Here is a 57,299-nt window from a genome sequence, read left to right as displayed (position 1 = left end):
CCCGACAATCACCAACGTGACGTCGTCCTTCGAGTTCAACACGTACCCCGCGCGGCTGTCCGACGCGGAGCGCGACCAGGTGCTGAAGGTGCTCCGTGACGGCGTCGCCATGGGCCGTCTGTCGCACGACACGTTCGTGCGCCGCATGGAGCTGGCCCTCATCGCGCGCCGGTCCGACGAACTCGCCGCGCTCACCGCGGACCTGCCCCAGGAGAGCCGGGTCTCCCGACTGGTGTTCGGCACTGTCGAGGCCGTCTCCGGCTTCACCGTACGGCTGCGCAGGGCGTGGCAGGCCGAGCGCCTGCCCAAGCTGCTGCTGCCGCACCCCGGCAGCGGCCACGCGCTGCGCATAGGCCGCGATCCGGCGAACGGCCTGCGGCTGACCCACGAGACGGTCTCCCGGGTCCATGCCGAACTCAGCCGTCAGGGAGGCATGTGGGTCCTGCGGGATCTCGGATCCACCAACGGCACCACGGTCAACGGCCGGCGGGTCATCGGCGCCGCCGTCGTCCGTGAGGGCGATCAGGTGGGGTTCGGCCGGATGGCCTTCCGGCTCGCGGTCAACTGAGCCCAACCTCACCTCTGGCCTGGGATTTACGTGCCGTCGCGGCCCAAAACCCCGTCCGTCGCGCGGTGTTGACGTACCCCTGAACTCGTGACTGACTGTGCGTACACCATGCACACCAGGTGAACCGACGGCACCACATTGTGGAGGTGTGCCCTGCCGCCCCTCCTCCGCTACCCGACCGTCGACGAGCTCGGTGCACGGGCCGCAGCGCTCGTCGCCCGCCACCCCGCAGACGCCCGACTGCGCCGCGCCGGCACCTCCCGCGCGGGCAACCCCCTGTGGCTGCTCTCCGTCGGCCACGGCAGCCGCCAGGCCCTCGTCGTCGCCGGGCCGCACGCCAACGAGCCCGTGGGCGGCGGGACCGTCCTCAGGCTGGCCGAGCAGGCCCTGGCCGACCCCCGGCTCACCGTCGAGGCCGACGCCACCTGGAACCTCCTGCTCTGCCTCGACCCCGACGGCCTGCGCCGCAACGAGGGCTGGCTGCGCGGTCCGTACTCCCTCGACCGCTACTTCCGGAACTTCTTCCGCCCCGGCTTCGGCGAACAGCCGGAATGGCTGCCCGACGGCGCGGAGGCCGCCGCGCTTCCGGAGACCCGCACCCTCCTCGCCCTCCAGGACGAACTGCGGCCCTTCCTCCAGTGCTCCCTGCACGGCGTCGACGTCGGCGGCGGCTTCGTCGAACTCACCCGCGACCTGCCCGGCCTCGCCCGGCGCGTCGCCCACGCGGCGGCCCGGCTGCGCATCCCCCGCGAGTTCGGCCCGTACGACACCCTGTACTGGCCGTGTCTCGGCCCCGCCGTCTACCGGATCCCGCCGCCCCGCCGCGGCGACCTGGCCGCCGCCATCACCGAGGCCGCCGTCGAGTCGACCTGGTACCACCCGCACCGGCACGGCACCGTGACCGCGGTCGTCGAGGCGCCCATGTGGGGCGTGGCCGCCGTCGAGGACGGCAGCACACCCGCCGACGAGGCCGCCGTGCTGCGCACCGTCAGCCACACGCTGCGCCGCGACGCGCTGCTCCTGGAGGACGTCCTGGCGCGGATCCGCCCGCAGGTGTCGGACGCCCCGGACGCGGCCCGCCTGCTCGCCCCGGTCGAGGACTATTTACTGGTCGGCCCCGGACTCGCCGACGCGTGGGACCCCGACGTCGCCGACGGCGGCCGCCCGCTGCCCCCGCTGAGCACCGGCCACCTGGCCGCGCTGCGCATCGCCGGACGGCGCCTGGCCCTGCGCACGGCCGGGCTCCTGCACCAGCTCGTGAGCCGCGCGGGCGCCGACCCGGCCGGCGCCCTGCCGGAGCTGGACCGGCTCATCGACCTCTGGTGCGCCGACTACCGCGACGGCGGGGCGCGCTGGATCCCGGTCCCGCGCCAGATCGAGTACCAGTCGCGGGTGGTGCTCGCCGCCTTCGAACTCGCCGCGCGGCGCGCGCCCGCACGCTCCCGTTCGGGTGAGCCGGGCTGGGGTTCCGAGGCCGCCGTGCCGATGCATCGGGAATGACGTACACGATCACAGCGACGGCGGTACGGCGAGCGGCATGCGCGGGTCTGACGGTGGCGGCCGTCCTGCTCCTCGCCGCCGCGGCGCCCGCGCCGGCCGGGTCCTCCACCGGAGACCACCTCTTCCTCACGGTGACCAGGGGCGACGGCCGCTCCGGCGACACCCGCGGCACCCTCCTGCTGTGCGACCCGCCCCAGGGCCATGGCCGGGCGGCCGAGGCCTGCGCCCAACTCGCCGCCGCCGACGGCGACATCGGCTCACTTCCGGCGGCCGCGGGCGTCTACTGCACGATGCTCTACGCGCCGGTCACTGCCCAGGCCAGCGGGGAGTGGAACGGCCGACCGGTCGAGTACCGGCAGACCTTCTCGAACGGATGTGTGATGGCGGCGCGGACCGGGGCGGTCTTCGCACTGGAGAGCTGACACGTGACGCGTGGCGCGGTGACGCACACACGCGTGGAGCGACGCCGGCTCAGTCCGCCCGCACGCGCGCGTGCAGCGCCACCGCCACGACCGTGCGGGCCTGGTGCTCCACCTGGTGCTCCAACGGCACCCAGCGGGCCCGGAAACGGTCCGCGAAGGCGTCGCTCCAGGCCTTGACGAGCTGTTCGAGACGCGGTGCCGTGTGGTCGTCGGCCTCCCGAAGGACCCGCAGCAGCATGGCCGCCGCCCGCAGCGGCAGCCGGCGGGAGAACGCGTCCACACTGCCGATGTACGCCCTCGTGTCATCGACGGGCCGGGTGTGGATCCAGTCCGCGGCCAGTCCCGGAACCAGTTCCAGGCTCCAGGTGGCGGCCCGCAGCAGCGGCCCGTCGGCGCCCTCCAGGCGCGGCAGCGCATCCGCCAGCACCCGGTCCACCGCCCGCGACTGGCGCAGCAGCCGGCCCGCCAGCCGTCCCATCGCCGCCGCCGGCGCCGGATGCGGCGCCGGATCGTCCACCAGGTCGCTCGCCCACATCGGCACCTCGACCACCGCGGTCAGACCGCCGTACCGGTGCGCGTGGTACCAGGTGCTGCGCCGCGCGTCGTCCGGCATGCTCGGGTACGCCGCCCCCGCGCCCGGCGCCGGCATCACATGCACCCCGGGCCCGGACGCCGGCCAGCCCGCCGCGTCCGACGCACCGGTCTCCACCGGGATGTGCAACTCCGCCGCGGACTTCGAGAACGGCTCGGAGAGTCCCGGCACGTCCTTCGTCAGCTGCACCCAGCTGCCGCCCAGATCGGTGCCGTGCAGGGTCACCTGGAGGTAGGGGCGCAGTTCGTCGATCAGCCCCGTCAGGGCGCGGGTCTCGGGCGGCAGCCGATCGGGCGGCAGCATCGCGGGCGCCCACTCCGGCTGCTCCTCTCCGGCGGGCCGGAAGAAGCCGAGGTGGTACTCGAAGAGGCTGCGCGGAGCCGGGGTGACATGGAGACTCGCGCCGTCCGGATCGGCGCACAGCAGGAAGTGCCAGGACGTTCCCGACCTCAACTCCCGCTCGGCCAGTACCCGTGCGGCCACGGCCAGGGCCGCGGGGCCGCCGGTCGGTTCGTTGGAGTGGGCGCCCGCGACCACCAGGACGGCCCGCCGGGCATGGCCGATCGACAGCACATGGAGGGGCCTGCCCGCTCGCGAGACACCCACCTGCCTCAGTCGGCAGACGTCGGGGCGCTGTGCGGCCAACGCCCTCGCGGAAAAAACCAGTTCGGTCACCGTGGGGTAGCGCAGCTCCGGCAGGAGACTCACCCCCGATATGTCCGACCGGCCTCGCAGTTCGCAGTACCCCACGGTCCGGTTGAGCTGTCAAGCACGCGGTGGGGGAGGCTCCAGGGGGCGCCCAGATGCATTTACCGGCAACCGGCAGAGCCGTATGTGCCGACGGGGTCGCCCGCGCCCCCCGGCCCGCAGTGACAGAAGGCCTGGCCGCACCGGCCGCACCCACCCTGACCTGGTCAGTCCGTGGCGACCCGCTCCAGCAGCGCCACCGGCGATTCGCCCAAGAGCTCCGCCACGCGCGCGTGCCCGGAGAACTCCCGCTCCGGTACCAGCACATCGCTCCACACGCCCGGCGGCAGCGGCAGCACCGTCTCCCGCCAGCCGCCCGCCTCCGCCAGCCGCAGCGACAGCCGGGTCACCGCGGTGACCACCTCCCCGGAACGCACGAACGCCGTGCAGTGCGCCGCCGAGGGCCCCTCCGCGACCAGCGGCGTGTACGTCGCCTCGTCACCGAAGACATCCGGCCGGCGTCTGCGCAGCCGCAGCGCCGCAGCCGTGAGCGCGCCCTTGTCGCCGGAGTCCTCCGGCGGGAACCGCACGGGCCGCCGGTTGTCCGGGTCCACCAGCGCCAGGTACGTGCCCTCCGTGCCCTGGTACACGTCGGGTACCCCGGGCATCGTCAGCTGCACCAGGGCCGTGCCCAGCACGTTCGCCCGGATGTGCGCCTCCAGACGGCTCCGCAGCCCGGCCACCACGTCGCCCTGCGGCCCGCACGGCCCCGCCGCGACGAACGCCGCCACCGCCTCCTCGTAAGCCGGCTCCTGCTCCGTCCAGCTCGTGTACAGCCCCGCCTCGCGCACATGCTTCAACAGCGCCTCCCGGACCCGCTCCGGGGCCGCGGGGCCGAGCCCGAACACCGTCTGCCAGGCGGCCCACGCCAGCTGTGCGTCCGGCACGCCGTCGCCGGTGCGGGTCACCTCGGCCAGCGTGTCCGCCCACCACTCGGGGCACTCGGTGAGGACGGCCAGGGCCGCACGCACGTCGGCACTGCGCTTGGTGTCGTGCGTCGACACCACGGTCCCCGTCAGTGGCCAGTCGCGCTGCACGCGCGTGCAGTAGGCGTGGAACTCCTCGGGCGAGACCGCCGGGCTCCCGGGATTCCCGCCCACCTCGGTCGCCGACAGCAGCGGCACGTACCGGTAGAACGCCGTGTCCTCCACGGACTTGGCCCGCAGCGCGGAGGCCGTCTGCGCGAACCGGGTCCGGAACTCCACATGGTCCGGCCCGTCACCGGCCCGCCCCAGCACCAGATCACGTACGACGTCGACGGCGCCCGCCTCCTCGGGGATCACGAAGGCCGCCCGGGCCTCGGCCGCGGCCTCCTCGGTGACGACGGCGGCGGCGTCCGAGGAGCCGTAGGGCCGGTAGACCTCCATCCGCACCAGGAGTTCCTGGAGCGCGGTGCGCAGCGCCCAGGGCGCGCGGTCGCGCAGCGCGGGTTCCGGGGACGCGGCACACACGCGTGTCGCCACCCGGGTCAGCCGGTCGGTCTCGGCGGCCAGCTCGTGTGTGATCACCTTGTACGCCGCCCGCCGTGCCGTCGCGGCCCAGTCGCCGCCGCGGTCGGTCTGCGGGGCCGCGAACCGCCGGTACTGGCCGAGGAGTTCCCCGAACCCCGCCGGGTCCGTGAACAGCCCGTCGATGTGCCGCAGGGCGTCGTAGCCCGTGGTCCCCGCCATCGGCCAGGAGGCTGGCAGCCGCTCCCCGTCCGCCAGGATCTTCTCCACGACCGTCCAGCGGCCGCCGGTCGCCTCGTGCAGCCGCTGCAGGTAGGTGTCGGGGTCGGCGAGGCCGTCGGGGTGGTCGACCCGCAGCCCGTCGACCACTCCCTCGTGCAGCAGCTGGAGGATCTTGGCGTGGGTGGCCTCGAAGACCTCCGGATCCTCGACCCGCACGCCGATCAGCTCCGAGATGCTGAAGAAACGCCGGTAGTTGAGCTCCGTACGGGCCAGCCGCCACCAGACCGGGCGGTACCACTGCGCGTCCAGGAGCTGGGGCAGCGGGAGTTCCTCGGTGCCCTCGCGGAGCGGGAACACGTGGTCGTAGTAGCGCAGTACCCCGCCGTCCACCGTGAGGTTGCCGAGCTCCGCGCCCACCGGGTGTCCCAGCACCGGCAGCAGCAGCTGACCGCCCTGTGCCTCCCAGTCGATGTCGAACCATCGCGCGTACGACGACTTCGGGCCCTCCCGCAGCACCTCCCACAGGGCGTGGTTGTGGCGCGGGGCCATCGCCATGTGGTTCGGCACGATGTCCATCACCAGACCGAGCCCGTGTTCCCGCGCGGTGCGCGACAGCGTCCGCAGCCCGTCCTCGCCGCCCAGTTCCCCGCGCACGCGCGCGTGGTCCACGACGTCATAACCGTGCGTCGAACCGGGGACGGACTCCAGGACGGGGGACAGGTGCAGGTGCGAGACGCCGAGCGAGGCCACGTACGGCACGGCCGCCGCCGCTGCCGCGAACGGGAACTCGGGCTGCAGCTGCAGCCGGTACGTGGCCGTCGGCACCGACGGGTCGGGTCGCTCAGATGTCATGCAGACCTACGTACCCGCCCTGCCGCCTTTCGTGTCATCTCGTGCTCCATGTGTGCGGGACGCGGACGTCGCACCGGCACGACGGTACGGTCCTGTCCCCACGCCGACGGCGCATCCGGCCTCGTACCCCGGACGCGCCGCAAACGCTCCCCACACGCGCGTACCCGTTCACCGGCACGCGAACACACCCTGCTAGACGGGCCGTTGCAGCACCATCATGCTGCGGTCCACCAGGGTCAGCCGGTCCCCGGCCTGCACCTTCACCCCCGTGCCCGGCGGCACCCCGTCCGGGCGGCCGGTGTCGACCACGACCTGCCACTGCCGGCCGTGGTTGACGGGAACCACGAAGTCCAGCGCCTTGGGCGAGGCGTTGAACATCAGCAGGAACGAGTCGTCGGTGATCCGCTCCCCACGGGGGCCGGGCTCGGAGATCGCGTTGCCGTTGAGGAAGGCCGTCAGTGCCGAGGCCTGCGCGCGGTCCCAGTCCCGCTGGGTCATCTCCTTGCCCTCGGGTGTGAACCAGGCGATGTCCGACAGCTCGTCGTGGGTGCCCTCCACGGGCCGCCCGTGGAAGAAGCGGCGACGGCGGAAGACCGGGTGGTCCTTGCGCAGCCACACCATCGCGCGCGTGAAGGCCAGCAGTTCGGCGCCGAGCCCCGTTTCGCCGGCGGATTCGGGCCATCCCACCCAGGCCAGCTCGCTGTCCTGGCAGTAGGCGTTGTTGTTGCCGCGCTGCGTGCGCGCGACCTCGTCGCCGTGGCTGATCATCGGCACGCCCTGGGACAGCATCAGCGTGGCGATGAAGTTGCGCATCTGCCGGGCGCGCAGCTCCCGCACCGCAGGATCGTTCGTCTCGCCCTCGGCCCCGCAGTTCCAGGACCGGTTGTGGCTCTCGCCGTCGCGGTTGCCCTCTCCGTTGGCCTCGTTGTGCTTGTCGTTGTACGAGACGAGGTCGTGCAGGGTGAACCCGTCGTGGCAGGTCACGAAGTTGATGGAGGCCAGCGGACGCCTTCCGTCGTCCTGGTAGAGGTCGGAGGAACCGGTCAGCCGGGACGCGAACTCCGCCAGCGCGCGCGGCTCGCCCCGCCACAGGTCACGCACGGTGTCGCGGTACTTGCCGTTCCACTCGGTCCACAGCGGCGGGAAGTTCCCCACCTGGTAGCCGCCCTCGCCGACGTCCCACGGTTCGGCGATCAGCTTCACCTGGGAGACCACCGGGTCCTGCTGCACCAGGTCGAAGAACGACGACAGCCGGTCCACCTCGTGGAACTGCCGGGCCAGGGTCGCCGCGAGGTCGAAGCGGAAGCCGTCGACATGCATCTCGGTCACCCAGTACCGCAGCGAGTCCATGATCAGCTGGAGTACGTGCGGGGACCGCATGAGCAGCGAGTTCCCGGTGCCCGTGGTGTCCATGTAGTACCGCTGGTCGTCGGTCAGGCGGTAGTACTGCGGGTTGTCGAGGCCCTTGAAGGACAGCGTCGGGCCCAGATGGTTGCCCTCGGCGGTGTGGTTGTAGACGACATCCAGAATGACCTCGATGCCGGCTTCGTGCAGCGCCCTGACCGCAGACTTGAACTCCAGGACCTGCTGGCCGCGGTCGCCCCAGGAGGCGTACGCGTTGTGCGGGGCGAAGAAACCGATGGTGTTGTAGCCCCAGTAATTGTTCAGGCCCATGTCGACCAGGCGGTGGTCGTTCACGAACTGGTGGACGGGCATCAGCTCCAGGGTGGTGACGCCGAGCTCCACCAGGTGCTCGATGATCGCGGGGTGCGCGAGGGCGGCGTAGGTGCCGCGCAGCTCCTCCGGCAGCCCCGGGTGGCGCATGGTGAGGCCCTTGACGTGCGCCTCGTAGATCACCGTCTCGTGGTACCCGATCCGGGGCCGCCGGTCGTCGCCCCAGTCGAAGTACGGGTTGACCACGACCGACGTCATGGTGTGCGGCGCCGAGTCGAGATCGTTGCGCTTGTCGGGCGAGTCGAAGTGATAGCCGTACACCTCCTCGCCCCAGCGGATGGAACCGCTGATCGCGCGCGCGTACGGGTCGAGCAGCAGCTTCGACGAGTTGCAGCGCAGGCCGCGCTCGGGTGCGTACGGCCCGTGCGCGCGGAAGCCGTAGCGCTGCCCGGGCATCACGCCGGGCAGGTACGCATGCCGGACGAACGCGTCGCTTTCGCGCAGTTCCACCGCCGTTTCCGAGCCGTCGTCGTGCAACAGACACAGCTCTACTCGGTCCGCGGCTTCGGTGAAGACCGCGAAGTTGGTGCCGGCGCCGTCGTACGTGGCACCGAGTGGATACGCCTCTCCAGGCCAGACCTGCATGGAACGACTCTTTCAGGTGTCCCGCGCCGCGTGGGGCGCCTTGGCCTCGAGTGTCCACGAAAGTGATGGAACCACCTATGACTTACGTCCCTCTTACCGATCGACCAGTGCCACAGGGCGATCACAGGATCGTCCTGGGCCGAACAAATGGGGCATACACGTACTCCCGGAGTTGCCCGGGGAGTAGGGGGAAGATGTGCGCAAGATAGTGCACCGCCACCTCGGGAAAGTGGTGGCAGGTGCGGCCGTCGCGGTGGCAGGGACCGCCGTGATGATCGGGATCACCCTGCCGGGCACGGCGGGGGCGGACGACACGGGAAACGGGAAGGCGGCCGCGGGGCAGTCCGCGGCGCAGGCGGGACAGGGTGCGGACGGGGCCGTGGCGCCCGGGGTCGTCGAAAAGGCCCCGGCCGCCGAGGGCGAGAAGGGCAAGGGCCGCGACCCGCTCACCGACGACGAGATCCAGCGGGTCGAGCAGATCGCCGTGAACCAGCAGCTGCTCAACGCCAGTGAGGACGTCGAGGGCGAGCGCGGCCCGGAGCGGCTCACCGTCGACCTCGCCGACCCGAAGGCCGGCGAACTGGACGACCCGGACGCGCCCCGGCGCGCCGACGTGACGCTCTACGACTACCGGGACGACACCCTCGTCACCAGGACCGTCGACCTCGACACCGGCAAGGTCGTCGCGACCGGCACCCAGCACGGCGTCCAGCCGCCGCTGAGCAGTGCCGAGTACGCCGAGGCCGCGAGCCTTCTGATCGCCGACCCGCTGGGCGCGGACCTGAAGGCCGACTACAAGGACGCCACCGACAAGGAACTCACCGGCCCCAACCAGCTGCTGCTCACCGGCGCGGTGTACCGGGCGGTTCCCGGCGGTCAGCCCGCCGCGCTCGACAAGTGCGGCGAGCACCGCTGCGTGCGGCTGTTCCCGAAGGTGAAGAACGGCCCCTGGATCGACGCCAGGGCCTTCGTGATCGACCTGAGCGCCCGCAAGGTCGCCAAGCTCGAGAGCTGACCGCCTCCCTCCGTCCACTTTTCCAACCCGCTACTTCCGCAGGGGAGTCATTTCTTCATGCGTGTCAACAGAATCAGCCGTGCCCGCAGGCACGCGGCCCTCGGTGTGTCCGTGGCCGCGCTGGCCGCCGGTGTCACGACCGGTGCGGGACCGGCCGCCGCCCAGCCGAAGGCCGCCGCGGCGGCCGCCGCGGAGTGCAGCACCGCCTACAAGATCGAGCAGAAGCTCGCCAGCGGCACGACCTGGCGGATGTGCTGGCGCTACGACAGCAAGGCCGGGCTCGTCCTGGAGGACATCTCCTACCAGCCCAAGGGCGAGGCCTCGCCGATCAAGGTCCTCAACAGTGCCAGGCTCGGCCAGATCCACGTCCCCTACGACGACGGCAGCGTCGAGTACGACGACCTGACGGGCTTCGGCTTCGCGCAGGGCCTGATGAACCTGGACCCGGGCGAGTGCCCCGGCGGCACCATCAAGAGCGTCAAGGTCCCGGACTCCTGGGACCCGGACCACGCGAACGTCAACGGCCTGTGCACCACCACCCGCTCCCGCGGCCACGCCTACCGCATGCAGGGCGACAGCGCGAACAAGGTCTACCAGGCCCAGGGCAAGGACCTGCTCGTCTACTCGGTCAACCAGGTCGGCTGGTACGAGTACATGACCGAGTGGCGCTTCCAGGACGACGGCACCGTCACCATGAACCTCGGCGCGACCGGCAGCCTCTCCTTCGAGGACTACGACGCCGGGGACGGCCGCGGCTGGCCCATCGGCAAGGGCCCGCGCGCCCAGGCCACCAGCCACAGCCACAACGCCTTCTGGCGCCTCGACTTCGCCCTCGACGGCTCCTCCAAGAACCGGGTCGAGCAGTACGACTCGACGGTCACCGCGGCCGCCCAGGGCCAGCAGGCCGCGACCGTCAAGACCACCCGCACCCCGGTCACCAAGGAACTCGCGGGCGATGCCAAGAGCTACCGCTGGTGGCGCATGGTCAGCGCGGTCGGCAAGAACAAGGACTGGCACCCGCGGTCGTACGAGATCGTCCCCGGCCCGAGCACGAAGTACCCGGGCCGCAGCTTCACCAAGCACGACGTCTACGTGACCGAGTACAACCAGTGCGAGCAGTTCGCCAGCAACAACACCGGCAACTGCGGCACCGGAGCGGGCAAGTCCGTCGACAAGTGGGTCAACGGCCAGACCCTCACCCACCCGGTGGTCTGGATGAACGTGGGCTTCCACCACATCGCCCGGGACGAGGACCAGCAGCCCATGCCGGTCCACTGGCAGGGCTTCTCCATCGCCCCCAGGGACGTCACGGCTATGAATCCGCTCACTCCGGCCGAGCTCGCCGGGCAGAACGGCCACTGGGAATTCGGTAGTTGAGAACGACCCTGTCCATCCGGCTGCACCGCCGACCGCTCCCGGAGTACCCTTCCTTGATCGTTGGGTGGGGCCATGCCCCCGGGAGTGCTCGGGGGAGCGGAAGGCGGTGCGCGGGTGGGCTCGGGAGGGCTGGAGCTGCCCCCTGGTGACGAGGGTCACGAGGGGCACTCCGCAGACGCCCCGCCCGGCACGGTGTCCCTGGCACGGCCGATGGACGCGGGAGCGACCATCGGGCCGGAGCTGGACTGGGACGCCGACGCCTGGCGCGAGGTACGTACACGCGCACAGCGGGCCGGCCGCGCCTACATCTGGCTGAACCTCGTCGAACAGCGGCTGCGGGCCGTGGTGGCCGCTGTTCTGCGCCCCATCTACGAACCCGTCCACGGCCACGACGACTGGGTGGTCGCCGCCGCCGGGCCCGCCGGACAGGAGTGGGTGCAGCGCGCGGTCGCCGTCCGTGAAGTCAGCCGCCGCAAGGGCTACTTGCTGGACCCGGCCGACGACAACGTCCTCAGCTTCCTCACCCTGCCGCAGCTGCGCGAGCTGATGGTGCAGCACTGGCCGTGCTTCGAGCCCTACTTCGACGACCGGCGCGATGTCGAACTGGCCCTGGACGAGCTGGAGGTGACGCGCAACGTCGTCTCCCGCAACCGGGCCCTGTCCGAGGCGGTCCTCGGCCAGGCCGAGCGCGCCTCCGCCAAGCTGCTGGAGATACTCGGCGCCGGCGGCGACGTGCCGTCCGCCCGCCGACTGCCCGTCGACGCGGTCGAGGACCTGGTCGGCGACCGGTACGCCGACGTGGTCGCCGTGCACACCGACCGGGTGCGGCTGCTGCGGCAGTTCCCCGCCGAGGACATCTTCGGCGGCGCCCGCCGCCTGGATGCCGTCGGCATCGGCCTCAACCTCCTCGTGCAGAACTTCTCCGGCCGCCGTCTGGTCCGTCTGGCCGAGGCCGGCTGCCGGGTGCGGCTGCTGTTCCTGAACCCCGCCTCCAGCGCCGTCAAGCGGCGCGAGCGGGAACTGGGCATAAAACGCGGTGAGTTGAGCCGCGCGGTCGAGATGAACATCCTGCACATGCGCCGGGTGCGGTCGAGGCTGCGCGACCCGGGCGCCTTCGAGATCCAGGTCTACGACGACACCCCGCGCTTCACGGCCTACCTCGTGGACGGCGACGGCTCGGACGGCATCGCGGTCGTGCAGTCCTATCTGCGCCGGGCGAGAGGCATGGAGGCGCCGGTCCTCGTGCTGCGCAACGGCCAACGGGTGGTCAAGCCGGGCGATGTGGACGACAGCGGCCTCTTCCCCACCTACCGCGAGGAGTTCGAGACGAACTGGGCGGATTCGCGGCCGGTGTCCTGAAGTGTTCCGCTGTTCTGGAGTGTCCCGGCCACCCCAAGTGTCCGGATCGGTAAGCGGAATGCGGTCCTCTGATTGTCAGTGGCGCATGGGAAGGTGGAGACCACTGGGGGAAAGCACCACCAAGAAGGGGGACGGCCCATGGGCTGGCACCGAGAGCTGCTGATCGGCTTCGACCTGGAAACCACCGGCACCGATCCGCGCGAGGCGCGCATCGTCACGGGAGCCGTGATCGAGGTCAGGGACGGGCAGCCCCTGGGGCGCCGGGAGTGGCTGGCGGATCCGGGCGTACAGATCCCGGCCGACGCCGTGGCGGTGCACGGCATCAGCAACGAGCGGGCGGCCGCCGAGGGCCGCCCCGCCGACCAGGTCGCCGACGCCATCGCGGACGTCCTCGCGAGCTACTGGAAGACGGGCGTCCCGGTCGTCGCGTACAACGCCGCCTTCGACCTGAGCCTGCTCTCCGCCGAACTGCGCCGGTACGGCCTGCCGTCCCTGCGCGAGCGCCTGGGCGGCCTCGACCCCGCCCCGGTCATCGACCCGTACACCATCGACCGCTCGGTGGACCGCTACCGGCGCGGCAAGCGCAACCTCGAAGCGGTCTGCACGGAGTACGGCGTCGCACTCGACGCCGCCCACGACGCCTCCGCCGACGCCCTCGCCGCGGCCCGGCTCGCCTGTGCGATAGCCGCGCGCCACACCAAGGTCGCCGCCCTCGGCCCGGCGGAGCTGCACCGCCGCCAGATCGAGTGGTACGCGGAATGGGCGGCGGACTTCCAGAGCTTCCTGCGCCGCAAGGGCGACGCGACGGCGGTGATCGACGGCACCTGGCCGCTGCGCGAGCCCGCCGACGAGACGGTGTGAGAGAGCGTCACTCCGGCACGGGACCCGCGATGGGCTCCACCCGCGGCTTCGCCAGCCGCTCGTAGTCGGCCCCCGACAGGCACAGCGACCGGTCGAGCCGGGCGGCGTTGAAGTACAGCCGGGGTTGAGCCACGACGTCCGGATCGGCGACGACCTCCAGTGCGGGATCGAAGCTGAACGGCAGCACCGTGCCGGGGATCGCGCGGGCCAGCCGCTCGGCGGTCTCCGCATCGCTGAACCCGACATAGCGCGCGGCGTACAGCGCCCGGATCGCGTCCAGGTCCACGCGCCGGTCCCCGGGGACGACCGCCAGGACATTCCGGGTGGTCCGGCGGTCCACCTTGACCCGCAGGACGATGCATTTCGCGGCCTCGGAGGCGGGGTGTCCGCGCAGCGCGCACACGGCGTCGGTGGTGCCCTCGGGCGCGTGGTCGATCAGTGTGTAGTCGACGGAGGAGGCGTCGAGCAGGGAGATCAGACGGTCGTAGGTGTCGTAGGCGTCGTCGCCGGGCATCGGGTGTCCTCTTCGCTGGGGTGAACTGCGGTGCGGGGCAGAGCCGTTGCGCGGTGGGCGCGTTCCACGGACTGCCCCCAGTAGGTGCCGGTGATCATCATGACCGCGCCGAGCCCGGTCAGTACGGTGAAGGGCTCACCACCCAGGGCGACTCCCACCGCGGCGGCCCAGATCGGTTCGGTGCCGAGCAGCAGGCTGGCCCGGCTGGCCGAGGTGCGCTGCACCGCCCAGGTCTGGGCGAGGAAGGCGAACACACTGCAGAACAGGGCGAGATAGAGCAGCTGCGCCCAGGTGGCCGTGCCGGCGTGGGCCAGGGTCGGAAGCTCGCGTGCGGCCGGGGCCAGGAACAGGGCCGTGCCGACGAGGGTCTGCACGGTCGTGAGGTGCAGCGGCCGTATCGCCCGGCCCGCGGTGAGCCGGCCGACCAGCGCCATATGGCCGGCCCGTACCACCGCGGCGCCGAGCATCAGCAGGTCCCCGAGGCGGGGTGCGTGGAAGCCGTTGCCCGCCATGAGGAGCCCGACGGCCAGGACGCACACACCGGCGGCGGCGTAGAAGGCGGGCGGCAGACCGCCCCGGTGACCGGTGCGGTCGAGAAGGGGGGTGAGGACGATGGTCAGGCTGATGATGAGCCCGGCGTTGGCGGCGCTGGTGTGGGCGACGCCGTAGGTCTCGACGATGAGGACGGCAGCCTGGGTGAGGCCCAGGGGCACCCCCGCCCGGAGTTCCTCGCGGGTCCACCGGCGCGGCCCCCGCCCGGGGGCGGCGACGACTCCCAGGCAGGCGAGTGCGGACAGGGCGTAGCGGGCGAAGAGCACCAGCAGGACGGGGAGAGCGGACGTCGCTGTCTGGGCGGAGAGATAACTCGAACCCCAGACGATCGCGACCAGCAGGAGTACCGCGTCGGTACGGCGGGCGTCGGACATGTCCCTACGGTCCACCAGGAACCCGCTGAAGCCCAGATCCACTTTCTAAAACGATCTTTTAGTACTCCTACACTGTCGTGATGGACGAACGACAGCTGCGGATCCTGCGGGAACTCGGCGAACTGGGCAGCGTGACCGCGGTCGCCGAGGCGATGCTGGTGACCCCGTCGGCGATCTCACAGCAACTGCGGCTGCTGCAGCGTTCGGTCAGGGTCCCGCTGACCGAGCGCGACGGCAGGCGGCTGGTGCTCACGGACGCCGGGCAGGCCCTGGCGGGCGCGGCCATCGAGGTGGAGACGGCGCTGGCACGCGCGCGGCACACGGTCGAGGAGTTCGTGGACCGGCCCGAGGGCGAGGTCTCGGTGGCCGCCTTCCACAGTGCCGCCGCGGCCTTCTTCCCCCTGCTGCTGCGCGCCCTCGCCGGCCCCGGCGCCCCCGTGCCGAGGCTGGCCGACAAGGACGTGCCGCAGGAGGACTTCCCCCGCCTCACCCGGGAGTACGACATCGTCCTGGCCCACCGTCTCGACCATGCCCCCGCCTGGCCGTCCACGGTGTCGGCCACCACCCTCCTGCGTGAACCACTGGACGTGGCCATGCCCGCCGACCACCCACTGGCGGCCGGAGACCGGGTGACCCCGGACGACGTGGCCGACGAGCCGTGGATCACCGTCCACGACGGTTTCCCGGTCATGGCCACCATCGAGGCGATCGCGGCGGCAGCGGGCCGCCGCCTCCACCTGGCCCACCGCATCAACGAGTTCGCGGTGGCAGCGGAGGCGGTGGCCGCGGGCGGCGGCCTGGCGCTGATGCCCCGCTGGACGACGCGCCGCCATCCGGCGTTGGCGCTCAGACCCCTGAGCGGCGTCCGGGCGAGACGGTACATCGACGCGCTGTACCGCCCCGAGAGGACAGCGAGGCGGGCGGTCCGCACGGTTCTGACGGAGCTGAGGAGCGCAGCACGAACGGTTCAAGGGGGAGACGACTGACCCCAGCGGTCAGAACGAATACCACCGCACCGTCTCGTCACCGTCCCGCAGCGAAGCCACCCTGCGCTCGAACTCGGCCAGCGCCTTGGGGTTCGACGGCGCGTGCTGCGCGACCCACGCACAGCTGGCCGTCTCCCGAGCCCCGCGCAGCACCGAACACCCCTCCCACTCACGGACATCCCACCCGTACGCAGCGGTGAACACGTCATAGGCCTCGGCAGGCAGCCCGTACCGATCCCGGGACAGCGCCATGACCACCAGATCATGCTCACGCAGATCCGAGGAGAAGGTCTCCAGATCGACGAGAACCGGCCCGTCAGGCCCCACGTGCACATTGCGGGGCAGCGCGTCCCCGTGAATCGGCCCCGGCTCCAGATGAGGCGTCACCGCGGCCGCGGCCGCCGCGAAACCGTCCCGCCGCTCCCGGAGGTATGCCGCGTCAGCGGGGTCGATCGCGTCCCCCGCAAGCCTCAGCCACCGCTCCACACCATCCAGCAGCTCCCGCGGCGGCAAGTCGAAGGACGGCTTCGGCAGCGCGTGCACGACCCGTAGCAGTTCGGCCAAATGCCGTGGCTCGGCGGGCCGTACGGCGTCGGGAAGCCGGTGCCACAAGGTCACCGGATGCCCCTCCACCAACCGCGCCTTCGGCTCGGCCGCCCGCACCGCGGGCACCCCCGCCTCCGCGAGCCACACGGCGATGTCCAGTTCACGGCGTGCCCGGTCGAGGAGCTCGGCGTCGCGGCCCACCTTGACGACCAGGTCACCGGCGGCGAACACGGCGTTCTCGCCCAGGGCGAGCAGCCGGGCCCCGGGCGGCATTCCCGCCGCGGCCAGTACGTCCCGCGCCCGTGTCTCGTCCATCGTCCGGCCTCCCGGTCCTGACATGTCGCGCATGCCTGTGTATTGCCACCGCGAACGGCGTCGAGTTCACGCCATCGCCCGGCCAGTCTCGCATTCCCACAGGTGGGCCCGTGTGCGCGCTGCCTTGACGGCGCATACCCCCTTCACGACCATGACGGAGGCCCAGGCCAGGAGGGCCGGAACGTCACGAACCGTGCGAAGGAGCCGATGACGTGACCTTGGTGACCGCGACGGAGCGGTCGGCTCAGGGCGCACCGCGCGCCGAGGGGGACCGCCGGACTCCGGACCGCGGGGCCTGGTTCCTGGTGCTGCCCGCGCTGATCCCGATTCTGGTGCTGAGCGTGGGACCCCTGCTGTACGGGATCCTGCTGGCGTTCACCGACGCCCAGTCGGGCCGGACCCGGGCCACCCAGTGGATCGGCGGCCTCAACTTCCAGGATCTGCTGCACGACACCCTGTTCTGGGAGTCGTTCCGGATCGGTCTGGTGTGGGCGGTCGGCGTGACCGTGCCGCAGTTCCTGCTGGCGCTCGGCCTCGCCCTTCTGCTCGACCAGGACCTCAGACTGCGCTGGCTCGCCCGTGCCCTCGCGATCATCCCCTGGGCCATGCCCGAGGTGGTCGTCGGTGTCATGTGGCGACTGGTCTACAACCCGGACGCCGGTGTCCTCAACGAGACCCTCCGCAACCTCGGCCTCGGCGACGGCCGTGACTGGCTCAGCGGTCTGTCCACCGCTCTGCCCGCCGTGATCGTCGTCGGCGTCTGGGCCGGGATGCCCCAGACGACGGTCACCCTGCTCGCCGGCCTCCAGAACACCCCGCGCGAACTCCACGAGGCGGCCGCGATGGACGGCGCGGGCGCCTGGCGCCGCTTCCGCACGGTCACCTGGCCCGCCCTGCGGCCGGTCGCCCTCGCGATCACCGCCCTCAACTTCATCTGGAACTTCAACTCGTTCGCCCTGGTGTACGTGCTGACCAGCGGCGGACCCGGCGGCCGCACCCGGCTCCCCATGCTCTTCGCCTACGAAGAGGCCTTCCGCTACGGCCAGTTCGGCTACGCCGCCGCGATGGGCCTCGTGATGGTCGCGGTGATCTCCCTCCTCCTCGCCCTCTTCCTGGTGGGCCGGCTCAGGGACCGAACGGGAGGTGACCGGGCATGAGGACCAGCACCACCGGCCGCGTCGGCCAGTACGCCGCCCTCCTCGCCTACCTCGTCTTCCTCGCCTTCCCCTTCCTCTGGCTCATCTCCACCGCCTTCAAGTCCCCGCGAGAACTGGGCAGTCTGCACCCCACCTGGATCCCGCGGGACCCCACCCTCGACAACTTCCGCCAGGCCTTCGACGAACAGCCCCTGCTGCGCGCCGCCGGAAACTCCCTGCTCGCCGCGGCCGCCGCCGCCGTGATCGCCGTACTGATCGCGACCCCGCTGGCATACGTCATGGCACGCCACCGCACCCGGCTCGCGAAGGCCGCCACGGGCTGGGTGGTGGTCAGCCAGGCCTTCCCGCTCGTGCTGGTGATCATCCCGCTGTTCCTCGTGCTGAAGAACCTCCGGCTGATCAACTCCCTTACGGGCCTGGTGCTGGTGTACGTCGTGTGGGCGCTGCCGTTCGCGCTGTGGATGCTCGTCGGATACGTCCGTGCCGTGCCGACCGAACTGGAGGAGGCGGCGGCCGTCGACGGGGCCGGGCGGCTGCGGACCCTGGTGTCGGTGACGGCGCCGCTGCTCGCGCCGGGGCTGGTGGCGACGGCACTGTTCGCGTTCATCACCGCGTGGAACGAGTTCTTCTTCGCGCTGGTGCTGCTGAAGACCTCCGACAAGCAGACCCTGCCGGTCGTCCTCACCCACTTCATCGGCGCGGAGGGCGTCGCCGACCTCGGCCCGCTGGCGGCGGCCGCCTTCCTCGCCACCCTCCCCTCGCTGATCATCTTCGCGATCATCCAACGCCGTATCACGGGAGGCATGTTGGCCGGGGCGGTGAAGAGCTGATGCGCGCGCGATGGTTCGTCGGAGTCCTCCTTCTGCTCCTGGCCGGGTGTACCGGCACGAGCACGCCAGGGGAGGGCCGTATCACCCTCCGCTTCCAGTCCCTCGCCTGGCAGGAGGAGTCCGTCGAGGCCAACAAGGAACTCGTGAAGGAGTGGAACACGACTCATCCCGGCGTGAAGGTGGAGTACGTGCAGGGGAGTTGGGACAGCGTCCACGACCAGCTGCTCACCTCCTTCGAGGGCGGCGAGGCGCCGGACATCATCCATGACGCCTCCGACGACCTCGCGGACTTCGCCTACGGCGGCTACCTGGCGGACCTCACGGATCTGCTGCCGAAGCGGCTGAAGTCGGACATCCCGCAACGGAGTTGGGAGACCGCCACCTTCGGCGACGGCGTCTACGGCGTCCCCTTCCTCCAGGAGCCCCGTGTCCTCATCGCCAACGCCGAGTGGCTGAAGGAGTCCGGCGTCCGGATCCCCACCCCCGAACGACCCTGGAGCTGGGCGGAGTTCCGGCGGATCACCGAGCGGCTCAGCGGCGACGGCAGGTACGGCGTGGCCTGGCCGCTCAAGGAACCCGTCTCCGCGACCCTCAACCTGTCGCTGTCGGCGGGCGGACAGCTCTTCCACCGGGGCGCCGACGGAAAGGTCACCATCCGCTTCGAGAAGGCCGACGAGACCGTGCCCCGCACGATCCACGACCAGGCGAACACCGACCACAGCGCCTCGCCCACCACACTCGGCAGCGGCGGATCCGACACCCTGCCCGGCTTCTTCGGCGGCAAGTACGCGATGGTCCCGCTCGGGTTCTCCTACCGTCAGCAGATCGCGCAGCAGGCGCCGAAGGGCTTTCAGTGGCAGGTGCTGCCCGCCCCGGCCGGCGCCGACGGGCTCACCCAGGGCGTCAGCCCGCAGACCCTGTCCGTCGCCGAGGACAGCTCCCACAAGAAGGAGGCCGCCGAGTTCATCGACTTCCTGCTCCGGCCCGAGAACATGGTCCGGCTGGCGCTGGGGGACTGGATGCTGCCCACCGGAACCGAGGCCCTGAAGGATCCGGCCCTGCGCACCTCCGAGGACGGCTGGGCCACCGGTACCGCTCTCGCCTCCCGGCTGAGCCCGGCACCCGCGCAGTCCGTCCGGGGCTACCCGGAGTGGAAGGACAAGGTCGCCACCCCCGCCTTCCAGGAGTACTACAGCGGGGCCATCGGCCTCGGTGAGCTGCGCGAACGTCTGGAGGATGACGGAAACCTGGTGCTGGCGCGCTACCAGCGCTGAGGTAATTCGGTTGCCGGCGCCGAGGTCCCGCGCCTAGCGTGCCCTCCGTGGGAGCCTTCAACGCGATCTACATCTCCGGTCTCGGCCGGGGCTGCACGCACTCCATCCGGATGCGCCGCGGCCCCGGAGCCCTGACCGGCCCGGGGTGCGACACCCTCTGACGCCTGCGCGTCCGCGCCTCGCTTTTCCCCAGTCTTCCGGTCGGGGCCTTCGTCTGCCCGTTTCCCGTCACGGAAGACAAGGACCACTGGCCATGGGCCGCCCTACCCGCGCTTCCCGCGCGCTCTCGCAGAATTTCCTCACCGACCGCGGTGCCGCCGCGCGCCTCGCCGGACTCGCCGTACCGCGACCGACCCCGCTGCTGCTCGAGGTCGGCGCGGGAAGGGGCGCGTTGACCGAGTTGCTCGCTCCGCGCTGCCGCCGTCTGCTCGCGTACGAGATCGACTCACGGCTCGTTCCCGTACTCCGGGAGCGCTTCTCGGACACCCCGCACGTGCAGGTCGTCGAGGGGGACTTCCTCGTCGCCCGACCGCCCCGCACTCCGTTCGCCGTCGCGGGCAACGTGCCCTTCTCGCGGACCGCGGACATCGTCGACTGGTGTCTGAGGGCGCCCGACCTCACCGACGCGACACTCCTCACCCAGCTCGAGTACGCCCGTAAACGCACCGGGGACTTCGGCCGTTGGACCTTGCTGACGGTTCTGAGCTGGCCCCGGTACGAATGGCGTCTGGTGGGCCGGGTCGGCCGGTACAGCTTCCGGCCCGTGCCGCGCGTGGACGCGGGGATCCTGCGGATCGAGCGCCGCCGGACGCCGCTGCTCGCACCCAGCGCTCAGTACAGCTGGCGACAGCTGGTGGAACTCGGGTTCTCGGGCGTCGGTGGTTCGTTGCGTGCGTCGCTGTGCCGGGCCCACCCCCGGCGCCGGGTCGACGCGGCACTCCGCGCCGCCCGTCTCGACCGGGCCGTACTCGTAGGAGCGGTGTCGCCCGAGCAGTGGCTGCGACTGCAGGCGGTGCTGGGGCCATGAGTGACACCGGTTGCACGAGACGTATCGTCTCGCCTAGCCTGTCCGTCATGACCACTCGCTCGCACATCGCCATGTTCTCCTTCGCCGCCCATGGCCACGTGAACCCCAGCCTCGAGGTGATCCGCGAGCTCGTGGCGCGCGGGCATCGGGTCACGTACGCCGTCCCGCCCCTGTTCGCCGAGAAGGTCGCCGGGACCGGTGCCGAGGTGAAGCCCTGGAACTCGACCCTGCCGGGCCCCGACGACGACCCGGCGGCCTGGGGCACCGAGCTGCTCGACCACGTGGAGCTCTTCCTCGCCGACGCGATCCAGGCCCTGCCGCAGCTCGTCGAGGCGTACGACGGCGACCGACCGGATCTCGTCCTGCACGACATCACCGCCTATTCGGCCCGCATCCTCGCCCACCGCTGGGGCGTGCCGGCGATCTCACTCTCGCCGAACCTCGTCGCCTGGCGGGGTTACGAGGAGGAGGTCGCCGAGCCGATGTGGGCCGAGCCGAAGAGGACCGAGCGCGGGCAGGCCTACTACGCCCGGTTCCGGAGCTGGCTGGAGGAGAACGGGATCGCCCTGCACCCGGACACCTTCGTCGGCCGTCCCGACCGCTCTCTCGTACTGATCCCGAAGGCCCTGCAGCCGAACGCCGACCGGGTCGACGAGAGCGTGTACACCTTCGTCGGCGCATGTCAGGGCGACCGCGGCGCCGAGGGGGAGTGGCAGCGGCCGGCCGGGGCGGAGAAGGTGGTGCTGGTCTCGCTCGGCTCCTCGTTCACCCGGCGGCCGGACTTCTACCAGGAATGCGTCAGGGCCTTCGGTGACCTCCCCGGCTGGCACCTCGTGCTCCAGATCGGCAGGCACGTGGACCCGGCCGAACTCGGCACTGTGCCGGACAACGTCGACGTACGGTCCTGGGTGCCGCAGTTGGCGATCCTCAAGCAGGCAGACCTGTTCGTCACGCACGCCGGCGCGGGCGGCAGCCAGGAGGGACTGGCGACCGCCACGCCGATGATCGCCGTACCGCAGGCCGTGGACCAGTTCGGCAACGCGGACATGCTCCAGGGCCTCGGTGTCGCCCGCCGGATCGACACCGGGGAGGCGACCGCCGAGGCCCTGAAAGCGGCCGCCCTCGCGCTGGTCGACGACCCCGAAGTCGCCCGGAAGCTGAAGGAGATCCAGGCGGAGATGGCTCAGGAGGGCGGCACCCGCAGGGCGGCCGACCTCATTGAGGCTGCACTGCCCGCATGAGTGAGGGCCCGTTGGTACCCCGGTCACCAACGGGCCCTCAGTACAAGGGGGTTCAGCCTTCGCCGAGGAAGGCTCAGACCCTCAGCGGCTCACCCTCGTCGTCCCGCGCCGCGGGCGCCACCACGGCGTCCGCGGCCTCGTCGTGGGTGAGGTCGGGCAGCCGGTTCAGCCACTTCGGCAGGTACCAGTTGCGCTCGCCGAGCAGTGCCATCACCGCCGGGAGCAGCACGCCCCGGATGATCGTCGCGTCGATGAGCACCGCGGCCGCGAGGCCCACGCCCATCTGCTTCATGGACTGCATGGACAGCGTCCCGAAGATCGCGAACACGGCGACCATGATGACGGCGGCGCTGGTGACGACACCGGCCGTGGTGACCACGCCGTGCTGGATGGCGTCCCTCGTCGTGCGGCCCCGCAGGCGTGCCTCGCGGATCCGTGAGACCACGAACACGTGGTAGTCCATCGACAGGCCGAAAAGGATCACGAAGAGGAACAGCGGCAGCCAGGTGATGATGGCGCCGACACCCTCCGCGCCCACCAGCGAGGCACCCCAGCCGTGCTGGAAGACGGCGACGAGGATGCCGTAAGCGGCCCCCACCGACAGCAGGTTGAGCACGATCGAGGTGATGGCGACCGTCAGCGAGCGGAACGACAGCAGCATCAGCACGAAGGCGAAGACCACCACGAACGCGAAGACCGGGACGACCGCTCCGGTCAGCTGGTCGTTGAAGTCCTTGGAGCCCGCCACCTGTCCGGTGATCGGTGCCTCGACACCGTCGACCTTGCCGAGCGTGGCCGGACGTACCTCGTCGCGCAGCTTGTCCAGGCTCTCGCCGGCCTTGTCGAAGTCGGAGCCGCCCACCAGCGGGACGTACACGAAGGCGAGGTTCTGCGCGTCGTGCAGCTTGATCTCGACCGGGCCACGCGAGGCGCCCGAGGAGATCGCCTGCTCCTTGAAGTCGGCCAGCGCGCCGGTGACCTCGGGTGCGTTGATGTCGGCCGCCTTGACGACCACCTCGGCCGGATCGGAACCGCCGGGGAAGGCGTCGTTGACCCGGTTGTACGTCTGCACGATCGGCAGCGAGTCGCCGAACTCCTGGTCCAGGGTGAGGTTCTGGGTCTTCATGCCGAGGGCGGGTGCCGCGATGGCGAGCAGCGCGCCGGCCGCGACCACGACCGAGACGACGGGCTTCGCGAGGACGCCCTTCAGTACGGCCGTCCAGAAGCGGCTCTCCTGGTTGCCCCTCCGCTTGCGGCGCAGACGGCTCTCCGGGTGCAGGAAGGGGATCTTGCCCTTCTCGACCCGCTCGCCCAGCAGCGAGAGCAGCGCGGGCAGCACGGTCACGGAACCGACCATGGCGACCGCCACGACCATCAGCGAGGCCAGGCCCATCGCCTCGAACTCGGCGAGCCCGGTGAACAGCATGCCCGCCATCGCCACGCACACCGTGACACCCGAGACGATGATCGCGCGGCCGCTGGTGGCGGCGGCGATCCGCAGAGCGGTCTGCGGGTCCCGTCCGGCCTGTCGCTCCTCGCGCTCACGGCGCAGGTAGAACAGGCAGTAGTCGACGCCCACGGCCAGACCGACCAGCAGCATCACGGAGTTGGCGGTGTCGCTCATCGGCATCACATGGCTGACGACGCCCATCAGACCCATGGTCGCCATGATGGCGCTGACGGCCAGAAGCACCGGCAGCAAGGCCGCGACCAGGGCACCGAACGCGATGAGCAGGATTCCGAGGGCCACCGGCACCGCGGAGAGCTCGGCCTTCTCGAAGTCGTCGCCGAACGCGTCGTCGAACGTCTTCATCATGCTGGCGCCGCCGATCTCCTCGATCCGCAGCGACTCGTGCTCCTTCTGCACCCCCTCGACGGCCTTCAGCACCGGCTCGACCCGGTCGCCGGCGGTGTCCGCCTCGCCGCGCATGTCGAACTGCACGAGCGCGCTGCGGCCGTCCTTCGAGATCGTGTCGGTGTCGTACGGCGAGGTCACGTCCGTGACCTTGCCGGTGCCCTCGACCGCCTTCATCACCGCGGCGACGGCGGCCCTGAAGTCGGCGTCGGTCGCCTTGCCGCCGGACTCCTTGGACTGGATCAGCACCGTCTCACTGGCCGGCTCGTCGATCCCGGCGTCATCGATGATCTTCGCGGCGGTGTGGGTCTCCCCCTTCAGCTGGTCGCTGTCCTTGACGTCGACCCGGCCCGCCGCCGAGCCGAGCCCCATCGCCAGAACGACGAACAGCACCCAGATACCGACGGCAGCCCATCGGTGCCGTGCGCTCCAGCCGCCGGCCCGGGCGGCCAGGCCACGCACCCTTGTGTCTCCGTTCCCCATGACGGGCTTGCCCCCTTGAGAGCGGTGGCAGCCCCCTGCCGCCACCTTTCCTTTCGAAGGTATGGGCCGGATAAGGCCATCTCGTCGTGCTGCCCGGTGAGGTGCGCCGGGCACCGGCTCCTCCCAAGGGACCGCGCCCTCTCCGTACTGGGGAGGACCGTGACCCTTACATCTAACGACCCTTGTGCGGGGCGATGATCAGGGTCCGCGCGCGGGCCGTCCTAGGGTGTGCGCATGACGACCACGTATGCGGCGCTGCTGCGCGGAATCAACGTCGGCGGCAGCAGGAAGGTCCCCATGGGCGACCTGCGCACCCTGATGGAAGACCTCGGACATGGCGGGGTACGCAGCTACCTCCAGAGCGGGCAGGCCGTGTTCACGGCCGACCACGGCGACGAGGAGACCCTGGCCGCCGAGCTCGCGGGCGCGATCGAGAAGCGGTTCGGCTTCGCCGTCGACGTGATCGTCCGCGACCACGCCTACCTGAAGGCCATCGCCGAGGCCTGCCCCTTCCCGGCCGCCGAGCTGGAGGCCAAGCAGCTCCACGTCACCTACTTCTCCGCGCCCGTGGACGCGGACCGCTTCGCGGAGATCGACCGGGCCGCCTACCTCCCGGAGGAGTTCCGCCTCGGCGACCGCGCCCTGTACCTCTACGCCCCGAACGGCCTCGGCCGCTCCAAGCTCGCCGAGCACCTGTCCAAACCGAGGCTGAACAAGGGCGTGATCGCCACCAGCCGCAACTGGAACACCGTCGTCAAGCTGGTGGAGATGACGGGTGCCTGACCGAGATCCCGCTGTGGAGGCCGCTGTACGGGGCGAGTTGCGGCTCCTGGACCCCGAGGTGCGGGCCTCGCCCGAGCTGGTGGGCGCGCTGCTGCACCCCGAGTTCCACGAGTTCGGCGCGTCCGGGCGGCACTGGGACCGCGCATCGATCATCGCCGCCCTGGCCGGAGCCTCGGACCAGGAGGCCGGGCCGATCACGGCGTTCGGGATGAAGGGGGTCCGACTCGCGCCCGACGTCGTTCATCTCACCTTCGACACGGAGCACAACGGCGTCCGGGCACACCGTAGTTCACTGTGGCGGCGCACACCGAGCGGGTGGCTGCTGTACTTCCACCAGGCGACGCCGTTCGCAGGATGACCCACCGGGCGCTCGGCGGTCGATCCCCCTGTGCGAGGCTCCTCCCATGCGCTACATCATCATCGGGGCAGGGGCGGTCGGCGGGGCCGTCGGCGGGCGGCTCGCGGAGGCCGGGCACGAGGTCGTTCTGGTCGCGCGGGGAGCGCAGTACGCGGCGCTCAGGGACGGCGGACTGCGGCTGCGAGTGCCGGAGGGCGAGTTCACCTACCGGCTCCCGGTCGTGGAGGGTCCGGCCGGACTCGGCGTACTGCGCGCCGACGACGTGCTCGTCCTCGCCGTGAAGACCCAGGACACGGAAGGCGCCCTGGACGCGTGGGGGCCGGCCCCGGTCGAGGGCGGCGGCACGGCGGGCGAGCGGCTGCCGCTGCTGTGCGCGCAGAACGGCGTGGAGGGGCAGCGCATGGCCCTACGGCGATTCCGGCGTGTGTACGGCGTCTGCGTCTGGCTGCCGGCGGCCTTCGTGGAACCCGGGCTGGTCTCCGCCGCGGGCAGCCCGCTCACCGGCATCCTGCACCTGGGCGTGTACCCGCACGGCACGGACGAGACCGCCCGGCGGATCGCCGCCGACCTGGAGAAGTCGAGGTTCGAGGCGCCCGTCGTGCCGGACCTCGCCCGCTGGCAGTACGCCAAACTGCTGGCCAACCTCGCCAACGCCGTCGAGGCGGTCGCCGGTCCTGTCGAGGACGGAAAGGCCGTGGCGCTCGTCGAGCGGGTACAGGCCGAGGGCGTGGCCGTCCTTGAGGCCGCCGGAATCGCGTACACGAGTCCCGAGGAACAGCGCGAGGCCCGCGGCGACAAGATCACCCTGCTGCCCCTCGACGACGCCCCGCGCGGCGGCGGCTCCTCCTGGCAGTCCCTCACCCGCGGCACCGGCACCATCGAGGCCGACTACCTCAACGGCGAGATCGCCCTCCTCGGCCGCCTGCACGGCGTCCCGACCCCGCTGAACGACCTCCTCCAGCGGCTCGCCAACAGCTACGCCCGCGAACGCAGGGAGGCCGGGTCGATGCCGGTGGGAGAACTGGTACGGCTGGCCGACGAGGCCGTTGCAGCCGTAGAAAATCAGCGCTCGGGAAAGTAGTGCCGTCTCACGCGCTCACCGGCAGCAGCACCCGCGCCGACGCGGTGGCGTACCGCCGCAGCAGCACCCGCGCCACCTCCGGCGCGGGGCCCAGCACCTGGGCCAGGACGTCCGCCTCGGCCGCGCCCCGCGCGATGCGGTCGGGCAGGAACCCCGGGGCGAGCACGTACGGCGCCACGGCCACCTTCGCGCAGCCGAGAGCCCGCAGTTCCCGCACCGCGTCCTCGGTGCGGGGCAGGGCCGCGGAGGCGAACGCAGGCCGCACGGCGCACCAACCGGTGTGCCGCCACTCCCGCGCGATGTCAGCGATCACTGCGATCGCCTCCGGGTCGGTGGACCCCGCCGAGGCCAGCACGACCCCGGTCGAGGACTTGTCGGCGGGCGTCAACCCCGCCTCGTACAGCCGCCGTTCGAGCGCCGACAGCAGCAGCGGCGAGGGTCCGAGCACCTCCGCCTGCCGGATCCGCAGCTGCGGCGGCGCGTCCCGCAGCACCGCGGGGATGTCCGCCTTCGCATGGAACGCCCGCGTCAACAGCAGTGGCAGCGCTACGACGTCACGGACGCCCTCCGCCGCCAGGGACTCCAACACCCCCTGCACGGAAGGGATGTTGAAGTCCAGGAAGCCCGTCTCCACCCGTACGTCCGGGCGCAGCGAGCGCACCCGGCGTACGAGAGCGTGCACCGTCGCGGCATGCCGCGGGTCGCGGCTGCCGTGGGCGATGACCAGGAGAACGGGCTTCATGGGACTCAGCTCTTCACCAGCAGACCTCGGCTGCGCAGCACCCACCGCTCCAGCGGGCTGAAGATCAGCAGGTCGATCGCGATGCCGACGAACAGGATGAGCAGGATCGCCTCGAACACCATGGCCATGTCGCTGTTGGTGCGGCCGTTCTCCAGCAGCTGGCCGAGGCCCACGCCCAGATCGGGGAACTGGGCGATGATCTCCGCGGCCATCAGCGAGCGCCAGGAGAACGCCCAGCCCTGCTTGAGGCCCGCCACATAACCGGGCAGCGCGGCAGGCAGCGTGATGTGCCAGATGCCCTTGATGCCCGTCGCACCCATCGTGCGGCCGGCCCGCAGGAACAGCGGCGGCACCTGGTCGACGCCGGACACCAGACCGTTGGCGATGGAGGGGACCGCGCCGAGCAGGATCACGGCGTACATCATGGAGTTGTTCAGGCCCAGCCAGATCACTGCCGGCGGCACCCACGCCACCGACGGCAGCGACTGCAGGCCGGACAGGATCGGGCCGATGGCCGCGCGGATGAACTTCACCCGGGCCACGATCAGGCCCAGCGGGGTGCCGATGAGCAGGGCGAAGAAGAAGCCCAGCAGACCGCGCGAGACGCTGGTCCAGATGTAACCGAGCAGATCGCCCTGGAGCCAGGCCTCCTTGAACGTGGAGCCCACGGCCGCCGGCGACGGCAGCTTGGACGGGTCGTCGACGATCGGGTAGAGGAGCGTCCAGACCGCGAGGACCACCGCGAGCGCGATGACCGGCGGAAGGATCTTGTTGACGAGGGTCTGCCGGAGGGTCGGCCGGCCGGTGGCCCGGGTCTCCAGCGCGTCGAGGCCCGCCTCTACGCTCCCGGCGTCCTGGGCCGGTGTCGTGTCAGTGCTGGCCATGACGGCGGATCTCCCCACGCAGTTCTTCGGTGATCTCACGGGCCAGTTCGGCCACGGGCGCGTCCTCGATGCGGCGCGGCTGCGGGATGTCGACCGTCCACTCGCGCGCGATCCGGCCGGGACGGGAGGACAGCAGGATCACGCGCTGCGCGAGCCGTACCGCCTCGCGCACGTTGTGCGTGACGAACAGGACGGAGATGCCGGTCTCCGTCCAGATCCGGGTGATCTCGTCGTGCAGCACGTCCCGCGTGATGGCGTCGAGGGCCGCGAACGGCTCGTCCATCAGCATCAGGTTGCTCTCCTGCCCCAGCGCGCGGGCCAGTGCCACGCGCTGGCGCATACCGCCCGACAGCTCGTGGACGCGCTTGCCGTACGCGCCCTTCAGCCGGACCAGTTCGAGCAGCTCCTCGGCCTTGTCGCGCCGCTCGGGCTTGGGAACTCCCCTGAGCTTCAGGGCGAGTTCGATGTTCTTGCCCGCGGTCAGCCACGGGAAGAGGGCGTGCTCCTGGAACATCAGGGCGGGGCGGCCGTCGGTCGTGATGGCGCCCGTGCTGGGCTGGTCCAGTCCCGCCACCAGGTTCAGCAGCGTGGACTTGCCGCAGCCCGAGGCCCCCAGGAGGGTGACGAACTCGCCCGGCGCGACATCGATGCTGATGTCGTCCAGGACGAGCTGCTGTCCACCCGGTCCCGCGAAGGACTTCGAGACGTGCTCAAGGCGTGCGGCGTGCTCGACGGTCTCGTCGGCCTTGGCGAGCGTCGTGGTCGTGGCCATGGTCGTCACCTCCTGGGAACTCTTCGGGGACCGGGGTCAGCTGGTGCCGAGACCGGCGGCGTCGACCGGGGCCTCGCCGTCGGCCTTGAGGACCTTGTTGAGGATCGTGAGGTCGTAGATCCCGTTCAGGTCGGGCTTCTTCAGCAGACCGGCCTTGACCGCGTGCTCGGCCTCCGTGTTGAGCGTGGCGGCCAGCGGGTCGTTGGTGAACTGGATCGACTTCCAGGCCGGGTCCAGGACCTCGGGCTTGAGCGCCTTGCCGGAGTCCGCCTCAAGCTGCTTGTTCGCCGCCGCCTTCGCCGCGTCCGGATTGGCGTTGATCCACTTGTTGGCTTCCACCGACGCCTTCAGGACGGCCTCGACCGCCTTCGGGTGCTCCTTGAGGAAGTCCTGCCGCACGATGATGTTCGTGATCACGAACTTCTTGTCCGGCCACAGCGACGCCTCGTCGAGCAGCACCTTGCCGCCCTCGGCGACCAGCTTCGACGCGGTCGGCTCCGGCACCCAGGCGCCGTCGATGGAACCGGCCTTGTAGGCGTCCGGCGTGATCTTGTTGTCCGTGCGGACGACGGTGACGTCACCCTTGCCGCTCTGCGCGTCGACCTTCCAGCCCTGGTCGGCGATCCAGTTGAGGAACGCCACGTCCTGCGTGTTGCCGAGCTGCGGGGTGGCGATCTTCTTGCCCTTGACGTCCTTGAGGGACTTGATCTTGTCCGGGTTGACGACCAGCTTCACACCGCCGGAGGCCGAACCGCCGATGATCTTCAGGCTCTTGCCGCCCGACTTGACGTAGCCGTTGATCGACGGGGAGGGACCGATCCAGCCGATGTCGATCGACTTGGAGTTGAGCGCCTCGATCTCGGAAGGGCCGGCGTTGAAGGTCGCGTACGAGGCCTTGGTGGCCCCGAGCTCCTTCTGGAAGAAGCCCTTGTCCACCCCGACGAGCGCGGTGCCGTGGGTCAGGTTGCCGAAGTAGCCGATCTTGACGGAGTCGAGCCCGTCGATCTTCTTGGCCCCGGCGGCGACCTTGGCGGTCCCGTCGTCCTTCGCGTCGGAGCCGTAACCGCAGGCGGCGAGGGTGAGCAGTGGAAGCGCGGCGATGACCGCGAGACCGCGGCGGAGAGCGGATGTAGCAGGCACGGGAGGTGTTCCTCTCGGAGGCCCGGCGGTCACGGTCTTTCAGGTCGTGGCCGGGAGGTCGGCAGGTCTGCGTCTACGGCTGTGGGGGGACGGGGCGCGCAAGCGGTGCGCGTACGTCAGCGCACACATCGCGCCACTCCGCCCTGCCCGCTGCCGAGCGCACCGCTGCCTACGCGGCCGCCCTCCTTCGCGAACGTGGAGTAGTAGTCGGTGGAGTTCATGTCAGAAGTCCCACCCGTCGTCGTCGGACTCGTCCTTGACGGGCTCCGGGGACGCGAATGACTCGCCGACCATGCCGGCGGTGAGCGTGGTGCCGTCGTTCGGGTCGATGAGGATGAACGACCCGGTGCGCCGCGAGTCGGAGTAGGAGTCGACGGGCAGCGGCTCGGCGGTACGGATCTTCACGCGGCCGATGTCGTTGGCGATGAGCTGTCCCGGGTGCGGGTGCAGGGACAGGTCGTCCAGCGTGAGCCGGGACGGGATGTCCTTGACGATCGCCTTGACCGTGCGGGTGCCGTGCTTGAGCAGTACCCGGTGGCCGACGGTCAGCGGGGCGTCGGCGACGTGGCACACGGTCGCCTCGATGTCCTGGGTGGTCGGCGGGGCGTCCTTGCTGGGCACCAGCAGGTCACCGCGCGAGATGTCGATGTCGTCCTCCAGGAGGATCGTCACCGACTGGGTCGTCCAGGCGATGTCGACCGGCTCACCGAGCAGGTCGATGCCGGCGATCTTCGTGGACCGGCCCGACGGCAGCACGGTGATCTGCTCGCCGACGCGGAAGGAACCGGCGGCGATCTGACCGGCGTAGCCCCGGTAGTCGGGGTGCTCGGCGGTCTGCGGCCGGATCACGTACTGCACGGGAAGGCGCGCGTGGCAGTGGCTCAGGTCGTGGGTGACCGGGACCGTCTCCAGGTGCTCCAGGACGGTCGGGCCGCCGTACCAGTCCATGTTCGCGGACGGCTCCACCACGTTGTCACCGGCGAGCGCCGAGATCGGGATCGCGGTGACCTCCGGGACGCCCAGTTCGAGCGCGTACGCCGTGAACTCCTCGGCGATCGCGGCGAAAACGGGCTCGGCGTAGTCGACGAGGTCCATCTTGTTGACGGCCAGCACCACGTGCGGCACCCGCAGCAGCGCCGCGAGGGCGGCGTGCCGGCGGGTCTGCTCGACGACGCCGTTGCGGGCGTCGATGAGGATCACCGTCAGCTCGGCCGTGGAGGCACCCGTCACCATGTTGCGGGTGTACTGCACGTGGCCGGGCGTGTCGGCGAGGATGAACCGGCGCTTCGGCGTCGCGAAGTAGCGGTACGCGACGTCGATGGTGATGCCCTGCTCCCGCTCGGCACGCAGGCCGTCCGTCAGCAGCGCGAGGTCCGGGCCCTCGGCGCCCCGGCTAGCCGACGCGCGCTCCACGGCCTCCAGCTGGTCCGTGAGGATCGACTTGGAGTCGTGCAGCAGCCGGCCGACGAGGGTCGACTTGCCGTCGTCGACCGAACCGGCGGTCGCGAACCGCAGCAGGGTCGTCTCGGTGAGTTCCGTGGTGGTGCTCATGCTTAGAAGTACCCCTCGCGCTTACGGTCTTCCATCGCGGCCTCGGACATCTTGTCGTCGGCGCGGGTGGCGCCGCGCTCGGTGAGCCGGGAGGCGGCGATCTCCGTGATGACCTGCTCCAGCGTCACGGCGTCGGAGTCGACGGCACCCGTGCAGGACATGTCACCGACGGTCCGGTAGCGCACGAGACGCTTCTCGACGGTCTCGCCGTCCTTGGGGCCGCCCCACTCGCCCGCCGTCAGCCACATGCCGCTGCGCGAGAACACCTCACGCTCGTGGGCGAAGTAGATCTCCGGGAGCTCGATGCCCTCGCGGGCGATGTACTGCCAGACGTCCAGCTCGGTCCAGTTGGACAACGGAAAGACGCGGACGTGTTCGCCGGGGGCGTGGCGGCCGTTGTACAGGTTCCACAGTTCGGGACGCTGACGGCGCGGGTCCCACTGGGAGAACTCGTCCCGCAGCGAGAACACCCGCTCCTTGGCCCGGGCCTTCTCCTCGTCCCGACGGCCACCGCCGAAGACGGCGTCGAACTTCTCCGCCTGGATCTTCTCGGTGAGCGGGAGGGTCTGCAGCGGGTTGCGCGTGCCGTCCGGGCGCTCCTTGAGGACACCCCGGTCGATGTAGTCCTGCACGGAGGCGACATGCAGCCGCAGACCGTGCCGGTCGACCGTACGGTCGCGGTACTCCAGGACCTCGGGGAAGTTGTGTCCGGTGTCCACGTGCAGCAGCGAGAAGGGGACCGCCGCGGGGGCGAACGCCTTCAGCGCCAGATGCAGCATGACGATGGAGTCCTTGCCGCCGGAGAACAGGATCACCGGCCGCTCGAACTCACCCGCCACCTCACGGAAGATGTGCACCGCCTCGGACTCCAGCGCGTCCAGGTGGGACAGGGCGTACGGAGCCTCCGTGCCCTCCTCCACCTTCGCAACGGTCGTCGTCATGCCAGTCCCCTCTCGGTGAGCAGCGCGTGAACCGCCGCCGCGGACTCGTGGACGGTCTGGTTCTGCGACTCGATGCGCAGATCGGGCGACTCGGGCTCCTCGTAGGGGTCGTCGACCCCGGTCAGCCCGGACAGCTCACCCGCGGCCTGCTTGGCGTACAGGCCCTTCACATCGCGTACGGAGCACACCTCGACCGGAGTCGCCACGTGGATCTCGAGGTAGGCCGCGCCGCTCTCCTGGTGGCGCTTGCGCACCGCGTCACGGCTGTCGGCGTACGGCGCGATGACCGGGACCAGCGCCTTCACACCGTTGCGGGCGAGCAGTTCGGCGAGGAAGCCGATGCGCTGCACGTTGGTGTGCCGGTCCTCGCGGCTGAAGCCGAGGCCCGCCGAGATGAACTCGCGGATCTCGTCGCCGTCGAGCACCTCGACGAGGTGGCCCTCCTCGCGCAGCCGGCCGGCCAGCTCGTACGCGATGGTGGTCTTGCCGGCACTCGGCAGACCCGTGAGCCAGACGGTGGCTCCGGTCGTCACGTGCAACTCCTTGGTCGATGTCGTCATCCGTGCAGCCCGCACTCGGTCTTGGCGCTGCCCGCCCAGCGGCCGGCGCGCGCGTCCTCGCCCTCCAGGACACGGCGGGTGCAGGGGGCGCAACCGACGGAGGCGTAGCCGTCCATCAGCAGCGGGTTGGTGAGGACGCCGTGTTCGGCGACATACGCGTCCACGTCGTCCTGGGTCCAGCGGGCGATCGGGGAGACCTTGACCTTCTGCCGCTTCTCGTCCCAGCCGACCACCGGGGTGTTCGCCCGGGTCGGCGACTCGTCGCGGCGCAGACCGGTCGCCCAGGCCAGGTAGTCCGTCAGGCCCCGCTCCAGCGGCTCGACCTTGCGCATCCTGCAGCACAGGTCGGGGTCGCGGTCGTGCAGCTTCGGGCCGAACTCGGCGTCCTGCTCGGCGACCGTCCGCGTCGGTGACAGCGTGATGACGTTGACGTCCATCACGGCCTCGACCGCGTCCCGGGTGCCGATGGTCTCCTCGAAGTGGTAGCCGGTGTCGAGGAAGACGACGTCCACGCCCTTGAGGACCCGGGACGCCAGATGCGCCACCACCGCGTCCTCCATCGAGGAGGTCACGCAGAAGCGCTTGCCGAAGGTGTCGACCGCCCACTGGAGGATCTCCAGTGCCGAGGCGTCCTCCAGGTCGCGGCCCGCCTGCTCGGCGAGCGCCTTGAGATCCTCGGTCGTGCGCTCTTCCTGAATCGCCGTCATATCTGATCTCCCCCTGCGTCGGTGTGCCGAAGGCCCCGGGCGAGCAGCCCGAGGAACTTCAACTGGAATGCGCGGTTGCACGCCGCGCATTCCCACGCGCCGTGAGACTGCTCGCTCGGACGGAGGTCCTCGTCGCCGCAGTAGGGGCAGTAGAAGGGGGCGGCCCGCTCGCTCATGAGAGGGCCTCCTCGCTGGCACGCGAGGCCCAGGCGGCGAAGCGCTCGCCGTCCTCGCGCTCGGCCTGGAAGCGCTTGAGGACGCGCTCGACGTAGTCGGGCAGCTCCTCGGAGGTGACCTTCAGACCGCGCACCTTGCGGCCGAACGCGGCCTCCAGGCCGAGCGCGCCGCCCAGGTGCACCTGGTAGCCCTCGACCTGCTCGCCCCGGTCGTTGAGGACCAGCTGGCCCTTGAGACCGATGTCCGCCACCTGGATACGGGCGCAGGCGTTCGGGCAGCCGTTGAGGTTGATGGTGAGCGGCTCGTCGAAGTCCGGGATCCGGCGCTCCAGTTCGTCGATCAGCGAGGAACCGCGCTGCTTGGTCTCGACGATGGCGAGCTTGCAGTACTCGATGCCGGTGCAGGCCATGGTGCCGCGCCGGAACGGGGACGGCTTGGCGGTGAGGTCGAGCGCCTCCAGGGCCTCGACGAGCGGCTGGACCTGCGCCTCCTCGACATCGAGGATGATCATCTTCTGCTCGACGGTGGTCCGGACCCGGCCCGAGCCGTGCGCCTCCGCGGCCTCGGCGATCTTCGTCAGCGTGGTGCCGTCGACACGGCCGACGCGCGGGGCGAAACCGACGTAGAACAGGCCGTCCTTCTGGCGGTGCACGCCGACGTGGTCGCGCCAGCGGCCCGAGGGCTCGGCCGGCGCGGGGCCGTCGACCAGCTTGCGCTCGAGGTAGTCGTCCTCCAGGACCTGGCGGAACTTCTCCGGCCCCCAGTCGGCGACGAGGAACTTCAGACGGGCCCGGGTGCGCAGGCGGCGGTAGCCCCAGTCGCGGAAGATGCCGACCACACCGGCCCACACCTCGGGCACCTCGTCCAGCGGAACCCAGGCGCCGAGCCGGACGCCGAGCTTCGGGTTGGTGGACAGACCGCCGCCGACCCACAGGTCGAAACCGGGGCCGTGCTCGGGGTGCTCGACGCCGACGAAGGCGATGTCGTTGATCTCGTGGACCACGTCGAGGAGCGGGGAGCCGGAGATCGCCGTCTTGAACTTGCGGGGCAGGTTGGAGAACTCCTTGCTGCCGATGTACCGCTCGTGGATCTCGTCGATCGCCCAGGAGCCGTCGATGATCTCGTCCTCGGCGATCCCGGCGACCGGCGAGCCGATGATCACACGCGGGGTGTCACCGCAGGCCTCGGTCGTGGACAGCCCGACCGCCTCCAGGCGGTTCCAGATCTCCGGGACGTCCTCGATGCGGATCCAGTGCAGCTGGATGTTCTGCCGGTCGGTGACGTCCGCGCTGCCGCGCGCGAACTCCTCGGAGATCTCGCCGATCACCCGCAGCTGCTGGGTGGTCAGGCGTCCGCCGTCGATCCGCACCCGCAGCATGAAGTACTTGTCGTCCAGCTCCTCCGGCTCCAGGATCGCGGTCTTGCCGCCGTCGATCCCGGGCTTGCGCTGGGTGTAGAGGCCCCACCAGCGCATCCGGCCGCGCAGGTCGTTGGGGTCGATCGAGTCGAAGCCGCGCTTCGAGTAGATCGTCTCAATGCGTGTCCGCACATTGAGACCGTCGTCGTCCTTCTTGAACTGCTCGTTGCCGTTCAGCGGGGTGTGGTGCCCCGCGGCCCACTGACCCTCACCGCGGTGACGGCTCACCTTGCGGCGGGGCGCTGCGGCGGCAGGGTTCTGCGGGGTGGCGGCCATGGTTCTACGTCCTTCGGGACAGGCGGAAAGCGGCTCTTACCTGCGCGTACGGGCGCATGGGTGTACCTGCGCGGCATTGCGCGGGGAGGAGAACGAGAGGATGTGTCGGGTGACGCTGCGGCTCGTCAGCGCACCGGACAGATGGCGCTGGACATGCGGCCGAGGTCGACGTGCCGCCGACTCACCAAGGCAATTCCAGTTCCAGACATGACGGAAGCGTGTCATGGCGATCTGGACACAGTCCAGCTTTATCCACCATGTGGACACCCTTGTCTCGACAGGCGAGACCAGGGTGTCGTTGGTCACAAAGATCGCGGGGTCTCTTGTTCCCGCAGGTCAGGCCGGGTATGCCCCGGGCCAGGGGCCGGGTGTGGGGGCCTCGGCCTCCTCCTCGACCTTGGTGTCGAAGAGCTTGAAGCCACGGCGCTGGTAGTTGCCCATCGCGTGCTCGCCGTCCTTGGAGCAGGTGTGCAGCCAGACCCGCTTGGTGTCGGTCAGCCCCGGCCAGCGGTCCGCGAGGTCCCAGGCGCGAGCGGCGCCGTAGGAGAGGAGGTGGCCGCCGATCCGCTTGCCGCGGAACGCCGGGATCAGGCCGAAGTACGCGATCTCCACGACGCCGTCGTCCTGCGGGGCGAGTTCGACGTAGCCGGCGGGGGTGCCGTGGTCGTAGGCGACCCAGGTCTCCACGCCGGGACGCTCCAGGTGCTCCCGCCACTGGGCGTACGTCCACGAGAGCCGGTCGATCCACCGGATGTCGCCGCCCACGGAGGCGTAGAGGTAGCGGCTGAACTCGGGGGAGGGGACTTCCGCGCGGCGGATCCGGACGTCGCCCTCCGGGGGCTCGGCCGGGAGGAGGTCGGTCGGAGCGGTCTGTTCCAGGGACCAGGTGGTCACGGCGATGTTCGGCATGCCGGTCAGGGAATCATCTATCCCAGAGATCTGTCGATCGAGGCCAGCGGCAGCGCGAACAGGACCCTGCCCGACTGGGACCACACGTCGCCCGTCTGTTCCCAGTACGACAGGGACTCCGACTCCCCGCTCCAGCAGCTGCGGGTCTCGTCCGAGCCGCAGCGGGCGGCCTTCGCGGGGTCCTTCGCGTTCTGGCGCCACAGGGTGCCGTGGTCGCCCTCGGTGTGGGCCGCGCGGCCCAGGTACCACTGGGAGTCGTACGACAGGACGGGGCCGGAGCCGGAGGCCTTCGTGACGTACGCCTCGGCCACGCGCGCGTAGCCGCCGGGGGCCGTGGCCAGGAGGCCGGAGCGGGCGGGGGAGGTGCTGAAGTCGTAGCGCCACACCCGGGTCCCGGCGTCACCGTCCCCGGAGACCCACTCGCTCGCGACCAGGCTGTCCGGGGCGGTGCTGCGGTCCAGGGAGAGGTAGTCGGGGCGGGCGGCGCCCGTGCCGGCGGTCGGGCGGTAGGAGGCGACCGCGGGCAGGACCCACTGGGCGCCGTGCGCCGACCAGCCGCCGCGTACCTTGCCGACCGCGTCGCTGTCGACGGTGGCCCGTTGGACGCGGTTCATGTCGTAGACGTACAGCGCCTCGCCGCCGTCGCCGCTCGCGGTGACCAGCAGCTTGTTCTGGTACCAGACCATGCCGGAGACCTGGGAGACGAGTCCGCGGTAGTCGCGCCCGCCGTCGACCGGGACGGCGAGGAGGACCCAGGAGTAGGTGAGCCGGTCCAGGTCGTCCGCGTCGACGAACGCGACCCGGGCCAGGCCCCCGTCGTGCGCCGCGGTGCCGGTGCGGCTCCACGAGGAGAGGATCACGCGGTGGGCGCCCCACCGGCCGTCGTCGTCGGCGTCTCCGGAGGTGGTGACCGCCCCGGCCCGCCAGGAGCGGGTGTCGGCGGTGTCCCAGCAGTACGCGGCGGTGGCCTCCGGGGCCACGGGCAGCGCCCTGCGCTCGCCGGCCGTGCAGTCGATCGCGTCGCCCAGGCTCCGGTCGGCGGAGTCGAGGACGGCGGAGACGCCGGCCGGACGTCCCATCGCGGAGGAGAGACGGTCGAGGTCGCTCTGCGGTACCCGGGACTCCTTCAGGCCCAGCGGGTCGGTCTCGGCGGCCGAGGTGAGCGGCTTCAGCGTCCCGGGGTTGGCGGCGACCGTGGCCTGGGAGGCACTGATCATGGTGGCGGCGGCGGTCAGTGCGAGGGCGGTACCGGCCAGGAAGGCGCGCAGTGCTTGGCCCCGCTTGCGCCTGCGGTGTCTGCCACGTTGCTTCATACCGTCCTCCCGAGGCGGGCCAACTGCGCCTGTTGATCTGTACGTTGACCGAGGAGCAGGTGGGGTGGCCCGTAGAGGGATGCTACGGCAGTGAGGCGCCGCTGGGGGCGAAGACGCTGCAATTATGCGGAAGATGCGCCCAGATCGAGGGTTTTCACTCGGTCTGGGTGGCGGCGCGGGCCCCGAGTACCGCCGGGGCGGTCGAGTGCGGCAGCAGGTCGCCCGGACGGCCCGGCAGCAGCACCTCGACCTCGGCGTCCTCGCAGAAACGATACGGCCGGTGTTCCAGAAACGCCCCGAGATAGCGCCTTACCCGGGACATCTCCGCGCGCACGGTCACCGTACGGCCCGGGTCGCCGAACATGTCCTCGGCCAGGCCCGCCGCACTGCGGCCCGAGCGGTGCAGGGCCAGCAGGTAGAGCAACTCGGCATGCCGGGGACTCAGTTCGTGGCTCCAGGTGCCCGCGCCGCCCGACACCGTCACCGACCAGCGGCGCGGCTGCGCGAGGTCCAGCACGATCCGGGTGACGCCCTGCGGCTCCGGTTCGTCGGCGGCGCGGATCAACCAGCCGCCCGCCAGCGGCTCCAGCGCGCACAGACCGAGCGCCGGCAGCCACCGGCGGCCCGGCGAGAGGGACTTGGGCAGCGCGATCCGATGCGGATACGGCATTCCGGTCACGGCCGCCGTCCAGCCGTCCCGGTCCACCACCAGGGCCCGGCCGCTGAGCCGGGCGAGCACCGGCGCCGCGACGGCCCGCAGCCGCTCCAGAGTGGTCAGATGCAGCTCGCGCAGCCGGGACTCGGCGAGCTTGGCCACCGAGTCGACCCAGGCGAGCGTCGCCGGGTGCATGGTGTCCAGCGGCCCGCTCACGTCGACCACGCCGATCAGCCGGCCGTCCCGGGGGTCCTTGATCGGGGCACCGGTGCAGGTCCAGGAGGTCTGAGAGCGGACGAAGTGCTCGGAGGCGAAGACCTGGACGGGACGGCGCACCACCACCGGGGTGCCGATGCCGTTCGTGCCGACGACGTCCTCCCGCCAGTCCGCGCCGAGTTCGAAGCCGGTGCCGTCGGCCTTGCGCAGCACGGGGGAGCTGCCCTCCCGCCACAGCACCCGGCCGTCCTCGTCGGCGACCACCATGATGTGGTGGGCGACGTCCGCGACCGACAGCAGCCCCTCCCGCAGGACCGGCAGGACGTGCCGGAGCGGGGTGCTCTCCCGGCGCCGCTGCACCTCCTCGGGCGCCAGCAGCCCTGACCGGAAGTCGTGGTCCGGGTCGACGCCGCCGCGCAGCATACGGGTCCAGGACTCCTCGATCACGGGGCGCGGAGCGACGGGCGCGGGCCGGCCGGACAGGGTGGCCGACCGGATGTCGTTCAGTACCCGCGCCGCACGTGCCGTGTCCACGGTGGCTAGGTGGGTCACATGCGTCGGCGAGAGCGGCACTGGTCCTCCCGGTCCCGGGTTCATTGACTGTCCGTCTCATAGTGCCGGTCGTGTCTCGGGCAGGAACACAGTCCGCCCACAGACGCCAGGAAGTTGCAACCCCCTGCAACCCTGGTGGTGGGCTCCGGCTTGTTTGAAACTTGGGCGAACGCCGTCTCGCAGCGGCGTTCTCCGGCCTCCGAGGGCCGCAACGGGGGTGGTGCCGTGTCGGCGCAGCACCACCCCCGTTCAACCGGTGAACAGGTCAGTGCACCGGACGGGCTCGGTCCACCACCGACGCCAGGTCCAGGGTCGAGGGCAATGTGCCGAAGGCCGATCCCGCGTCGCCGCCCAGGCGGGAAGCGCAGAACGCGTCGGCGACCTCCGCTGGGGCGTGGCGGACGAGCAGGGAGCCCTGCAGGACGAGCGCGAGTCGTTCCGTCAGGTGGCGGGCGCGGCCCTCGATGCCCTCCAGATCGGCCAGTTCGGTGAAGAGGTGCTTCGTCGCCGCGTCCAGGCGGTGGTCGGCGCCCCGGGTCCGGCCGATCTCCAGGAGGTAGGCGTTCAGGGCCTGGGGTTCTCGCCTGAGGACCCTCAGGACGTCCAGGGCCTGGATGTTGCCCGCACCCTCCCAGATGGAGTTCAGCGGTGACTCGCGGACCAGGCGGGGCATGCCCGACTCCTCCACGTAGCCGTTGCCGCCCAGGCATTCGGCGGCCTCCACCGTCAGCGGGGTGCAGCGCTTGGTGATCCAGTACTTGGCCGCCGGTACCGCGATCCTCAGGAAGGCCCGTTCCTGTTCGTCGCCCTTGTCGTAGGCGGCCGCCAGACGCAGGGCGAGGGTGGTCGCCGCCTCGGACTCCAGGGCCAGGTCGGCCAGGACGTTGCGCATCAGCGGCTTGTCGACGAGCTTGCCGCCGAAGGCCTCGCGGTGGGTGCAGTGGTGGATCGCCTGGGCGACGGCCTGGCGCATCAGGCCCGCCGAGCCCAGCACACAGTCGAGCCGGGTCGCCGCGACCATCTCGATGATGGTGCGGACCCCGCGCCCCTCGTCGCCCACCCGGCGGGCCCAGGTCCGGTCGAACTCGACCTCGCCGGAGGCGTTGGAACGGTTGCCGAGCTTGTCCTTGAGGCGCTGGAGGAGAAAAGTGTTGCGGGTGCCGTCCTCCAGGACGCGCGGGACGAGGAAGCAGGTGAGCCCGCCCGGGGCCTGGGCGAGGACGAGGAAGCCGTCCGACATGGGCGCGGAACAGAACCACTTGTGGCCGGTCAGCTCGTAGGTCTCGCCGTCGGGCAGGGGCCGTGCGGACGTGGCGTTCGCCCGGACGTCGCTGCCGCCCTGCTTCTCCGTCATGCCCATACCGAAGAGCGCCCCCGCCTTGAGGTGGGCGGGCCGCAGCTCGCGGTCGTAGACCATGGACGTGAGGCGGGGCTCCCACTCGGCGGCCAGGTCCGGGTCGGTGCGCAGGGCGGGGACCGCCGCGTGGGTCATCGACAGCGGACAGCAGTTGCCCGCGTCTACCTGCGTCCACAGGAGGAAGGCCGCCGCTCGCCGCACATGGCCCCCGGGGCGGGCCCAGGCGGCGGTCAGACCCGCCGAGACGCCCTTGCCGAGCACCCGGTGCCAGGCCGGATGGAACTCCACCTCGTCGATACGGTGGCCGTGACGGTCGTGGGTGCGCAGCCGGGGTGGGTTCTCGTTGGCCTGCAGGCCCCACTCCTGCACCTGCGCCGAGCCGCAGGCCCGGCCGAGCGCCGCCAGCTCACCGTGGACCTCGTCGAGCAGGTCCGGGTCGAGATGCCGTTCCACGGCCGCGCGCAGGGCGCGGTCGGCGCTGTAGGCGTCGTAGCCGATCAGCGGTGGGGGCTGGTTGGTCACGGTGTGCGTACTGCCTGCCATTCTGCGAACGTACCCCGGGGTACCCCACCGGTCACCTCACGGACACGGCACGGGGTCCCCGCGGGGGTGCCGGGCGCATCGCGGGGCCGGGCCCGCCGGGGCGCTGCGGGTCCGTGCGGGGTGGGCCGCTGGTCGCCGCGGGCGGGTGGGGCGGGACCTCGCCGCCACGGCAGCGGGTCGCTGCGGGGGGTGCTGGGCGTCTCGCGGTTGAGGGGGCCGCGGCGCGTGCGGGGATCGCCTCTGGCTGCCGCAGGCGCGTGTAGCGGTACCTCGCCGGTACGGCAGCGGTCGCCGCGGGGTTGGCGTGCGCCTTGCGGTTGCGGTGCCGGGTGTTCGGGGGCCATGCGGGATCGCCTCTGGTCGCCGCAGGCGCGTGTAGCGGTACCTCGCCGGTACGGCAGCGGTCGCCGCGGGGTTGGCGTGCGCCTTGCGGTTGCGGGGCCGGGTGTTCGGGGGCCATGCGGGATCGCCTCTGGTCGCCGCAGGCGCGTGTAGCGGTACCTCGTCGATATGGCAGCGGTCGGCGCGGGGTGCCGACCGCCTCACGGGCACGCAGCCGGGGTGCTGCGGGCGCCTTGCGGGGAGGGCCTCTCGTTGCCGTGGGCGGGCGTACTGGCACCTTGCCGATACGGCACGGGCCGGGCACGGCACCCGGTCGGCGTTGGTGCGCGGGCCGGGTGCCGGGGGCGCTCAGGCGAGGTGGGCCATCGCCTCCGCCGGGTGGTGGACCGGGTCCGCCTCGGGCATGCCGTGCGGCCAGCCGGGTCGGTACACCGTGTCGAGGTAGCGTTCGCCGAGGTCCGGTGCGATGGCGACCGCGGTGAGCCCGCGGCGGCCGTGCGCGGACAGCCACTGGTCCGCGCCGCTGACGACCGTGCCGGTGGAGCCGCCGAACAGGAAACCCCGGGCGGCCAGCCGGCGGCAGACCTGGAGGGTGTCCGGTTCCTCGACGAGCACCACGTCGTCGATGTACGACTTGTCGAGCAGCTGCGGCGGCACACTGGTGCCGAGCCCCGGGATCATCCGCACGCCGGGCGGCCCGCCGAAGGTGATCGAGCCGACACTGTCGACGGCGACGATCCGCACCGGCCGCCGCCACTGCCAGAACCAGCGGGCACAGCCCATCAGGGTCCCCGTGGTGCCGGCCCCCACGAACAGGACGTCCAGGTCGGGGAAGCGGCGCGCGATGTCCGGTGCGGTGGTGCGGTAGTGCGCCCGCCAGTTCCCCTCGTTGCTGTACTGGTTGAGCCACACGTACCGCTCGTCCGAGGCGCACAGCGCCCGCACGTAGGCGAGCCGGGCGCCCAGATAACCGTCGTGCAGGTCCGGCTCCCTGACCACGTGCACCCGGCTGCCGAGTGCCTCCATCAGCCGGATCGTCGCCAGGTTGCACCGTGAGTCGGTCACGCACAGGAACCGGTAGCCCCGGCTCGCCGCGATCACGCTCAGGGCCACCCCCAGGTTCCCCGACGACGACTCGACCAGGATCGAACCGGGCCGCAGGGTGCCGTCGCGCTCGGCGGCGTTCACCATCTCGCGGGCCGCCTTCAGCTTGATGGACCCGGCGAAGTTGAAACCCTCGCACTTCAGGAACAGCGGAAGCTCCAGCGCCGCCCGCAGGTCGACGTAGAGGTCGGACTCGTTGTACTCCGAAGGATCGGATATGACGGGCATGACGCCCCCCTCCTCATGCGCCACCGGTGGTTCAGCCGTACCGGCGCAACTCGTTGAAGAACCCGTCGACGACGTGCAGTTCGCCGCGCCGGGCCAGTTCGTCGTGGACGAACCGGCCGACGGCGAGGTCGAGCACCCCCAGGCCGAAGGGGGAGAACACCACCGTCCGGTCCGTCGGGACGGTCACCCGTCCGGTCAGCACGTCGTCGAGCGTGCCGTCGATGAAGTCCCTGCTCCCCGTGAGCTGTTCGGCCAGATGCGGGGAGGTCTCGGCCTTGAGGCAGTGCTCGACGTCGTCGACGAAGTTGGCGGACGCGAGCAGGATCTCCGGGTCGAGATCGCGCAGCGAGACATGCAGGACCAGGGGGTGATGGCCGAACCACGACGGGTCGTGGACGTGCGGTGTGCCGGCGACGGTGGCGAACACGACCAGGTCGCTGGAGCGGATGAGGGATTCGGCCGTGTCGTGCACGACGGCCTTCCCCGGAGCGCCGGACCGCTCCAGATAGCCGCGGAACCCGGCGGCGCTCTCGGCCGACAGGTCGTGCACCCCCGTCTCCTCGAACTCCCAGCCGGTGGCGGCGAGATGGGTGTGGATGTAGCGGGCGATCAGCCCGGTGCCGATGAAGCCCACCCGGGTGGGACGGCTCCGGCCCGCGCTGAGCTTCCCGGCCGCCAGCGCCGCCGACGACGCCGTACGCGTCGCGCTGATGACGGAACTCTCCAGGCAGGCGAACGGGTAGCCGGTGACCGGGTCGTTGAGGATCAGCACGGCCGACGCGCGCGGCAGCCCGGACTTGATGTTCTCCGGGAAACTGGAGACCCACTTCAGGCCGTCCACCCTCAGCGGTCCGCCCAGTGAGGCGGGCAACGCGATGATCCGTGACGACGGGCGGTCCGGGAACCGCAGGAAGTACGACGGAGGGTTCACCGAGTCGCCCGCGCCGTGCAGCCGGTACACGGCCTCGACGAGATCCGCGATCTCCGGTTCCCGCCCGTGCAGGGCCTGCTGGACCTGTGCGCCGGTGACGAGCGCGAAGGTCGGTGCGCCGACGGTGCTCATACGCCGCTCACCTCGCCGTCGGTGCGCGACACCGGGTTGCCGAGCGCGGCCAGCACCTCGCGCGGTCCCTCGAAGGGCTCGCGGCTGTGTGCCGTACGGATGTTGTCGACGAGCAGCAGATCCCCGTCCTGCCACGGCTCGCGCACGGTGTGGGCGTCGTACACCTCGTTGATCGTCCGCACGACGTCCACGTCGATCGGATCGCCGTCGCCGAAGCGGGTGTTGAAAGGCAGCCCGTCGGCGCCGTACATGTCCACCAGGTATTCGTGCACTTCCGGCTCCATGGTCCACTCGTTGAGGAACGCGATCTGGTTGAACCAGCAGGGCAGGCCGGAGTCCGGGTGCCGGAGCACCGCGCCGCGCCGCTGCCGGGTGTGCAGGGAGCCGTCGCTCTGCCAGGCGAACTCGATGGCGTGCCGGCGGCAGTAGCGCTCGACGGCGGCGCGGTCGTCCGTGCCGAACGCCTCCTCGACCGAGGCGCCGATCTCCTCGTGGTACGAGCGGGTCAGCAGCCAGCCCTCGCGCTCGAAGCGGGAGACCAGCTCGCGGGGCAGGTCCCGCAGCACCGCGGACGCGTCGGCGAGCGCGGTCGCGCCCCCGGTCCCGGGCGCCTCCAGACAGGCGAACAGGAGCAGACCCGGGAACTCCAGGCCGTAGCTGACCTCGTGGTGCATGCACATCTGCTGGTTCGGCGGCCACTTGGTCGTCGAGTACACGCCGCCCCCGTAGCTGCGCCGCGGTGCGAAGGGCTCGTGGTCGGGCATCAGGCCGCTGGTCAGCCGCCGGAAGACGGCCTCGGTGGTCGCGGGGTCCGAAAGGCCCAGACCGCGCACCAGGACACCACCGTGCTCGAGGACGAGGGCACGCAGCGTGTCGTGGTGCTCGGCCGCCCAACCGGCCGGATCTTCACCGGACTTGGCGTGCAGGATCGGCGGACTGTCCGGTGCCAGGTCCAGGTTCGGAAGGAGATTCATGGATGACATCTCGGGGTTCCTTTCAGTGCTGCCGGTCGAGCAGGCCCGCCAGGTCCGCGAGGACCGGGTGGCGGACGACGTCCTTGAGGGTGATCGCCCGGTCCAGGGCGATCGCGAGACGCACGGCGGACAGCGAGGTGCCGCCGCGGTCGAAGAAGTGGTCGAGGCGGCCGATCCGGTCGGCGGGGACCCCGAGCACCTCGGCCCAGGCATCCGCGAGCCGCCGCTCGCCGGCCGTGACCGGCTCGACGGCCACAGCGGCGTCGAGGTCCTCGGCGAGCGCGGTCAGCGTCCGGCGGTCGGTCTTGCCGTTGGCCGTCAGCGGCAGGTGCTCCCGCCAGTGCACGACGGCGGGCACCATGTAGTCCGGCAGCGACGCGGCCAGCCGTTCCCGCACCGCGTCCGCGCCCACCGGCTCGGGCCCGGCGCAGAACGCGGCGAGCTGCGTCCCCCGTACGACCACGACGGCCCCGTCACGCACCCCGGCCACCCGCAGCAGCGCGTTCTCGATCTCGCCGATCTCCACGCGGAACCCGCGGATCTTGATCTGGGTGTCCCGGCGGCCGAGGAACTCCAGTCGGCCGTCGGACCGCCAGCGCCCCACGTCACCACTGCGGTAGAGCCGCTCGCCGGGCCGGTACGGGTCCTCCATGAAGGCGGCCGCGGTGCGCTCGGGGTCGTTGACGTACCCGCGCCCCACGCACACCCCGGAGAAGACGATCTCGCCCGGAGCGCCGAGCGGCACGGGCACCAGGTCCTCGTCGACGACGTACACCCGCACATTGCGCACCGGCCGCCCGAGCGGGACCCGGTCGCCGTCCGGCACCCGGTCCATGACCTCGTGGTTGGTGTCGTCGGAGGTCTCGGTCAGCCCGTAGGCGTTGGCGAGGCGGATGCCGGGCGCGGTGGCGAACCAGCGCTGCACCAGCTCCCGCTTCACCGCCTCGCCGGTCACCGACACACAGCGCAGGTCGGCCAGTTCGCGCGGCCGCTGCCCCAACTCCGCGAGCACGGCCTCCAGGTACGACGGCACGACCTGGAGCACGTTGACCCGCTCCCGGACCACCGTGTCCACGAACCGCGGCACGTCCAGGACGGTCTCCTGGTCGACGACCAGCGTCCGCCCGCCGACGACCGGCCCGGCGAGCAGCTGCCACAGGGAGATGTCGAAGCACTGCGGCGCGGTCTGCGCGACCACGTCGTCCTCGCCGATCCCCAGGTCCTCGACCTTGGCGAGCACGTGGTTGACGAAGCCGGCGTGCTCGCACATCGCGCCCTTCGGCTCGCCGGTGGAGCCGGACGTGAAGTAGATGTAGGCCAGTTGGTCCGCCGCGACCGGGATCCCGAGATCGTCGTCCGCGTGGCTCTCGGCGTACGCGGCGTCCACGAACAGGGTCGTGGCCGTCGTCCCGGAGAGCGAGCCGGTGCTGCCCCGCTCGGTGACGACGAGCTCGCAGCCCGCCCGGGACAGCGTCCTGGACACCCGTTCGGCCGGGAAGTGCGGCTCGACGGGCAGATACACCCCGCCGGCCTTGAGCACGCCGAGGACGGCCGCCATCCAGTCCAGATCGCGCTCCATGACGACGGCGACGACCCCCTCGGCCTCCAGGCCGCGCGCCAGCAGCGCCCGGCCGACCCGGTTGGCTCGGGAGTTGAGCTCGGCGTACGTCCACTGCCGCTCGCCCTGTACGGCGGCCACGGCGTCCGGGTGCTTGCCGACCCGCTCCTCGAAGAGCTCGTGCACCCGCCGGTCCGGAAGTGCACGGACCGGTCCCGCCAACTCCTCCAGCTGGAAGCGGAGTTCCTCCTCGGACAGCAGGCTCCTGCGGTCCGGGTCGGCGAGCGCGGTGAGGTGGTAGCCGGCGATGCGGGCGGCGGTTTCGGTGTCGAAGGCGCCGGTGCGGTGGCTCAGCCGCAGCGTCCCGTCGGTGACGGTGACCCGCAGCTCGTCGCCGGGAGTGCCCTCCGTCCCGCCCGAGAGGGCGGCGAGGACCTTGGCGTGGGCCGTCAGCAGCGCGGCCGGATCGGTCGGTGTGCCGTCGGGCAGCGGGACCGCGTACTCGGTGACGTCCGGTATCGGACCGGGCGTGCGGTGCGGAACTGTTTCCATGACTTTCTTCCCCCCTGATTTCTTCGTGCGGGCGGTTCAGGCGCGGCGCAGTGCCACCGCCGGATTCCCGCCCCAGTGCGCCCCCGACGGCATCTCCTCGCCCTTCATCAGGAAGGAGTCGGGACCGAGTACGGCACCGTCGCCCATCGAGACGCCGTAGTGGACCAGCGCGCCCGCACCGACGGTGCAGCCGTCGCCGATCGTGATGTGGTCGGACTTGAAGGTGCCGTCCTCCTGGGAGTGGGCCTGCACCTTGGAGTGGGCGCCGAGCGTGCAGTCGCTGCCGATCGACGTGAGCGACCGCTCGGTGATGGCGACGCCGTCGTCGAAGACCCGGCGACCGAGCCGTACGCCCATCAGCCGCCAGATGACGTTCTTGAACGGGGTGCCGTTGAAGACCTTGAGCTGGCCGTCCGGCACCTTCCACAGCCGCTCGTGCCACCAGAAGTACGGCTCGTAGATGGAGCACAACTGCGGCTCCAGCGGCCGGAACCGGGTGATCACGCGCTCCACCAGGATGTAGTAGGCGCAGGTCAGTGCGAGGCTTGCCATCAGGTAGCCGCCGATGAGCAGGCCGCCGAGGGCGCCCTGGCCGCCGTAGAGATCGACGACCGCGAAACCGAGCAGCGTCAGCATGAACCAGTGCAGCCAGCGCAGGAACAGGAACAGCGCCATCGAGCGGGCGTTGAAGCGGTTCTTGCCGGACAGCCGGCGGCGCAGTTCGTCGCCCTCGCGCAGGTGGTCGAAGCGGGTGTCGCGCTCCACCGTGCGCGGGATCTCGAACGGCGGCGAGCCCAGCAGGCCCACGCCCTCGCGCAGTTCACCGTCGAGCGGGACCAGCACCTTCGTCGCGAGCAGGCAGTTGTCGCCGGTACGTCCGCCGATCGGGTAGGCGATGTGGTTGCCGAGGAAGTTGCGCGGCCCGATCGCCACCCGCGAGACCCGGAACGACGTACTGGAGTACTCGGCGTTGAGGATCGAGAGCCCGTCGGCGACCATCGTGCCGCTGCCGACGGTGGCCAGGTACGGCGTCTCGTGCGACACCTCGGTGCCGAAGTTCGAGCCGGTCTGCTCGACGTGCGAGAGGTCGTAGCCGATGGACCGCAGGTAGTGGACGATGTACGAGCTGTCGCCGCACAGCCACTTGAAGAACTTGATGTTGGTCATGCGGGCGATCGCGCGCTGCACCGAGTAGTGGAAGCCGTACAGCGGATAGACCCGGTCCGCCTTCAGGGTCAGGTTCAGCAGCCGCGGCAGCACCGTCACGGTGAGGAGGCCGAGGACCACGGAACCGGTGAAGAGGGCGACGGACAGGGCCAGCGCCTCGGCGTAGAAGGCCGCCGACGCCCGTTCCTGCGCGTTCGGTTCGAGCAGCGGGTCCAGTGCCGGCACGAGGTCCATCACCAGGAAGACGCCGCCGATGCCGAGCGGGACGTACACGAGCAGTGTCTGGAGCAGGGCCGTGAGGGCATAGCCGGCCCGGCGCGCGGTGCCGCAGCGGGTGGCCGGGACACGGATGTGGTCGACGTCGGTGGGACGGGCCGGGGAGCCGTGCCAGCGCTGCCCGGCGGGTATGGCGGCGCCGTCGTACAGCGCGGAGGAGTGGCCCAGCTGGCCGCCGTCGCCGATGGACGTGCCGATGTCGAGGACCGTCTTCTCGCCGACGAAGACGTCCCGGCCCAGGGTGACCGGTCCGGTGCGGATCCGGCCCGCGTGCGCCCGGTAGCCGAGGAACAGGGCGTCCTTGCGGATCACCGTCCCGGCGCCGACGGTCAGCAGGTCGGTGCAGACCGGCACCGAGTGGGACAGGATCGTGACGCCCGGGCCGATACGGGCGCCGAGGGCCCGCAGGTACAGGACGTACAGCGGGTTGCCGGTGAAAAGGATCATCGGATTGGCGTGCAGCAGTGCCTTGACGGTCCAGAAGCGGACGTAGGCCAGGCCCCACACCGGGAACTCCGTCTCCTTCCACCGGCCCACCAGCACCCACTTCGCCACCACGGGCAGGGTGCAGACGGCCAGGAACAGCGTGCCGCCGAAGACCAGGGAGCGCAGGTAGACGGAGAGCACGCCGTCGCCGCCGGATATCCAGCGGTACCCCTCGGCGGTGGCGATCCCCGCGGCGAGGCAGTACAGGACGAAGACGAGGAACTGCACGAACCCGCACAGGACATAGCGGGCGGTGCTGCCCGGCGGCGGAGGCGGTTCGGTCGGCCGTGCGGGAGCCGGTCCGGCGGCCGGGATCTCGGCGAGAGCCGTGGCCAGACCGCGGATCGTCGGGTGGCCGTAGATGTCCCTCATCGACACCGGCGGCAGATCGTCCCGCTTCCTGACCCGGGCGCAGAACTGCGCCATGACCAGGGAGTTGGCACCCAGGTCGTCGAAGAAGTGGCTGTCGAGAGGTACTTGATCCGTCTTCACGACCCCGGCCAGCACCTCGGCGAAGACCTGGGCGGTGCCGTCCACCGGGGCGACTGTCGTGATCTCGCCGGGATTTACCACCACTTGAGCTCCTAGATCATTACTTTTGGTCTTTTGGTCTATTCGGTGTGCTTGCTAAGTCGGGCCGGGGTCTCCACCGGTTCCTGCGACCGCGCCGGTGTTACGGCCTCGCGACACCGCCGGGCCGCGCCTGCGACGACCGTTTCCAGCGGGCCACGCCCGACGTGCCGCCACGAGAGGGCGAAGAGGAGCGCTCCGGTCGCCATGACGGCGTAGAGGAGCCCGGGGGAGCCGGAGAGTGCGCCGGTGGCGAGAAGGAGCACATGGGCGACGTAGAGGGTCAGCGGCATGCTGCCCGCCGCCGCGAGCGGCGTGAGCGCCCGTGCGAGGAGGGCGCTCCTGGTCAGCAGCAGGGCGCCGCCGAGGATCGCCGTCGCCGAGCCCAGGGTGAGGAGCATGTCGAAGGGCGTGGTCGCGTGCGGCGCCCGGGAGAGCAGCGCCCACCAGGTCTCGCCGTCGGGGCTGTCCCACAGGGCCTCGGCGCGGGAGGCACCGGGGAACTCCGCGCGCCACAGGTACCGGAGCCCGTCGTACCGGAACAGGACCAGGGACGACACCAGCCAGACCCCGGCCACCAGCGCGAGACCGCCGCCGAAAAGCCGGGGTGCGGCCCTTCGTGACGTCAGGTTCATCCGGCCGAGGGCGAGGCCGGCGCACAGATAGGCGGTCCAGGCGAGCACCGGGTAGTCGCCATGGACCAGCAGGTCCGACACCAGGCCGAGCGGGTCGGTGACCACGTCCTGGAGGGTCGGGTCGCCGTCGAAGGCGGGCTCCGGCAGTACGCCCCGCAGCGCGTGCACGGCGAGCGGGGCGCCCAGGGCCAGGGCCAGGGACAGGAAGGCCAGGGTGCGCGGAGCAAGGCCCAGCAGCGGGATCGCGATCAGGAACAACAGGGCGTAGAACGCCAGAATGACGTCCACGTCCAGGTCCGCCGCGCGTGAGGCGTAGCCGAGCAGCAGCCCGATCAGCGCGATGACGCCGGCACGGGCCGCCACCGCGGCGGCCGCGGGCCGCCCGGTCACCGGCCGTCGCCCGCCGGTCGTGAAGGCCAGGCCGATCCCGGCCGTCACGGCGAAGGTCGCCGAGGAACGGCCGCCCGCGAACATCCAGGCGGGTGTGACCGAGCCGGCCTCGTCGAACGCACCGAACACGTGAACGGAGAACATACCGAGCAGGGCGAGACCCCGTGCCACATCGACCCCCACGATTCGCGGCACGGCATGCTTCGGCGCATACGGAACAGTCATGGAAATTCTCCAGAGAGGGATACGGCGGAATATCGACCGCTGCTCACCACGCGGCGGAAAATCAGGAAGAAGAACCCCCGTGGTTCCGGTGTGCCGGAAGAAAGAGAAGTGCCGTGAGGCACGGAATGAAATAAGAGAAGGAGCGGTTCGGTATGTGCCTGAAGTGACCACGCGGCGGGGACGGGGCGGTCGGCTCGAGCCTTGGTCAGGGCCCTGAGAATGCAATCCGAATTGTTTCGACGGGCTCATGAACGGGTCAAGCGCGTTTCGGGCAATGGCGGTTTCTTGCTGGTCGACCGTTCGCCGACGGTATGCCCTGCTCATGCCGTTCGGAGGCGTCACCGGGGAACTCACCCGATGGGCAGTGCATATGTCGTCCGGCATTCCGCTTTTCAAGGCCGCGAAATCCGGCCACCGGGTTCATGACAGAAAAGAGGTTCGATTTCCTTGGTGATTTCCGCGGGGTTGCCCGGCGTTTTCCGAGGTATGAAGGAACCGAACACGAGCGGGCGTTCCCCGCACGCGCGTGCCCCGGACCCGGACCGGGGGATGAGTGCACGCCGCCATGGCGGATACCTTTAGGTCGTGCAGGCAGCAAGCGAATCCCCTCAGCGGCCCCCCTCCGGCCGGCTCCACCGGGCCCGTGCCCTCTACCGGAACGTCTCGAAGCGCAGGACCGCCTGGCTGCTGCTCAAGGACACCGTCAACTCGTGCATCGAGTACCGCATCCTGGGGCTCGCCGCCGAGGCCGCGTTCTTCTCGCTGCTGTCCGTGCCCCCGCTGCTGCTCAGCCTCATCGGACTGCTCGGCTACGTCGACGACTGGACCGGCACCGACAGCATCAGCAGCCTGGAGGCCAACATCCTGGACGCGGCGCGCACGGTCCTGTCCGACAAGGGCGTACGGCAGATCGCGCAGCCGATCCTCGACGACGTGATGAAGGGCGGCAGGCCCGACGTCATCTCCGTCGGCTTCCTGTTCGCCCTGTGGTCCGGGTCCCGCGCCGTGAACGTCTTCATCGACACCATCACCGTCATGTACGGCCTCGACGGGGTCCGCGGCATCGTCAAGACCCGGCTCGTGGCGTTCGCCCTGTTCATCGCGGCCCTGCTGATCGGCTCGGTGGCACTGCCGCTGATGGTGGCGGGGCCGGACGCGGTGGTGCGGATCGTGCCCTGGTCGGCGACGGTGGTGCAGGTCCTGTACTGGCCCGTGGTGATCATCCTGTCCATCGCCTTCCTGACCACGCTGTACCACCTGTCGGTACCGGTGCGCTCACCGTGGATCGAGGACGTCCCCGGCGCGCTGGTGGCGCTCGCCATGTGGGTGCTGGGGAGCTTCCTGCTCCGGATCTACCTCCAGAGCACGATCGAGGGTGCGACGATCTACGGCTCGCTGGCCGCGGCCGTGGCGGTGCTCCTGTGGATCGGGGTGTCGGCCTTCGCGGTCCTGGTGGGCGCCGCGGTCAACGCCGCGATCGACCGCGTCTGGCCGGCGGCGGCGACGGCGGCGGCGCGCGCGGCGAACGAGCGGGTGCGGGAGGCGCAGGTCGCCGAGTACGTCGCCCGGGCGGCCGCACTCCACGACACCGACATCGACCCCGAGGACCCCGACATGCCCTCGGAGTTCCCGGAGCGGTGGTCGCGCTTCCTGCCGCCGGAGGATGTGACGTCGCGGCTGCGGACACACGCGAAGACGACGCACCCCCCGCAGAAACCGGACGATTCCTGAGGGGGGCGGGTCCACCGACCGGCGTCAGACCTTCCAGGTCCCCGCAGCCGCCGCCTCCCTCGCGAAGTCGGCGAAGTCCCGCGGCTCACGGCCGAGAACCTGCCGCACGCCGTCCGACAGATACGCGTTGCGCCCGTCCAGCAGCTGCGTGAACGCCTCCACCAGCGCCTCCACCTCCGGCGCCGGCACCCCGAACCCGAGCAGGTTCTCCCCGTACCGCTGAGGCGACACGGCCCGGTACGTCAGCTCCCGCCCCGTCGCCTTCGCGATCTCCGCGACCGCCTCGCCGAAGGTCAGCAACCGAGGTCCCGACACGGTGAGCGTCTCTCCGGCATACCGGTCCGGCGACACCAGCACGGCCGCCACCACGTCCCCGATGTCCCGCACATCCACGAACGGCTCCCGCACCTCACCGGCCGGAAACACCAACTCCCCGCTCAGCCGCAACTCCTCCACCAACGGCCCCTCGCTGAAGTTCTGCGCGAACCACGCGGCCCGTACGACCGTCCAGTCGGCCCCCGAGGCGTGCAGCGCCTCCTCCGCGTCCCGCGCCCGGTCCTGCCCCCGCGACGACAGCAGCACCAGCCGCCGTACGCCGACCCCCACCGCCTCGCGCGCGACCGCCCCGATCGCCTCGGCGGCCCCCGGAGCGCCGATGTCCGAGGGGTACACCAGGTACGCCGCGTCCGCGCCCCGCAACACCTGCGCCCACGTCGACCGGTCCTGCCAGTCGAACCCCTGCGCCCGCGAGGCCGCCCGGACCGTCAGCCCCGCCGCCTCCGCGGACTGCGCCACCCGGCTGCCCGTACGACCCGAGGCACCGGTCACCACCACCGTCATGTTCCGCGCGTTCTGTGTCATGCCGTCGAGTCAACTGCCGCCCGCCACAAGGGACCATCGCTGAACGGCTCATTCCCATGCGCGCGCGTCTACGCTGGCCGTATGGACGCTCTGGCAGGCCTGCTGGAAGGACCGCGGGCGCGTGGCGCCTTCATGATCCGTGCGTGTTTCGACCCGCCGTGGGCGGTGCGGGTGGAGGACCGGGCGCCGTTGACGGTCATGCTGGTGGTCCGTGGCGACGCCTGGATCGTGCCCGACTCGGGCGAGCGGATCCGGCTCGGCCCCGGCGACCTCGCCATCGCCCGCGGCCCCGACCCCTACACCTGCGCCGACGACCCCGGTACGGCTCCGCAGGTGCTGATCCTGCCCGGCGCGGAGTGCAGCTACCCCGACGGGCGGGCCCTGAACGGCTCCATGGACCTCGGGGTGCGCACCTGGGGCGACCGGCCCGACGGCGGGACGGTGGTCCTCATCGGGACGTATCTGATGGAGGGCGAGATCAGCAACCGTCTCCTGGACGCGCTGCCGCCGCTGCTGTCGCTCACCACCGACGTGTGGGAGTGCCCGCTGACCCCGCTCCTCATGGAGGAGATCGTGCGCGACGAGCCGGGGCAGGAGGTCGTCCTGGACCGGATGCTGGACCTGCTGGTCATCGCGGCGCTCCGGGCCTGGTTCTCCCGGCCCGAGGCGGAGGCACCCGCCTGGTACGCGGCGCTGGCCGATCCTGTCGTGGGGCGGGTGCTGCGGCTGGTGCAGGACGATCCCGCGCATCCCTGGACGGTGGCGTCCCTGGCGGCCAAGGCCGGAGTCTCGCGGGCCGCGCTCGCTCGGCGCTTCACCGAGCTGGTGGGCGAGCCGGTGATGACGTATCTGACCGGATGGCGGCTGGCGTTGGCGGCGGATCTGCTGCGGGGGAGTTCCTCGACGCTCGAGGCGATCGCCCGACAGGTCGGGTACGGAAGCGCCTTTGCGCTGTCCAGCGCGTTCAAGAGGGGGTACGGGGTCAGTCCGCAGGAGTTTCGGGTGCGGGCCGGTGGGGGCTGATCGTAGCCTGGGGGTGTGTACACGGAACGGGCGTCCCGGCTTGCCGGTGCCGTCATCTGGACCGGTGACGGGGCCGGACGTGTGCTGCCCGACGGGTGCATGGATCTGCTCTGGAACGAAGGACGGCTGCTCGTCGCCGGGCCCGACACACGTGCGTACGTCACCGGCGGCGCCCCGAGCGACTGGGCGGGCGTGCGCTTCTACCCGGGGACCGCGCCCGCCTTCCTGGGTGTGCCCGCCCATGAACTGCGCGACCGCCGCGTCGAGTTGGCCGATCTCTGGCCGGCTCCAGAGGTACGGCGGCTGCGGAGCCGTATCGAGAAGGCCCCCGACGCCGCCACGGCGCTCGAAGAGATCGCCCTGGAGCGTGCCACCCCTCCTGACCCCGTTCTGCACGCCCTCGTGACCGCGCTCGACGCGGGCCGCCCGGTCGCCGCGACGGCGGACGAACTCGCCCTGGGAGCACGGCAGTTGCACCGGAGGTCGCTTGCGGCCTTCGGGTACGGGCCGAAGACGCTGGCCCGGATTCTGCGGCTGCGGCGGGCTCTCGTGCTGGCCGGGGCCGGGGTGCCGTTCGCGGAGACGGCGGTGCGGAGCGGGTTCGCGGACCAGGCGCATCTCGCGCGGGACGTGAAGGAGTTGGCGGGCGTGCCGCTCGGGCGGCTACTCGCCGTCGGCTAGCGGGGCGTACAGGTCGACGCCGTTGCCGTCGGGGTCGTGCAGCGAGGCGTACCGCTGCCCCCACTCGGCGTTCCACGGCTTGAGCTCACCGTGGAACCCCTCGCCCACCAGCTCCTCGTACACGGCGTCGACCTCGGCCGGGCTGTCGCACCGCAGCGCCAGCGCGGTGCGGCTGCCGCCGGCCGGTGCCCGCCACGCCGGGTGGAAGGAGCGGACCGTCTCCTCGGTGTCGAGCATCAGCCGCACACCGCCCGGAAGTTCGGCCTCCGCGTGCGGCTGCGTCTGCGACCCTTCGGGGAACGGAAACCCGAGCCGACGGTAGAAGGCGACGGAGGCGGCCATGTCGGAGGCCACCAGACCGATGGCATCGAATCGTGGAGTCATGCCGCCACCGTAGGCAGCGCCCGGACGCCCGGTCTTGAAGGAATCGGACACGTCAGCCGAAGACCACCGGCCCCCGTGGAGTGTCCAGCGTGAAGGAGAGACCCACCGGGCCCTCGGTGAGGGGGAGGTCGGCGTCGAGGGCGGCGAGGAGGGGCCGGATCTCGTCCGGGACCGGGGCGGTCGCGGTCAGGGAGAGCAGGGGAGTGGCGGGAAGGCCCGAGGCCGTCGGGTGGGGGGAGGTGCCCCAGTCGATGAGGAAGGGGACCAGGCCGGAGGGGTTTGGAGCTGCTGCCGCTGGTGTGTTCAAGAGCGTTCTGGTGAGCGGGAGTGCGTGCTGGTGGTCGGTGTTGTGTGCCTGGGTGTCGTGGTGTCGGTTTCAGCGGGGAACTGACGTTCCCTCATCGAATGCGTGACCTTCATGGGTGCCGCTCGTTTCCCATGGCGACGGGATCTTCGGGTGGGGCCGGGCGGGGGTGACAGGGTGGGTGAGCTGAGGAGTCTCGCCGCGCCGTTTGTCGCGTCGGGTCCCGGTGGTGTGGCCGTCCGGACCCGTCTCAAGCACCTGACGCCGGACGATGAGAAGGTGCTGCGCCTGGTCGGCGGGCACCTGGGGTCGCTGGCTTCGAAGGATCTCAAGGCGCGCTGCCGGGACGGCCTAGCGCACTCCGGTCAGGCATGGGCGGTGCGCAAGCGGGAGCTGACGCCGCTTGCTTCGTCGCGGTGGGCGGGCAGTATCACCAAGGCCACGCACGACGAGTGGGCGCTGGCCCGCCGCTGCCAGTCGGCGTACATCCAGAACCTGGAAGCGGGCATCCGCACCATCGAGGACCGGCTGTCGCAGCCGGTCGGGCAGAAGGGCACGAAGAAGGCGCCCGGTGGGTATTGGTCCCAGCGGGAGTGGCATGCGAAGTCCCGGCGGCTGCGGGTGCTGCAGGACCGGCTGGCTGCCGCGCGGGCCGACCGCGACGCCGGCATCGTGCACGTCGTGCGCGGCGGCAAGCGTCTGGCCCGCACCCGCCACTACCTGGAGGCGGCCGGGATCACCGAGGGCGCGTGGCGCCGGGGCTGGGAGGCGGAACGCTGGTTCTGCCAGGCGGACGGTGAGTCCGGCAAGCGGTACGGCAACGAGACGATCCGCGTCAGCCCGGACGGTGAGGTGAGTATCAAACTCCCCGCGCCGCTCACGTATCTGGCGAACGCCCCGCACGGCCGCTATGTCCTGGCCTGCCGGGTCACGTTCACGCACCGAGGAACCGAGTGGGCCGACCGCGTCACGGCCAATCGGGCCATCGCCTACCGCATCCTCCCCCACTCTCGACTTCGCTCGAGCGGGGGGACCCCCATCGACGCCGGCCGGGACCGCTGGTACCTGACCGCCGCCTGGCAGCTCCCGCCCACCCCCGCCCTCACGATCGAGGCCGCCCTCGCCCACGGCGTGATCGGCGTCGACATGAACGCCGATCACCTCGCCGCACGGCGCCTCGACGTCCACGGCAACCCGACCGGCGCCCCGCACCGCTTTTTCTATGATCTGACCGGCACCGCGCCCCATCGTGACGCCCAGGTCCGCCACGCCCTGACCCGCCTCCTGCACTGGGCCCGCACCTGTGATGTGAAGGCGATTGCCGTTGAGGACCTGGACTTCGCCGCCGAGATGACCCGGGAGAAGCACGGCCGCA

47 protein-coding genes and 3 pseudogenes (1 of these 50 only partly in view) are annotated in these 57,299 nt (G+C 71.1%); 20 read left to right on the top strand and 30 right to left on the bottom strand.

All coding sequences use genetic code 11. The annotated features are described in order from the left end of the window. Positions 1–16: 16 nt before the first annotated feature. The 3 genes from M2157_RS12155 (at position 17) to M2157_RS12145 (ending at position 2,490) form a co-directional block, all read left to right on the top strand. Positions 17–568, top strand: coding sequence for a DUF1707 and FHA domain-containing protein (locus M2157_RS12155; protein WP_266509522.1), 552 nt, complete (start codon positions 17–19; stop codon positions 566–568). Positions 569–706: 138 nt separating this feature from the next. Continuing rightward, on the top strand, positions 707–2,068 hold the full coding sequence (locus M2157_RS12150; protein WP_280865254.1) for a M14 family zinc carboxypeptidase: 1,362 nt from the start codon (positions 707–709) through the stop codon (positions 2,066–2,068). Beyond that, positions 2,065–2,490 carry an SSI family serine proteinase inhibitor gene (locus M2157_RS12145; RefSeq protein WP_280861839.1) on the top strand — a complete coding sequence of 142 codons (426 nt, stop codon included), beginning with the start codon at positions 2,065–2,067 and terminating at the stop codon, positions 2,488–2,490. The genes M2157_RS12150 and M2157_RS12145 overlap by 4 nt, the downstream gene beginning before the upstream one ends. Positions 2,491–2,539: 49 nt before the next feature. On the opposite strand, the gene M2157_RS12140 is transcribed toward M2157_RS12145, so the two are convergent. The 3 genes from M2157_RS12140 to glgX form a co-directional block, all read right to left on the bottom strand. Then, complete coding sequence (locus M2157_RS12140; protein ID WP_280865253.1) at positions 2,540–3,790, bottom strand: M14 family zinc carboxypeptidase; 1,251 nt, start codon at positions 3,788–3,790, stop codon at positions 2,540–2,542. Positions 3,791–3,996: 206 nt separating this feature from the next. After that, complete coding sequence (treY, locus tag M2157_RS12135; protein WP_280865252.1) at positions 3,997–6,351, bottom strand: malto-oligosyltrehalose synthase; 2,355 nt, start codon at positions 6,349–6,351, stop codon at positions 3,997–3,999. Between the two features lie 192 nt (positions 6,352–6,543). Further along, positions 6,544–8,670: a glycogen debranching protein GlgX gene (gene glgX / locus M2157_RS12130; protein WP_280865251.1), complete on the bottom strand. Its 2,127-nt coding sequence runs from the start codon at positions 8,668–8,670 to the stop codon at positions 6,544–6,546. Positions 8,671–8,866: 196 nt separating this feature from the next. On the opposite strand from glgX, the gene M2157_RS12125 reads away from it, so the two are divergent. The 4 genes from M2157_RS12125 to M2157_RS12110 all read left to right on the top strand — a co-directional run bounded on the left by M2157_RS12125 (position 8,867) and on the right by M2157_RS12110 (position 13,282). Then, on the top strand, positions 8,867–9,685 hold the full coding sequence (locus M2157_RS12125; RefSeq protein ID WP_280861835.1) for a Tat pathway signal sequence domain protein: 819 nt from the start codon (positions 8,867–8,869) through the stop codon (positions 9,683–9,685). Between the two features lie 57 nt (positions 9,686–9,742). Continuing rightward, positions 9,743–11,062, top strand: coding sequence for a copper amine oxidase (locus M2157_RS12120; protein WP_280861834.1), 1,320 nt, complete (start codon positions 9,743–9,745; stop codon positions 11,060–11,062). Positions 11,063–11,134: 72 nt separating this feature from the next. After that, positions 11,135–12,421, top strand: a complete 1,287-nt coding sequence (locus M2157_RS12115; protein ID WP_280865250.1) for an SAV2148 family HEPN domain-containing protein — start codon at positions 11,135–11,137, stop codon at positions 12,419–12,421. 138 nt (positions 12,422–12,559) lie between these two features. Next, a complete protein-coding gene (locus tag M2157_RS12110; RefSeq protein ID WP_280865249.1) occupies positions 12,560–13,282 on the top strand; it encodes a 3'-5' exonuclease in 723 nt (240 codons plus the stop codon). A gap of 7 nt (positions 13,283–13,289) precedes the next feature. On the opposite strand, the gene M2157_RS12105 is transcribed toward M2157_RS12110, so the two are convergent. Beyond that, complete coding sequence (locus M2157_RS12105) at positions 13,290–13,796, bottom strand: YbaK/EbsC family protein (RefSeq protein WP_280865248.1); 507 nt, start codon at positions 13,794–13,796, stop codon at positions 13,290–13,292. Next, a complete protein-coding gene (locus M2157_RS12100) occupies positions 13,757–14,722 on the bottom strand; it encodes a DMT family transporter (RefSeq protein ID WP_280865247.1) in 966 nt (321 codons plus the stop codon). The genes M2157_RS12105 and M2157_RS12100 overlap by 40 nt, the downstream gene beginning before the upstream one ends. A gap of 80 nt (positions 14,723–14,802) precedes the next feature. On the opposite strand from M2157_RS12100, the gene M2157_RS12095 reads away from it, so the two are divergent. After that, on the top strand, positions 14,803–15,708 hold the full coding sequence (locus M2157_RS12095) for a LysR family transcriptional regulator (protein ID WP_280865246.1): 906 nt from the start codon (positions 14,803–14,805) through the stop codon (positions 15,706–15,708). A 9-nt stretch (positions 15,709–15,717) separates the two neighbouring features. On the opposite strand, the gene M2157_RS12090 is transcribed toward M2157_RS12095, so the two are convergent. Beyond that, a complete protein-coding gene (locus M2157_RS12090; protein WP_280865245.1) occupies positions 15,718–16,569 on the bottom strand; it encodes an aminoglycoside phosphotransferase family protein in 852 nt (283 codons plus the stop codon). Between the two features lie 212 nt (positions 16,570–16,781). On the opposite strand from M2157_RS12090, the gene M2157_RS12085 reads away from it, so the two are divergent. From M2157_RS12085 to mgt, 5 genes and pseudogenes are all read left to right on the top strand, one after another. Continuing rightward, positions 16,782–17,726 (top strand): sugar ABC transporter permease, encoded by a 945-nt coding sequence (locus M2157_RS12085; RefSeq protein WP_280861827.1) that lies wholly within the window; start codon positions 16,782–16,784, stop codon positions 17,724–17,726. Then, the gene (locus M2157_RS12080) at positions 17,723–18,556 is read left to right on the top strand and encodes a carbohydrate ABC transporter permease (RefSeq protein WP_280865244.1); all 834 of its coding nucleotides are present in this window, start codon (positions 17,723–17,725) and stop codon (positions 18,554–18,556) included. The genes M2157_RS12085 and M2157_RS12080 overlap by 4 nt, the downstream gene beginning before the upstream one ends. Continuing rightward, positions 18,556–19,830 (top strand): sugar ABC transporter substrate-binding protein, encoded by a 1,275-nt coding sequence (locus tag M2157_RS12075; RefSeq protein ID WP_280861825.1) that lies wholly within the window; start codon positions 18,556–18,558, stop codon positions 19,828–19,830. The genes M2157_RS12080 and M2157_RS12075 overlap by 1 nt, the downstream gene beginning before the upstream one ends. A gap of 253 nt (positions 19,831–20,083) precedes the next feature. Then, positions 20,084–20,857 (top strand): ErmE/ErmH/ErmO/ErmR family 23S rRNA (adenine(2058)-N(6))-methyltransferase, encoded by a 774-nt coding sequence (gene erm, locus M2157_RS12070; protein ID WP_280865242.1) that lies wholly within the window; start codon positions 20,084–20,086, stop codon positions 20,855–20,857. Between the two features lie 10 nt (positions 20,858–20,867). Beyond that, a pseudogene (gene mgt / locus M2157_RS12065) lies at positions 20,868–22,098 on the top strand (macrolide-inactivating glycosyltransferase). Positions 22,099–22,171: 73 nt separating this feature from the next. Here the strand turns inward: mgt and M2157_RS12060 are convergent. Beyond that, complete coding sequence (locus M2157_RS12060) at positions 22,172–24,436, bottom strand: MMPL family transporter (protein WP_280865241.1); 2,265 nt, start codon at positions 24,434–24,436, stop codon at positions 22,172–22,174. Between the two features lie 234 nt (positions 24,437–24,670). Between M2157_RS12060 and M2157_RS12055 the strand changes: the two genes are divergently transcribed. From M2157_RS12055 to M2157_RS12045, 3 genes are read left to right on the top strand one after another with little or no spacing between them, the layout of a single operon-like run. Then, positions 24,671–25,219, top strand: a complete 549-nt coding sequence (locus M2157_RS12055; RefSeq protein WP_280861822.1) for a DUF1697 domain-containing protein — start codon at positions 24,671–24,673, stop codon at positions 25,217–25,219. Further along, entirely contained in the window at positions 25,212–25,577 is a 366-nt protein-coding gene (locus M2157_RS12050; RefSeq protein WP_280861821.1) for a nuclear transport factor 2 family protein, read from the top strand. Before M2157_RS12055 ends, M2157_RS12050 begins: the two co-directional genes overlap by 8 nt. A 46-nt stretch (positions 25,578–25,623) precedes the next feature. Further along, entirely contained in the window at positions 25,624–26,658 is a 1,035-nt protein-coding gene (locus M2157_RS12045; protein ID WP_280865240.1) for a 2-dehydropantoate 2-reductase N-terminal domain-containing protein, read from the top strand. 7 nt (positions 26,659–26,665) lie between these two features. Here the strand turns inward: M2157_RS12045 and M2157_RS12040 are convergent, their stop codons facing one another. The 20 genes from M2157_RS12040 to M2157_RS11945 form a co-directional block, all read right to left on the bottom strand. Continuing rightward, entirely contained in the window at positions 26,666–27,400 is a 735-nt protein-coding gene (locus M2157_RS12040; protein WP_280861819.1) for a sirohydrochlorin chelatase, read from the bottom strand. A 5-nt stretch (positions 27,401–27,405) separates the two neighbouring features. Beyond that, on the bottom strand, positions 27,406–28,284 hold the full coding sequence (locus M2157_RS12035) for an ABC transporter permease (protein WP_280861818.1): 879 nt from the start codon (positions 28,282–28,284) through the stop codon (positions 27,406–27,408). After that, complete coding sequence (locus tag M2157_RS12030) at positions 28,271–29,056, bottom strand: ABC transporter ATP-binding protein (RefSeq protein ID WP_280861817.1); 786 nt, start codon at positions 29,054–29,056, stop codon at positions 28,271–28,273. Before M2157_RS12030 ends, M2157_RS12035 begins: the two co-directional genes overlap by 14 nt. A gap of 36 nt (positions 29,057–29,092) precedes the next feature. Beyond that, positions 29,093–30,196 (bottom strand): aliphatic sulfonate ABC transporter substrate-binding protein, encoded by a 1,104-nt coding sequence (locus tag M2157_RS12025; RefSeq protein ID WP_280861816.1) that lies wholly within the window; start codon positions 30,194–30,196, stop codon positions 29,093–29,095. A 222-nt stretch (positions 30,197–30,418) separates the two neighbouring features. Then, positions 30,419–31,747 (bottom strand): GTP-binding protein, encoded by a 1,329-nt coding sequence (locus M2157_RS12020; RefSeq protein WP_280865238.1) that lies wholly within the window; start codon positions 31,745–31,747, stop codon positions 30,419–30,421. Positions 31,748–31,749: 2 nt separating this feature from the next. Continuing rightward, a complete protein-coding gene (gene cysD / locus M2157_RS12015) occupies positions 31,750–32,688 on the bottom strand; it encodes a sulfate adenylyltransferase subunit CysD (RefSeq protein ID WP_266509560.1) in 939 nt (312 codons plus the stop codon). After that, positions 32,685–33,248 (bottom strand): adenylyl-sulfate kinase, encoded by a 564-nt coding sequence (gene cysC, locus M2157_RS12010; protein WP_266509562.1) that lies wholly within the window; start codon positions 33,246–33,248, stop codon positions 32,685–32,687. The genes cysD and cysC overlap by 4 nt, the downstream gene beginning before the upstream one ends. Next, positions 33,245–33,955, bottom strand: coding sequence for a phosphoadenylyl-sulfate reductase (locus M2157_RS12005; protein ID WP_280861814.1), 711 nt, complete (start codon positions 33,953–33,955; stop codon positions 33,245–33,247). The genes cysC and M2157_RS12005 overlap by 4 nt, the downstream gene beginning before the upstream one ends. Beyond that, positions 33,952–34,131, bottom strand: a complete 180-nt coding sequence (locus M2157_RS12000; protein ID WP_266557900.1) for a hypothetical protein — start codon at positions 34,129–34,131, stop codon at positions 33,952–33,954. Before M2157_RS12000 ends, M2157_RS12005 begins: the two co-directional genes overlap by 4 nt. Continuing rightward, complete coding sequence (locus M2157_RS11995) at positions 34,128–35,825, bottom strand: nitrite/sulfite reductase (protein ID WP_280861813.1); 1,698 nt, start codon at positions 35,823–35,825, stop codon at positions 34,128–34,130. Before M2157_RS11995 ends, M2157_RS12000 begins: the two co-directional genes overlap by 4 nt. Before the next feature lie 336 nt (positions 35,826–36,161). Then, positions 36,162–36,734 (bottom strand): GNAT family N-acetyltransferase, encoded by a 573-nt coding sequence (locus M2157_RS11990; RefSeq protein WP_280865237.1) that lies wholly within the window; start codon positions 36,732–36,734, stop codon positions 36,162–36,164. A 17-nt stretch (positions 36,735–36,751) separates the two neighbouring features. Beyond that, positions 36,752–38,047: a hypothetical protein gene (locus tag M2157_RS11985; RefSeq protein WP_280865236.1), complete on the bottom strand. Its 1,296-nt coding sequence runs from the start codon at positions 38,045–38,047 to the stop codon at positions 36,752–36,754. 154 nt (positions 38,048–38,201) lie between these two features. Further along, complete coding sequence (locus M2157_RS11980; protein WP_280861810.1) at positions 38,202–39,515, bottom strand: GAF domain-containing protein; 1,314 nt, start codon at positions 39,513–39,515, stop codon at positions 38,202–38,204. Between the two features lie 220 nt (positions 39,516–39,735). After that, positions 39,736–41,370 (bottom strand): acyl-CoA dehydrogenase family protein, encoded by a 1,635-nt coding sequence (locus tag M2157_RS11975; protein WP_280861809.1) that lies wholly within the window; start codon positions 41,368–41,370, stop codon positions 39,736–39,738. Between the two features lie 690 nt (positions 41,371–42,060). Next, complete coding sequence (sbnA, locus tag M2157_RS11970; RefSeq protein WP_280861808.1) at positions 42,061–43,044, bottom strand: 2,3-diaminopropionate biosynthesis protein SbnA; 984 nt, start codon at positions 43,042–43,044, stop codon at positions 42,061–42,063. Between the two features lie 31 nt (positions 43,045–43,075). After that, entirely contained in the window at positions 43,076–44,107 is a 1,032-nt protein-coding gene (gene sbnB / locus M2157_RS11965; protein ID WP_280865235.1) for a 2,3-diaminopropionate biosynthesis protein SbnB, read from the bottom strand. Continuing rightward, entirely contained in the window at positions 44,104–45,090 is a 987-nt protein-coding gene (locus M2157_RS11960; RefSeq protein WP_280865234.1) for a TauD/TfdA family dioxygenase, read from the bottom strand. Before M2157_RS11960 ends, sbnB begins: the two co-directional genes overlap by 4 nt. 13 nt (positions 45,091–45,103) lie before the next feature. Then, on the bottom strand, positions 45,104–47,191 hold the full coding sequence (locus M2157_RS11955; protein ID WP_280865233.1) for a non-ribosomal peptide synthetase: 2,088 nt from the start codon (positions 47,189–47,191) through the stop codon (positions 45,104–45,106). Positions 47,192–47,227: 36 nt separating this feature from the next. Further along, the gene (locus M2157_RS11950; protein WP_280868194.1) at positions 47,228–49,693 is read right to left on the bottom strand and encodes a Pls/PosA family non-ribosomal peptide synthetase; all 2,466 of its coding nucleotides are present in this window, start codon (positions 49,691–49,693) and stop codon (positions 47,228–47,230) included. Positions 49,694–49,731: 38 nt separating this feature from the next. Continuing rightward, complete coding sequence (locus M2157_RS11945; RefSeq protein WP_280865232.1) at positions 49,732–50,940, bottom strand: heparan-alpha-glucosaminide N-acetyltransferase domain-containing protein; 1,209 nt, start codon at positions 50,938–50,940, stop codon at positions 49,732–49,734. A gap of 585 nt (positions 50,941–51,525) precedes the next feature. On the opposite strand from M2157_RS11945, the gene M2157_RS11940 reads away from it, so the two are divergent. After that, positions 51,526–52,671 (top strand): YihY/virulence factor BrkB family protein, encoded by a 1,146-nt coding sequence (locus M2157_RS11940; protein ID WP_280861803.1) that lies wholly within the window; start codon positions 51,526–51,528, stop codon positions 52,669–52,671. A 24-nt stretch (positions 52,672–52,695) separates the two neighbouring features. On the opposite strand, the gene M2157_RS11935 is transcribed toward M2157_RS11940, so the two are convergent. After that, positions 52,696–53,532, bottom strand: a complete 837-nt coding sequence (locus M2157_RS11935; protein ID WP_280865231.1) for an NmrA family NAD(P)-binding protein — start codon at positions 53,530–53,532, stop codon at positions 52,696–52,698. Positions 53,533–53,613: 81 nt separating this feature from the next. Here M2157_RS11935 and M2157_RS11930 point away from each other — a divergent pair, with 81 nt between their 5' ends. Next, on the top strand, positions 53,614–54,555 hold the full coding sequence (locus tag M2157_RS11930; protein ID WP_280865230.1) for an AraC family transcriptional regulator: 942 nt from the start codon (positions 53,614–53,616) through the stop codon (positions 54,553–54,555). A 15-nt stretch (positions 54,556–54,570) separates the two neighbouring features. Then, the gene (locus M2157_RS11925) at positions 54,571–55,236 is read left to right on the top strand and encodes a helix-turn-helix domain-containing protein (RefSeq protein ID WP_280865229.1); all 666 of its coding nucleotides are present in this window, start codon (positions 54,571–54,573) and stop codon (positions 55,234–55,236) included. On the opposite strand, the gene M2157_RS11920 is transcribed toward M2157_RS11925, so the two are convergent. Then, on the bottom strand, positions 55,219–55,620 hold the full coding sequence (locus M2157_RS11920) for a VOC family protein (RefSeq protein WP_280861799.1): 402 nt from the start codon (positions 55,618–55,620) through the stop codon (positions 55,219–55,221). The genes M2157_RS11925 and M2157_RS11920 overlap by 18 nt on opposite strands. A gap of 52 nt (positions 55,621–55,672) precedes the next feature. After that, positions 55,673–55,900 (bottom strand): annotated as a pseudogene (locus M2157_RS11915) (VOC family protein); the annotation flags it as partial. Positions 55,901–56,101: 201 nt separating this feature from the next. Here M2157_RS11915 and M2157_RS11910 point away from each other — a divergent pair. Continuing rightward, positions 56,102–57,299: pseudogene (locus M2157_RS11910) on the top strand (IS200/IS605 family accessory protein TnpB-related protein) (it continues 498 nt past the right edge of the window).

Source organism: Streptomyces sp. SAI-127 (assembly GCF_029894425.1).
Classification (GTDB): domain Bacteria; phylum Actinomycetota; class Actinomycetes; order Streptomycetales; family Streptomycetaceae; genus Streptomyces.
The sequence above is the reverse complement of the archived record's forward strand: the minus strand, read 5'-3'. Positions and strand labels throughout refer to the sequence as shown.

What these genes read in the sequence shown, in the direction of transcription:
- M2157_RS11990 (WP_280865237.1), bottom strand. Translation starts at nt 36,734, where the DNA reads ATGCCGAACATCGCCGTGACCACCTGGTCCCTGGAACAGACCGCTCCG.
- M2157_RS11960 (WP_280865234.1), bottom strand. Translation starts at nt 45,090, where the DNA reads ATGTCATCCATGAATCTCCTTCCGAACCTGGACCTGGCACCGGACAGT.
- sbnB (WP_280865235.1), bottom strand. Translation starts at nt 44,107, where the DNA reads ATGAGCACCGTCGGCGCACCGACCTTCGCGCTCGTCACCGGCGCACAG.
- M2157_RS11985 (WP_280865236.1), bottom strand. Translation starts at nt 38,047, where the DNA reads ATGAAGCAACGTGGCAGACACCGCAGGCGCAAGCGGGGCCAAGCACTG.
- M2157_RS12095 (WP_280865246.1), top strand. Translation starts at nt 14,803, where the DNA reads ATGGACGAACGACAGCTGCGGATCCTGCGGGAACTCGGCGAACTGGGC.
- glgX (WP_280865251.1), bottom strand. Translation starts at nt 8,670, where the DNA reads ATGCAGGTCTGGCCTGGAGAGGCGTATCCACTCGGTGCCACGTACGAC.
- M2157_RS11945 (WP_280865232.1), bottom strand. Translation starts at nt 50,940, where the DNA reads ATGACTGTTCCGTATGCGCCGAAGCATGCCGTGCCGCGAATCGTGGGG.
- M2157_RS12055 (WP_280861822.1), top strand. Translation starts at nt 24,671, where the DNA reads ATGACGACCACGTATGCGGCGCTGCTGCGCGGAATCAACGTCGGCGGC.
- M2157_RS11995 (WP_280861813.1), bottom strand. Translation starts at nt 35,825, where the DNA reads ATGGCCGCCACCCCGCAGAACCCTGCCGCCGCAGCGCCCCGCCGCAAG.
- sbnA (WP_280861808.1), bottom strand. Translation starts at nt 43,044, where the DNA reads ATGCCCGTCATATCCGATCCTTCGGAGTACAACGAGTCCGACCTCTAC.
- M2157_RS12030 (WP_280861817.1), bottom strand. Translation starts at nt 29,056, where the DNA reads ATGGCCACGACCACGACGCTCGCCAAGGCCGACGAGACCGTCGAGCAC.
- M2157_RS12060 (WP_280865241.1), bottom strand. Translation starts at nt 24,436, where the DNA reads ATGGGGAACGGAGACACAAGGGTGCGTGGCCTGGCCGCCCGGGCCGGC.
- cysC (WP_266509562.1), bottom strand. Translation starts at nt 33,248, where the DNA reads ATGACGACATCGACCAAGGAGTTGCACGTGACGACCGGAGCCACCGTC.
- M2157_RS12080 (WP_280865244.1), top strand. Translation starts at nt 17,723, where the DNA reads ATGAGGACCAGCACCACCGGCCGCGTCGGCCAGTACGCCGCCCTCCTC.
- M2157_RS11980 (WP_280861810.1), bottom strand. Translation starts at nt 39,515, where the DNA reads ATGAACCCGGGACCGGGAGGACCAGTGCCGCTCTCGCCGACGCATGTG.
- M2157_RS12145 (WP_280861839.1), top strand. Translation starts at nt 2,065, where the DNA reads ATGACGTACACGATCACAGCGACGGCGGTACGGCGAGCGGCATGCGCG.
- M2157_RS12105 (WP_280865248.1), bottom strand. Translation starts at nt 13,796, where the DNA reads ATGCCCGGCGACGACGCCTACGACACCTACGACCGTCTGATCTCCCTG.
- M2157_RS12040 (WP_280861819.1), bottom strand. Translation starts at nt 27,400, where the DNA reads ATGAAGCCCGTTCTCCTGGTCATCGCCCACGGCAGCCGCGACCCGCGG.
- M2157_RS12090 (WP_280865245.1), bottom strand. Translation starts at nt 16,569, where the DNA reads ATGGACGAGACACGGGCGCGGGACGTACTGGCCGCGGCGGGAATGCCG.
- M2157_RS12115 (WP_280865250.1), top strand. Translation starts at nt 11,135, where the DNA reads ATGCCCCCGGGAGTGCTCGGGGGAGCGGAAGGCGGTGCGCGGGTGGGC.
- M2157_RS11975 (WP_280861809.1), bottom strand. Translation starts at nt 41,370, where the DNA reads ATGGCAGGCAGTACGCACACCGTGACCAACCAGCCCCCACCGCTGATC.
- M2157_RS12100 (WP_280865247.1), bottom strand. Translation starts at nt 14,722, where the DNA reads ATGTCCGACGCCCGCCGTACCGACGCGGTACTCCTGCTGGTCGCGATC.
- M2157_RS11935 (WP_280865231.1), bottom strand. Translation starts at nt 53,532, where the DNA reads ATGACACAGAACGCGCGGAACATGACGGTGGTGGTGACCGGTGCCTCG.
- M2157_RS11920 (WP_280861799.1), bottom strand. Translation starts at nt 55,620, where the DNA reads ATGACTCCACGATTCGATGCCATCGGTCTGGTGGCCTCCGACATGGCC.
- M2157_RS12035 (WP_280861818.1), bottom strand. Translation starts at nt 28,284, where the DNA reads ATGGCCAGCACTGACACGACACCGGCCCAGGACGCCGGGAGCGTAGAG.
- M2157_RS12120 (WP_280861834.1), top strand. Translation starts at nt 9,743, where the DNA reads ATGCGTGTCAACAGAATCAGCCGTGCCCGCAGGCACGCGGCCCTCGGT.
- M2157_RS12110 (WP_280865249.1), top strand. Translation starts at nt 12,560, where the DNA reads ATGGGCTGGCACCGAGAGCTGCTGATCGGCTTCGACCTGGAAACCACC.
- M2157_RS12005 (WP_280861814.1), bottom strand. Translation starts at nt 33,955, where the DNA reads ATGACGGCGATTCAGGAAGAGCGCACGACCGAGGATCTCAAGGCGCTC.
- erm (WP_280865242.1), top strand. Translation starts at nt 20,084, where the DNA reads ATGGGCCGCCCTACCCGCGCTTCCCGCGCGCTCTCGCAGAATTTCCTC.
- M2157_RS11930 (WP_280865230.1), top strand. Translation starts at nt 53,614, where the DNA reads ATGGACGCTCTGGCAGGCCTGCTGGAAGGACCGCGGGCGCGTGGCGCC.
- M2157_RS12020 (WP_280865238.1), bottom strand. Translation starts at nt 31,747, where the DNA reads ATGAGCACCACCACGGAACTCACCGAGACGACCCTGCTGCGGTTCGCG.
- M2157_RS12075 (WP_280861825.1), top strand. Translation starts at nt 18,556, where the DNA reads ATGCGCGCGCGATGGTTCGTCGGAGTCCTCCTTCTGCTCCTGGCCGGG.
- treY (WP_280865252.1), bottom strand. Translation starts at nt 6,351, where the DNA reads ATGACATCTGAGCGACCCGACCCGTCGGTGCCGACGGCCACGTACCGG.
- M2157_RS12000 (WP_266557900.1), bottom strand. Translation starts at nt 34,131, where the DNA reads ATGAGCGAGCGGGCCGCCCCCTTCTACTGCCCCTACTGCGGCGACGAG.
- M2157_RS11955 (WP_280865233.1), bottom strand. Translation starts at nt 47,191, where the DNA reads ATGGAAACAGTTCCGCACCGCACGCCCGGTCCGATACCGGACGTCACC.
- M2157_RS12045 (WP_280865240.1), top strand. Translation starts at nt 25,624, where the DNA reads ATGCGCTACATCATCATCGGGGCAGGGGCGGTCGGCGGGGCCGTCGGC.
- cysD (WP_266509560.1), bottom strand. Translation starts at nt 32,688, where the DNA reads ATGACGACGACCGTTGCGAAGGTGGAGGAGGGCACGGAGGCTCCGTAC.